Source organism: uncultured Paraglaciecola sp., assembly GCF_937123705.1.
Taxonomy (GTDB): Bacteria; Pseudomonadota; Gammaproteobacteria; order Enterobacterales; family Alteromonadaceae; genus Paraglaciecola.
The window spans coordinates 1-57,671 of sequence record NZ_CAKZKO010000031.1 but is presented as its reverse complement, the minus strand read 5'-3'; the positions used below and the strand labels follow the sequence as shown (position 1 = coordinate 57,671).

General features: G+C 40.9%; 57 protein-coding genes and 2 pseudogenes (1 of these 59 running past the window's edge). 32 read left to right on the top strand and 27 right to left on the bottom strand.

The genetic code is table 11. The annotated features are described in order from the left end of the window. From pqiB to Q0688_RS04480, 6 genes are all read left to right on the top strand, one after another. Positions 1–1,394 carry the 3' portion of an intermembrane transport protein PqiB gene (gene pqiB, locus Q0688_RS04505; RefSeq protein ID WP_299073586.1) on the top strand. It extends 292 nt beyond the left edge of the window, so the window shows 1,394 of its 1,686 coding nt (coding positions 293–1,686); the start codon falls outside the window, past its left edge; the stop codon is at positions 1,392–1,394. A gap of 1 nt (position 1,395) precedes the next feature. Continuing rightward, a complete protein-coding gene (locus Q0688_RS04500; protein ID WP_299073584.1) occupies positions 1,396–1,995 on the top strand; it encodes an ABC-type transport auxiliary lipoprotein family protein in 600 nt (199 codons plus the stop codon). 8 nt (positions 1,996–2,003) lie between these two features. Further along, entirely contained in the window at positions 2,004–3,095 is a 1,092-nt protein-coding gene (locus tag Q0688_RS04495) for a GGDEF domain-containing protein (RefSeq protein WP_299073582.1), read from the top strand. Between the two features lie 39 nt (positions 3,096–3,134). Beyond that, a complete protein-coding gene (locus Q0688_RS04490) occupies positions 3,135–4,937 on the top strand; it encodes an ABC transporter ATP-binding protein/permease (RefSeq protein WP_299073581.1) in 1,803 nt (600 codons plus the stop codon). Beyond that, complete coding sequence (locus tag Q0688_RS04485) at positions 4,930–5,145, top strand: DUF3820 family protein (RefSeq protein ID WP_299073579.1); 216 nt, start codon at positions 4,930–4,932, stop codon at positions 5,143–5,145. The genes Q0688_RS04490 and Q0688_RS04485 overlap by 8 nt, the downstream gene beginning before the upstream one ends. Before the next feature lie 92 nt (positions 5,146–5,237). Continuing rightward, positions 5,238–5,786 (top strand): prepilin-type N-terminal cleavage/methylation domain-containing protein, encoded by a 549-nt coding sequence (locus Q0688_RS04480; RefSeq protein WP_299073577.1) that lies wholly within the window; start codon positions 5,238–5,240, stop codon positions 5,784–5,786. 34 nt (positions 5,787–5,820) lie between these two features. Here Q0688_RS04480 and Q0688_RS04475 read toward each other — a convergent pair whose 3' ends face one another. The 3 genes from Q0688_RS04475 to Q0688_RS04465 all read right to left on the bottom strand — a co-directional run bounded on the left by Q0688_RS04475 (position 5,821) and on the right by Q0688_RS04465 (position 6,951). Next, on the bottom strand, positions 5,821–6,168 hold the full coding sequence (locus Q0688_RS04475) for a Fis family transcriptional regulator (protein WP_299073575.1): 348 nt from the start codon (positions 6,166–6,168) through the stop codon (positions 5,821–5,823). After that, positions 6,152–6,412: a hypothetical protein gene (locus Q0688_RS04470; RefSeq protein WP_299073573.1), complete on the bottom strand. Its 261-nt coding sequence runs from the start codon at positions 6,410–6,412 to the stop codon at positions 6,152–6,154. The genes Q0688_RS04475 and Q0688_RS04470 overlap by 17 nt, the downstream gene beginning before the upstream one ends. 83 nt (positions 6,413–6,495) lie before the next feature. Further along, the gene (locus Q0688_RS04465; protein WP_299073572.1) at positions 6,496–6,951 is read right to left on the bottom strand and encodes a hypothetical protein; all 456 of its coding nucleotides are present in this window, start codon (positions 6,949–6,951) and stop codon (positions 6,496–6,498) included. A 290-nt stretch (positions 6,952–7,241) separates the two neighbouring features. On the opposite strand from Q0688_RS04465, the gene Q0688_RS04460 reads away from it, so the two are divergent. Next, a complete protein-coding gene (locus Q0688_RS04460) occupies positions 7,242–8,054 on the top strand; it encodes a hypothetical protein (RefSeq protein WP_299073571.1) in 813 nt (270 codons plus the stop codon). Positions 8,055–8,479: 425 nt separating this feature from the next. On the opposite strand, the gene Q0688_RS04455 is transcribed toward Q0688_RS04460, so the two are convergent. Together Q0688_RS04455 and Q0688_RS04450 are read right to left on the bottom strand one after the other, a co-directional pair. Beyond that, positions 8,480–9,685 (bottom strand): PepSY domain-containing protein, encoded by a 1,206-nt coding sequence (locus Q0688_RS04455; protein ID WP_299073569.1) that lies wholly within the window; start codon positions 9,683–9,685, stop codon positions 8,480–8,482. Positions 9,686–9,747: 62 nt separating this feature from the next. Continuing rightward, positions 9,748–11,925, bottom strand: a complete 2,178-nt coding sequence (locus tag Q0688_RS04450; protein ID WP_299073567.1) for a TonB-dependent receptor — start codon at positions 11,923–11,925, stop codon at positions 9,748–9,750. 403 nt (positions 11,926–12,328) lie between these two features. On the opposite strand from Q0688_RS04450, the gene Q0688_RS04445 reads away from it, so the two are divergent. The 4 genes from Q0688_RS04445 (at position 12,329) to Q0688_RS04430 (ending at position 14,337) form a co-directional block, all read left to right on the top strand. Further along, on the top strand, positions 12,329–12,862 hold the full coding sequence (locus tag Q0688_RS04445; protein WP_299073565.1) for a hypothetical protein: 534 nt from the start codon (positions 12,329–12,331) through the stop codon (positions 12,860–12,862). A 148-nt stretch (positions 12,863–13,010) separates the two neighbouring features. Beyond that, a complete protein-coding gene (locus tag Q0688_RS04440) occupies positions 13,011–13,634 on the top strand; it encodes a tyrosine-type recombinase/integrase (RefSeq protein WP_299073603.1) in 624 nt (207 codons plus the stop codon). Positions 13,635–13,712: 78 nt separating this feature from the next. Then, positions 13,713–14,060 (top strand): type II toxin-antitoxin system RelE/ParE family toxin, encoded by a 348-nt coding sequence (locus tag Q0688_RS04435; protein ID WP_299073563.1) that lies wholly within the window; start codon positions 13,713–13,715, stop codon positions 14,058–14,060. Beyond that, entirely contained in the window at positions 14,053–14,337 is a 285-nt protein-coding gene (locus tag Q0688_RS04430) for a helix-turn-helix domain-containing protein (protein WP_299073561.1), read from the top strand. Before Q0688_RS04435 ends, Q0688_RS04430 begins: the two co-directional genes overlap by 8 nt. 290 nt (positions 14,338–14,627) lie before the next feature. Here the strand turns inward: Q0688_RS04430 and Q0688_RS04425 are convergent. After that, a pseudogene (locus Q0688_RS04425) lies at positions 14,628–15,575 on the bottom strand (integron integrase). Positions 15,576–15,890: 315 nt separating this feature from the next. On the opposite strand from Q0688_RS04425, the gene Q0688_RS04420 reads away from it, so the two are divergent. The 4 genes from Q0688_RS04420 to Q0688_RS04405 all read left to right on the top strand — a co-directional run bounded on the left by Q0688_RS04420 (position 15,891) and on the right by Q0688_RS04405 (position 17,409). Continuing rightward, positions 15,891–16,361, top strand: a complete 471-nt coding sequence (locus tag Q0688_RS04420; protein ID WP_299073559.1) for a hypothetical protein — start codon at positions 15,891–15,893, stop codon at positions 16,359–16,361. Positions 16,362–16,469: 108 nt separating this feature from the next. Beyond that, the gene (locus tag Q0688_RS04415) at positions 16,470–16,778 is read left to right on the top strand and encodes a hypothetical protein (RefSeq protein WP_299073557.1); all 309 of its coding nucleotides are present in this window, start codon (positions 16,470–16,472) and stop codon (positions 16,776–16,778) included. A gap of 132 nt (positions 16,779–16,910) precedes the next feature. After that, a complete protein-coding gene (locus Q0688_RS04410; RefSeq protein WP_299073555.1) occupies positions 16,911–17,174 on the top strand; it encodes a BrnT family toxin in 264 nt (87 codons plus the stop codon). Next, positions 17,164–17,409, top strand: a complete 246-nt coding sequence (locus Q0688_RS04405) for a CopG family transcriptional regulator (RefSeq protein WP_299073553.1) — start codon at positions 17,164–17,166, stop codon at positions 17,407–17,409. Before Q0688_RS04410 ends, Q0688_RS04405 begins: the two co-directional genes overlap by 11 nt. 350 nt (positions 17,410–17,759) lie before the next feature. On the opposite strand, the gene Q0688_RS04400 is transcribed toward Q0688_RS04405, so the two are convergent. The 3 genes from Q0688_RS04400 to Q0688_RS04390 all read right to left on the bottom strand — a co-directional run bounded on the left by Q0688_RS04400 (position 17,760) and on the right by Q0688_RS04390 (position 22,802). Next, the gene (locus Q0688_RS04400) at positions 17,760–19,217 is read right to left on the bottom strand and encodes a PEGA domain-containing protein (protein WP_299073551.1); all 1,458 of its coding nucleotides are present in this window, start codon (positions 19,215–19,217) and stop codon (positions 17,760–17,762) included. 422 nt (positions 19,218–19,639) lie between these two features. Beyond that, entirely contained in the window at positions 19,640–21,463 is a 1,824-nt protein-coding gene (locus Q0688_RS04395) for a DUF885 family protein (protein WP_299073546.1), read from the bottom strand. A gap of 10 nt (positions 21,464–21,473) precedes the next feature. After that, positions 21,474–22,802 carry a M24 family metallopeptidase gene (locus tag Q0688_RS04390; RefSeq protein ID WP_299073543.1) on the bottom strand — a complete coding sequence of 443 codons (1,329 nt, stop codon included), beginning with the start codon at positions 22,800–22,802 and terminating at the stop codon, positions 21,474–21,476. 138 nt (positions 22,803–22,940) lie between these two features. Here Q0688_RS04390 and ansA point away from each other — a divergent pair, with 138 nt between their 5' ends. Continuing rightward, positions 22,941–23,948 carry an asparaginase gene (ansA, locus tag Q0688_RS04385; protein ID WP_299073601.1) on the top strand — a complete coding sequence of 336 codons (1,008 nt, stop codon included), beginning with the start codon at positions 22,941–22,943 and terminating at the stop codon, positions 23,946–23,948. Positions 23,949–24,760: 812 nt separating this feature from the next. On the opposite strand, the gene Q0688_RS04380 is transcribed toward ansA, so the two are convergent. The 4 genes from Q0688_RS04380 to prmB all read right to left on the bottom strand — a co-directional run bounded on the left by Q0688_RS04380 (position 24,761) and on the right by prmB (position 28,599). After that, the gene (locus Q0688_RS04380) at positions 24,761–24,967 is read right to left on the bottom strand and encodes a cold-shock protein (RefSeq protein ID WP_299073541.1); all 207 of its coding nucleotides are present in this window, start codon (positions 24,965–24,967) and stop codon (positions 24,761–24,763) included. 305 nt (positions 24,968–25,272) lie between these two features. After that, the gene (locus Q0688_RS04375) at positions 25,273–26,436 is read right to left on the bottom strand and encodes an MFS transporter (RefSeq protein WP_299073539.1); all 1,164 of its coding nucleotides are present in this window, start codon (positions 26,434–26,436) and stop codon (positions 25,273–25,275) included. Between the two features lie 55 nt (positions 26,437–26,491). After that, positions 26,492–27,598, bottom strand: a complete 1,107-nt coding sequence (aroC, locus tag Q0688_RS04370) for a chorismate synthase (protein ID WP_299073538.1) — start codon at positions 27,596–27,598, stop codon at positions 26,492–26,494. Positions 27,599–27,645: 47 nt separating this feature from the next. Further along, entirely contained in the window at positions 27,646–28,599 is a 954-nt protein-coding gene (gene prmB, locus Q0688_RS04365; protein WP_299073537.1) for a 50S ribosomal protein L3 N(5)-glutamine methyltransferase, read from the bottom strand. Positions 28,600–28,699: 100 nt separating this feature from the next. Here prmB and smrB point away from each other — a divergent pair, with 100 nt between their 5' ends. Further along, positions 28,700–29,272: an endonuclease SmrB gene (gene smrB / locus Q0688_RS04360; protein ID WP_299073536.1), complete on the top strand. Its 573-nt coding sequence runs from the start codon at positions 28,700–28,702 to the stop codon at positions 29,270–29,272. A gap of 86 nt (positions 29,273–29,358) precedes the next feature. Here the strand turns inward: smrB and Q0688_RS04355 are convergent, their stop codons facing one another. Next, positions 29,359–30,126, bottom strand: a complete 768-nt coding sequence (locus Q0688_RS04355; protein WP_299073534.1) for an alpha/beta hydrolase — start codon at positions 30,124–30,126, stop codon at positions 29,359–29,361. A 150-nt stretch (positions 30,127–30,276) separates the two neighbouring features. Here Q0688_RS04355 and Q0688_RS04350 point away from each other — a divergent pair, with 150 nt between their 5' ends. Beyond that, positions 30,277–30,438, top strand: coding sequence for a DUF2986 domain-containing protein (locus Q0688_RS04350; RefSeq protein WP_299073532.1), 162 nt, complete (start codon positions 30,277–30,279; stop codon positions 30,436–30,438). Positions 30,439–30,508: 70 nt separating this feature from the next. Here the strand turns inward: Q0688_RS04350 and Q0688_RS04345 are convergent, their stop codons facing one another. Then, positions 30,509–31,153: a hypothetical protein gene (locus Q0688_RS04345; RefSeq protein ID WP_299073530.1), complete on the bottom strand. Its 645-nt coding sequence runs from the start codon at positions 31,151–31,153 to the stop codon at positions 30,509–30,511. Positions 31,154–31,247: 94 nt separating this feature from the next. Continuing rightward, positions 31,248–32,840: a glutamate--cysteine ligase gene (gene gshA, locus Q0688_RS04340; protein ID WP_299073528.1), complete on the bottom strand. Its 1,593-nt coding sequence runs from the start codon at positions 32,838–32,840 to the stop codon at positions 31,248–31,250. 188 nt (positions 32,841–33,028) lie between these two features. Here gshA and Q0688_RS04335 point away from each other — a divergent pair, with 188 nt between their 5' ends. The 3 genes from Q0688_RS04335 to Q0688_RS04325 are packed head-to-tail and all read left to right on the top strand — an operon-like array spanning position 33,029 to position 35,012. Then, complete coding sequence (locus Q0688_RS04335) at positions 33,029–33,379, top strand: Hpt domain-containing protein (RefSeq protein ID WP_299073524.1); 351 nt, start codon at positions 33,029–33,031, stop codon at positions 33,377–33,379. Between the two features lie 9 nt (positions 33,380–33,388). Further along, positions 33,389–34,099 carry a TIGR01621 family pseudouridine synthase gene (locus Q0688_RS04330; protein WP_299073522.1) on the top strand — a complete coding sequence of 237 codons (711 nt, stop codon included), beginning with the start codon at positions 33,389–33,391 and terminating at the stop codon, positions 34,097–34,099. Beyond that, positions 34,080–35,012, top strand: coding sequence for a 2-dehydropantoate 2-reductase (locus tag Q0688_RS04325; RefSeq protein ID WP_299073520.1), 933 nt, complete (start codon positions 34,080–34,082; stop codon positions 35,010–35,012). Before Q0688_RS04330 ends, Q0688_RS04325 begins: the two co-directional genes overlap by 20 nt. 66 nt (positions 35,013–35,078) lie before the next feature. Here the strand turns inward: Q0688_RS04325 and Q0688_RS04320 are convergent, their stop codons facing one another. Next, positions 35,079–36,347, bottom strand: a complete 1,269-nt coding sequence (locus Q0688_RS04320) for an inorganic phosphate transporter (protein WP_299073518.1) — start codon at positions 36,345–36,347, stop codon at positions 35,079–35,081. An 11-nt stretch (positions 36,348–36,358) separates the two neighbouring features. Next, a complete protein-coding gene (locus tag Q0688_RS04315) occupies positions 36,359–37,036 on the bottom strand; it encodes a TIGR00153 family protein (RefSeq protein ID WP_299073516.1) in 678 nt (225 codons plus the stop codon). 278 nt (positions 37,037–37,314) lie between these two features. Between Q0688_RS04315 and Q0688_RS04310 the strand changes: the two genes are divergently transcribed. Together Q0688_RS04310 and Q0688_RS04305 are read left to right on the top strand one after the other, a co-directional pair. Continuing rightward, positions 37,315–37,818, top strand: a complete 504-nt coding sequence (locus Q0688_RS04310) for an ACT domain-containing protein (RefSeq protein ID WP_299073514.1) — start codon at positions 37,315–37,317, stop codon at positions 37,816–37,818. A 78-nt stretch (positions 37,819–37,896) separates the two neighbouring features. Continuing rightward, positions 37,897–38,235 (top strand): annotated as a pseudogene (locus Q0688_RS04305) (polyphosphate kinase 1); the annotation flags it as partial. A 131-nt stretch (positions 38,236–38,366) separates the two neighbouring features. Here Q0688_RS04305 and Q0688_RS04300 read toward each other — a convergent pair. From Q0688_RS04300 to tkt, 5 genes are all read right to left on the bottom strand, one after another. Continuing rightward, on the bottom strand, positions 38,367–38,705 hold the full coding sequence (locus Q0688_RS04300) for a hypothetical protein (RefSeq protein WP_299073512.1): 339 nt from the start codon (positions 38,703–38,705) through the stop codon (positions 38,367–38,369). A gap of 107 nt (positions 38,706–38,812) precedes the next feature. Continuing rightward, a complete protein-coding gene (locus Q0688_RS04295; protein ID WP_299073510.1) occupies positions 38,813–39,712 on the bottom strand; it encodes a fructose bisphosphate aldolase in 900 nt (299 codons plus the stop codon). An 83-nt stretch (positions 39,713–39,795) separates the two neighbouring features. Continuing rightward, positions 39,796–40,959, bottom strand: a complete 1,164-nt coding sequence (locus tag Q0688_RS04290; RefSeq protein ID WP_299073508.1) for a phosphoglycerate kinase — start codon at positions 40,957–40,959, stop codon at positions 39,796–39,798. Between the two features lie 25 nt (positions 40,960–40,984). After that, positions 40,985–42,001: an erythrose-4-phosphate dehydrogenase gene (gene epd, locus Q0688_RS04285; protein WP_299073506.1), complete on the bottom strand. Its 1,017-nt coding sequence runs from the start codon at positions 41,999–42,001 to the stop codon at positions 40,985–40,987. Positions 42,002–42,102: 101 nt separating this feature from the next. Next, positions 42,103–44,100, bottom strand: coding sequence for a transketolase (tkt, locus tag Q0688_RS04280; protein ID WP_299073503.1), 1,998 nt, complete (start codon positions 44,098–44,100; stop codon positions 42,103–42,105). Between the two features lie 266 nt (positions 44,101–44,366). Between tkt and metK the strand changes: the two genes are divergently transcribed. Next, positions 44,367–45,512, top strand: coding sequence for a methionine adenosyltransferase (metK, locus tag Q0688_RS04275; protein ID WP_299073501.1), 1,146 nt, complete (start codon positions 44,367–44,369; stop codon positions 45,510–45,512). Between the two features lie 283 nt (positions 45,513–45,795). Beyond that, on the top strand, positions 45,796–46,596 hold the full coding sequence (locus Q0688_RS04270; protein WP_299073499.1) for a M48 family metallopeptidase: 801 nt from the start codon (positions 45,796–45,798) through the stop codon (positions 46,594–46,596). Positions 46,597–46,730: 134 nt separating this feature from the next. Here the strand turns inward: Q0688_RS04270 and Q0688_RS04265 are convergent, their stop codons facing one another. Then, a complete protein-coding gene (locus Q0688_RS04265) occupies positions 46,731–47,555 on the bottom strand; it encodes a mechanosensitive ion channel domain-containing protein (RefSeq protein WP_299073497.1) in 825 nt (274 codons plus the stop codon). Between the two features lie 271 nt (positions 47,556–47,826). On the opposite strand from Q0688_RS04265, the gene Q0688_RS04260 reads away from it, so the two are divergent. Beyond that, a complete protein-coding gene (locus Q0688_RS04260; RefSeq protein WP_299073495.1) occupies positions 47,827–47,997 on the top strand; it encodes a hypothetical protein in 171 nt (56 codons plus the stop codon). Positions 47,998–48,128: 131 nt separating this feature from the next. Continuing rightward, the gene (locus tag Q0688_RS04255) at positions 48,129–48,857 is read left to right on the top strand and encodes a 16S rRNA (uracil(1498)-N(3))-methyltransferase (RefSeq protein ID WP_299073493.1); all 729 of its coding nucleotides are present in this window, start codon (positions 48,129–48,131) and stop codon (positions 48,855–48,857) included. A 10-nt stretch (positions 48,858–48,867) separates the two neighbouring features. Here Q0688_RS04255 and serA read toward each other — a convergent pair whose 3' ends face one another. Further along, the gene (gene serA, locus Q0688_RS04250; RefSeq protein ID WP_299073491.1) at positions 48,868–50,097 is read right to left on the bottom strand and encodes a phosphoglycerate dehydrogenase; all 1,230 of its coding nucleotides are present in this window, start codon (positions 50,095–50,097) and stop codon (positions 48,868–48,870) included. Between the two features lie 248 nt (positions 50,098–50,345). Between serA and Q0688_RS04245 the strand changes: the two genes are divergently transcribed. Genes Q0688_RS04245 through Q0688_RS04235 form a run of 3 tightly spaced genes read left to right on the top strand, consistent with a single transcriptional unit; the run spans position 50,346 to position 52,148 of the window. Continuing rightward, positions 50,346–50,897, top strand: coding sequence for an AAA family ATPase (locus tag Q0688_RS04245; protein ID WP_299073489.1), 552 nt, complete (start codon positions 50,346–50,348; stop codon positions 50,895–50,897). A gap of 45 nt (positions 50,898–50,942) precedes the next feature. Then, positions 50,943–51,428, top strand: coding sequence for a MarR family transcriptional regulator (locus Q0688_RS04240; protein ID WP_299073487.1), 486 nt, complete (start codon positions 50,943–50,945; stop codon positions 51,426–51,428). 30 nt (positions 51,429–51,458) lie between these two features. Further along, positions 51,459–52,148 (top strand): YceH family protein, encoded by a 690-nt coding sequence (locus Q0688_RS04235; RefSeq protein ID WP_299073485.1) that lies wholly within the window; start codon positions 51,459–51,461, stop codon positions 52,146–52,148. Between the two features lie 86 nt (positions 52,149–52,234). On the opposite strand, the gene Q0688_RS04230 is transcribed toward Q0688_RS04235, so the two are convergent. After that, positions 52,235–53,389 (bottom strand): aromatic ring-hydroxylating dioxygenase subunit alpha, encoded by a 1,155-nt coding sequence (locus tag Q0688_RS04230; protein WP_299073483.1) that lies wholly within the window; start codon positions 53,387–53,389, stop codon positions 52,235–52,237. Between the two features lie 38 nt (positions 53,390–53,427). Then, positions 53,428–54,195 carry an SDR family oxidoreductase gene (locus tag Q0688_RS04225; RefSeq protein ID WP_299073481.1) on the bottom strand — a complete coding sequence of 256 codons (768 nt, stop codon included), beginning with the start codon at positions 54,193–54,195 and terminating at the stop codon, positions 53,428–53,430. 223 nt (positions 54,196–54,418) lie between these two features. On the opposite strand from Q0688_RS04225, the gene Q0688_RS04220 reads away from it, so the two are divergent. Together Q0688_RS04220 and Q0688_RS04215 are read left to right on the top strand one after the other, a co-directional pair. Next, positions 54,419–54,937, top strand: a complete 519-nt coding sequence (locus tag Q0688_RS04220) for a (2Fe-2S)-binding protein (RefSeq protein WP_299073479.1) — start codon at positions 54,419–54,421, stop codon at positions 54,935–54,937. A 1-nt stretch (position 54,938) separates the two neighbouring features. Then, positions 54,939–57,218 (top strand): molybdopterin cofactor-binding domain-containing protein, encoded by a 2,280-nt coding sequence (locus tag Q0688_RS04215; RefSeq protein ID WP_299073477.1) that lies wholly within the window; start codon positions 54,939–54,941, stop codon positions 57,216–57,218. The last annotated feature ends 453 nt before the right edge of the window (positions 57,219–57,671 follow it).

Genomic DNA, 57,671 nt, shown 5'->3' with positions numbered 1-57,671 from the left:
ATAAAAACGCCAGTTCTTTATTGCATTCCGACAACCAATTTTGGATTGAGTCACCTAGAGTATCCCTTAGCGGTGTTTCCGGACTCGGCACCATTTTGTCGGGCACTTATATCAATATGGTGCCAGGTATCAATGCACAATTGAGCGAACATTTTGTAGCTTTAGAAGCGCCTCCTGTAACAGCTGCAGGTACTCCAGGGCTGCATGTCACCTTAAATAGTGAAACCGAATTCGCCTATAAAAAAGGCGATCCTGTCATCTATAAAGGTATCAAAGTAGGTGAGTTTGAAGATATATACTTCAATTTCGAAGAGCGTATTGTTTATTACAATACCTTTATTGAGGCTCCTTATCACCAGCTTATTACAACGAATACCAAATTTTGGGATATCAGCGGAGTACAGATGGAATTGGGTGCCAGTGGTATGAAAATCAGTACAGGCAGTTTAGAAGCCATGCTAACAAACGGGGTGACATTTGGCATTCCTGACGGTATGCCTATGGGTCAAGTCATTACCGAGCGTAGCTTTTTTGATATTCACCCCAATTATGACTCGGCATCAGAACAACGTTTTAAGTTAAAGGCTGAATACGTCATATTAGTAAAAGACACCATACGAGGTTTAACTGTAGGTGCGCCTGTTGAATACCGAGGGTTAATGATAGGCAAAGTACTAGCCATTAACTCACTAGAGTACCAACAAAACAATTTATTGCAGCAAGGCTACGACATACCAGTGACCATCAGTATTCAACCTGGACGCGTACAACAACCCGACAACGCCCAAGGCCTGGCATTTATTCGCAAACAAATTCGCCTTTGGATACAACAAGGTCTAAGAGCCACGTTAAAAACCGGCAATCTATTAACAGGTGCCATGTTTGTCGACTTGCAACATTATCCTGATGAGCCTGTAGTTGCAGCTAAAACCATACAGGGATATGAGGTTATTCCAACAATCACAGGTGAATTTTCAGAAATCACCACTAAGGTCACCGGCATTTTAGACAACATTAATGAGTTAAAACTTAACGAAATTTCCAATAGCGTCAATAGTATGCTGTCGCAAATGTCTAAAACAGCCCAAGCTCTGCAGGTAACGGTAAGCAATGTAGATACTTTGTTGTCATCGGTACAAAAAGATAACTTAAGCAGTACATTAGCAGAAACACTTGAAAACCTATCCAATTTAAGCAAAGGTTTTTCATCTGACTCTGAAACTTACACAGAGCTTAGTAAGACGATGCGCACCTTACAGAGCACACTACAGGATTTGCAACCTATACTATTACAATTAAATAGCAAACCTAATAGTTTGATTTTTACAAACGGCGAGGCGCCTAATTTAATTCCTAAGGCAAAAGTAAATCCTTCAAAAGGAGCGAAAAATTAACATGCAATTGCGATCTGTTTTTTTATGTTTGCTGTTGTTGTGCAGTTGTACATCTGCTCCAGTAAATATCCATTACTACCTATTACATACACCTGAATCCCACCCCATATCTATAAATGATGCGAGCAAGCCCACCGCTGCATTACAGCCCCTTAGCATTGCCGACTACCTGCAACAATCAAGCCTAGTAATGCAAGTTAATCAGAACCAACTTCATTACGCACGGCAAGACTTATGGGCGGAGACATTGCAATCGTCTTTTTATAAAGCACTGTTGCAAGATCTAAATACCTATGGCCAAAGAAATTATATGCCATATACGCCTCCTTATTCTGCACAGACTGAAGTGACAATAAGCGTGCAGCTAGATCACTTTCATGTTACAGATACATCAAGTGTTATCAGTTCTGGTAGATATACCTTATCTAATCCTAGTTCTAAAGATGGTAACAACAGAAATACCGCTCGGTCGAGTCATGCATTCTATTTCGAGTCCGAGTTAACACAAGATGGATACGCTCATGCCGTTGAACAACTCAGGTCACTGGTTGTGCTTTTGTCAAAACAAATTGAAGAGGATATTGCGGCTTTGCCGGATTAATACCATTAATGCAATTTAGACGGTTTTTTCAAAATTACCTGATTATTGTTGAAGATCACTCCAACGATCTAGAGGCAAGCCAACGGGTCCTAGTTGCCAATATATTTGGCTTAATTGGCTATAGTATCGGCTTCATCATGAGTCTTGTTGCTTTTCTCAGAGAAGATTGGTTGCTAGGCATTATATTGTTGGCTTCTAGCTCAGTGCTTTTTATTATTCATTTGTTTCTTCGTTCAAAAAAAATAGCCAACAGTTATACCTACACCGCCATTTTATTTACTAGCGCTCAGATGCTAGTCATGCTTTATCTTGTTCACACTGGGGGTGTCAACGGCACAGGACCACTATGGATTTACCTTGTACCACCAGTCACCTTATTTTTCGGCGGTATACGTAATGGCATCCGCAACTTAGGGATGTTCGTTTTAGTGTTAAGCCTGCTACTATTTTATCCAAATGATGCGTTACTTCAAACGTCCTACACCTTTGAGTTTAAGTCACGGCTACTTTATTCCTTTTTAACTGTTTCATGTTTATTTTGGCTGTACGAATATATTAGACAAAACTCATTTCAACAGCTCCAAGAACTGAACCAGCAGTTAGAGAAACAAGCCAAGCACGATGCTCTTTCAGGATTATTAAACCGCCGCGGCATTGGAGAAGAGTTACAAAAAGAGTTTGAACGAAGTCAACGCTATAAAAATGCGTTAACTTTAATGATGTGTGATATCGATTATTTTAAGAAAGTAAACGATCAATATGGCCATGATATGGGCGATACTGTCATCAAAAAAGTCGCCGAAATTTTTGAATCTGTGCTGCGAAAACAAGACTCACTCGCAAGATGGGGAGGTGAAGAATACTTATTTTTGTTACCCGAAACCAAGGGTAACCAAGGCATGCAATTAGCAGAAAAACTCCGTAGTAAAATTGAAAACACCCAGTTTACCTATAAAGACAAATCTTTCAGCATCACAATAAGTATTGGATTACATCAACTCACTTCGACTGATACAATAAACCAAGCGATAACACTGGCAGATAGCCAGCTATTTAAAGCCAAAGAACAAGGACGAAATCGCTGTATTTTATCCTCATAACCTAATCAGCCGTCACTCCTAAGGTAAAGCTCTTAACTTATGCGCTCTAATCGTCACCCAATCCTTGATGACACGCCTATAAACTGGCGTATATTTTATAAACTTTGGCCCTATTTAACGGAATTCAAAGTCAGAGTAGCCCTCGCTTTACTGTGCTTAATTGCCGCCAAAACCGCCAGCATCTACTTACCTTTTGTGCTTAAACATACTGTGGATACGCTTAATCAAGACACAAACAACACCTTGCTAATCGTGCCATTTGGCCTAGTCGCTGCTTATGGCCTGTTGCGTTTAGCCAATGTGTTGTTTGGCGAGATACGGGACACCCTGTTTGGACGCGTTACCGAACGGGCTATGCGCCGCTTAGGATTACAAGTATTTCAGCATTTACATAATTTGGACTTGGACTTTCATCTCAACCGGCAAACCGGTGGTTTATCCCGAGACATAGAGCGCGGCACTAGCGGTATCAGTTTCTTAATGCGCTTTTTAGTGTTTAATATTGGCCCTACCCTATTTGAAATAACCGTAGTTGTTGGGGTATTGTTTTACAATTATGGGGTAAGTTTTGCGCTTATCATTTTAGTCTCTGTGGTGACTTATGTGAGCTTTTCAGTCAGAGCCACCGACTGGCGCACTAAGTACGTACGGGAAGTGAATCAAGCCGATTCAAGCAGCAGCTCTCGGGCCATCGACAGCCTATTAAATTACGAAACCGTTAAATACTTTAACAACGAAAGCTACGAAGCCAACAGGTACGACAGCGACTTAGCCAGTTGGGAATCGGCAAGACGCAAAAATCGTTTATCGCTATTTGCCTTAAATGGCGGACAAGCATCCATTATTGCCATTGCAATGACCAGCATGATGGCTTTGGCTGCTTATAACGTAGCCCACGGCACCATGACCATAGGCGACTTTGTATTGATTAACGCCTTTACTATGCAAATATTTATGCCCTTAAATTTCTTAGGTTTTGTGTACCGAGAAATACGCGGCTCCTTAGCCAATATCGAAAACCTCTTTGATCTTTTAGATAAACGCCCCAGCGTACCTGTAGATGAAAGCGCCAAAGATTTGATTATTAACCAAGGAAAAATCACCTTTAATCAGGTGCAATTTGGTTATCGCCCCGATCGCACTATTTTGCATGACGTTAGCTTTGACATATTACCCGGGCAAAAAGTAGCAGTGGTAGGCGAAAGTGGCTCGGGCAAGTCCACCTTAGTGAAATTATTATTTAGATTTTACGACTCAACACAAGGTCAAATTCACATAGACGGCCAAGATATTAGTCAAGTGAATCAACACTCACTACGCAAAGCTATTGGCATAGTGCCCCAAGATACAGTGCTGTTTAACGATACTATTTTAGAGAATATTCGCTATGGCCGCCCCGATGCAACCGATGCCGAAGTGCAACAAGCTATCGATTTAGCTCACCTGCGCACTTTTATCTCTTCACTTCCCAAGGCTGAAAAAACCACTGTGGGCGAGCGTGGCCTTAAACTCTCGGGAGGCGAAAAACAAAGAGTCGCCATTGCCAGAACCATACTAAAACGTCCGCCTATTTTAGTCTTCGACGAGGCCACATCATCCCTCGATAGCCAATCAGAACAAGCCATTTTAAGCGCGCTAAAAGAAATATCTCAAGGTCACACTAGCCTAGTGATTGCCCATCGCTTATCGACTATTGTGGATGCTGATAAAATTGTAGTGATGGGCAATGGGCGCATAGTTGAACAAGGTAGCCATAAGCTACTGCTCGACCTAAACGGCGCCTATAAAAAACTGTGGGATACTCAACAAAATCATCAATCCCAAGAGGTGCACAATGGATAATCAATTGCTGCTAGAGGCCATTAACCAAACCATGCCCTTTGGTAAATATGCTGGCCGCAAGCTATTGCACTTGCCCGAGCCCTATTTGGTTTGGTTTAATAACCAAGGTTTTCCTGAAGGAAAATTAGGCCAGCAACTGGCTCTGATCCACGAAATAAAAGTTAATGGGTTAGAAACCATGTTAGCACCGCTTTTACAAAGCGATTAATAGTCCCGTATACTGTGACCTTTCAAACCATATAACGTATTAATTTTGTTGATTTTTTTAATATAAAAAGGGAAATTTAAAAAAGAATGAAAATGAATAAAACACATACTTTCAAGTTAGATAGACAAAACGACGCGGCACAAAACGGTTTCACACTCATAGAGTTAATCATTGTCATTGTTATCATCGGGATCTTAGCGGCAGTCGCCGCCCCACGGTTTATTGATTTAAGCGGTGAAGCAAACCTTTCTGTTTTGAAATCTATGGGCAGTTCCATCAAATCTGCAAGCCAGTTAGTTTATGCCAAATCAGCAATTCAAGGACAATTAAATGAGGAAGAAGGAGAGGTAGACCTAAACGGGGATGGTACGCCTGACATTGATACAAGATATGGCTATCCATCAGGCTCTCGTGGCAATGGTATTTCAAAAGCCATGAGCGACAGCTTTGCATCAGAATGGATATGGTCAACCAATAATAATGAAACCATCTTTTATGTCACTATGGCGTCTTTTACTTGGACATCTGGCGAATACATAAATCAAGTACCTATAGTCGCCACAAATTGTTACTTGATATACAACCCGGCCAGCAATGCTGGTGACCTCCCTACTATCGACTATATTACAACTGGCTGTTGAATCATTAATTTATCAGATTGTATTTCATAGCGGCTTAGTTAGCCGCTAACCTGCGCTTCCAGTCACCATTATGTGCCAGCTGACAAGCTTGTTCGCTGTCAAAAAACACATGGCGTCTATTACCTTTAAGCAAAATACCCGCTTTTAAAAGTTGCCTTTGGATGTGATTGCGTAGCACAACGTCTTGTTTCGAGATTAACAGCTGCTTTAGTGACGCATCGGTATCAAATACACAAGTCACCATTAAACTGGCAGGAAAATTAGCATAATCGGCTGAGTGGGTTAACCACTGGAAACCCACTATCTCTTGCTTAGCCATCTCGCAAACAACCGTTAGTGCCTTGACCACATTATTGTCTAATTTTTTAACCGTTTTGTTCATTTTCATCTTTAGGTTGTTTATCTCCACTTTGTTGTTTTTTAACTTTTTGTTTGCGTTCTACCACTGCTTCCATGGTAGTTTGCGCGCAAGGGTCAGGCAGGATCATTTGGAAAAACAAACCAAAGGCAATGGCTCCCGCCTTTCTATTTTTAGCCCAGCCTGTCATTTTTACACAAAAGTAAATAAAGGCAACAAAGCTCAACCAAGGCTTCAATACATGCAAGAAAATAATTAAAGTATCCATTATATCTCTCAACAAATTAGTCAGCGGACATTCCGCAAATCAGAAAATTTATCAGGCAATAAACAATTGCCCACTAGTTATGATTAACTAAGGAGGTTTGAGTCAGATTCATCGATGTGAACCTGTCTAATGGTTGGGATTAAAATAGGATTGACGTTAAAAGACAGTGCAAGTAACTGTCGATAATTGAATGTAGTAAATAACCTGTCTTGGTAATCTTGACGAATAGCAGATTGAGATCCGAACATAACTTGTCGAAACGCATGTTCTACATGCCGCTCAATGCCTGTAAGAAACTGACGTTGTTGCTGACGTTTTGTTTTCTGTTGGGATAAATAATGTTGCTTTGATGAAGATTGTTGCGCAGCGATTACACTAATATCAATACCCTTATTTATTGCACTTGTATCGACTTCTTCGACATGAAAAATTTGTTTACTATTATGTTCAGTATTAACGTCAGCGACAGCATTAAATTGTATCGCCAAAAAGCAGGCGGCAAAAAACACGGCTAAACATTTGCCTAACCTTGTATTCATATATTACTGACATGTTTAACTTTCATAAAAATAAAATGTGGGCAGATTTACAAAACACAAGCAATAGAATTTAACGTCTGCCGGTCTTTACAATGTCTGGCCTGTGTTTGTCTGGCTCATTGAGGAAAAGCATGATTATTCAACGTTTCCTCTACAATATTCAAACGACAACTGGCTTAGTGCGAAACGAAGACAATAGATATGGCGCAGCGCTTGCCATGCAAATTGCTACAATAGCAATTGACTATTTCAAGATACTTTATGTCTGTAACACATAGATGACACAATCAATGCAAAATAACTACATCAAACTCACGATCAGTATCTTGTTAGTGACGCTCTCGATTCACGCGAAGGCTGTGACAGAAGATCAATTTAGAGTCCATGGGTTATCTAGCTTCAAAAACAATCAAGCCAAGATGTTAGAAAGCTGGCTAACACAAGGAGTAAATGCGACACGCGCTACCTTAGGCATTTACCCAACCCCCCTTGAATTACACATCTACCCAAAAAAATCCAATCAACCTGTACCTTGGGCGTACACTCAACGAAACGGCAAAGGCAGCATACATTTTCACGTGGATACGCGATTTGGCCTGACAAAATTTGTGAATGACTGGACTATATATCATGAACTAGCCCATATGGCTCTGCCCTATTTAGGGCCAAAGTATCGTTGGTTATCTGAAGGTTTTGCCAGCTACATGCAATATCAAATCATGGCAAAATCCGGTGTATTAAAAGGAACACTAGAAGAAAATTACCAACACAAAATAGCACCACACCTTCGTTGGTTTAATAGTAATTTAACTGCCGCGTCTATTGCTAAAAGGCTAATGGACAACAAGCAATACCCTGCGGCTTATTGGGGTGGGGCTTATTTTTTTGTTGAAGCAGATAAATTATTAACGCTTAAACACCATACAACTTTGACCCACTTGATTACATACTATCAAGACTGCTGTCGTAAAAATGACCACAAGCTAACAGACATCATTCGATCTCTAGACAATATATTAAATGACACAATATTCAGCGATTTATTAAATCAATATGAAAGCCAACCGGCACGTGAACTGTATCCAAAGGTTTTTAATCAATAGAGTTGAATGGCTGAGTTCGTTTTACCAACCCCCATCATTCTGGCACTCCTTTAGCCAGAAACACGCTACTTTTAGTAAGTGTCAATAAAAGTTATAAGAAATTGAACCACAGAGAACTCCGAGTCAACCAAGGAAAAGCGGTTCAAAAAGAGAGCCATTATTGAGTTGGTAAACTCCCGTTGACTGGCTCTAATGTGCCAAGAGCAGTCGTTCAGATTACAGTTGTTAGGCGACAGCTTTGTAACAGTTAGCTGACATTGGAATTTTTCGATTGTTTAAGTCTGCAAAGAGCGAGCAACGGACATTAAATGGTTAGTAAGCTGACGGTCTTACCCAAGCTCAAAGCGGTCATTAGGATTCAGATATTGAACGTTAATATTAATCACATATGTCTTTCATGCCTTAAAAGCGCCTCTGATTAAATCTCATATTAAGACAGAATTGGTAAAAATAAGTGACGTTAGAATAAACATTACAACTATTAATACTAAAGACACCCACTTCCAGTACCCGGTTCCTTGCCATGATGCTTTCCATGCTTTTAGAGCAATATAGAACTCATCACGATGTGAATTATAATGCCGCAACCCATAAAGATAAGTCCCTGAAATTGCCAATGCACATAAAATGCTACCAAATATAAAATAGAATATCTTAGTGTATATACCGCCCCAAACACCAAAATGAAGAGGGTCTGCCGCTTCAGATATTCTTACATGTAAGGATTGTTCATTTGCGATACGGCGTGTTAGGTAATAACCATTTGTACCATCAAAGATAACATTATTAGCTCTATCTCTAACTAAGAGTGTATCGTTTTGTCCTTGAACAATTATTAATTGCTCTTTCTTTGTAGGCAGAATAATACGTTTAATATTTAAGTCATGGTATGTAGAAACACTTTTTATCACTTTTTCAAAAACAGCTGGTGATGTTTTAATTAATCCTTGCTCAACTTTATTAGCCGCCGGTATTGTTTGTTCGGGGAAACTCGCATTACCACCCCAAACTTCAATTAGATACCATATGCCTGTTATACAAACAGTCAATAATAACCAACTAGACCATAAGCCGAAAAGTCTATGGCAATCATTCCAAAATGTTTTCTTATTATTGGTTCTTGGTTTCCTAAAAAAGCCTTTCCACCATTGAGGAATTAGAAAAAAACCAGATATAAGAGAGAAAAACATGACAAGGCCAACAATACAAACAATAGTAACGCCATAAATTGTAGGCATCATTAAATGCCGATGAGACATTCTAAAAAAACGTTGCCAATTATACCATCGCCCCTGTCCTTGGTACTGTCCAGTTGCAGGATGATAAAATTCACGATAACGCTGTTTTTGAGCATCCACCCGAATAACTTCTACAGCAAACCAATCATCAATAGGAGCACTAATACTTGCTACCTGTGCTTTACTGTCTTGTTTTTTTGCTGATTTGTATACCTGAGACCAGTTAATATTTGAAGAAGAAACAGAGGGTAAAACTCTTTGACTACTATTGATTAACCAATCTATTTCATGTGAAATAACAGCCAATGTGCCTGTTAATAAAATAAAGCATATTAATATAGAGAGTTTAATGCCTGCTAAACTATGCCACTTGTACCATGATTTTCTATTCATAATATTTAAATGTTAACAAAGTAAAGCGGGTAGAAATAAAAATTTAATACCCGCTATTTAAGCTATATAGCGTAACTCACTTGTAGCTGTATGCTACGAGGTTCACCAGGAAAATGACCATTTCGCTTGTTAAACCCACTCGTAGCATATTCTTTATCAAGTATATTTTTCAGGTTAAGCTGAATTTCAAATTTATTGATAGTGCTGCGCCAACTGGCATCCCACACGGTGTAAGGTTTTACTTTTTGACCGCTTAAACTAATACGTTCACTTACATAATCTGTACCAAGAGCAAAAGCTGAATTTATTGAAGGTAAATCCCATCGTGTCCATATACCTAAAGTATGATCAGGTGCATTCACAAACTCGTCTCCGACTGAATTACTAATAGAGTCTGGAGCACCACCTGTGATCTTAGCTTTGTTGTAGGCATAATTGACAGTACCAGTCCAAGTTTCAGTGAAATCCCCAACAATATCTATTTCAATACCTTCACTTGTGACTTCACCGATTTGTACAATAGCCGGAATACCATCGTTGATGCCTGTATCTTCGGGGTTCCAACTCGTAACGTTTTCTTTCACGATATGATAAGCAGTAAAAGTGGTGTGTAAACTACTGTCTAACCACTCATTTTTAATACCAAGTTCATGTTGAGTACTGGTTTCTGCTTTTAAATCTCCAATAACATCATTGTCGTAGCTAGATTCTGCTTGGTTATATAAACTCTGTGGTTGAAAGCCTTGTGTTATATTAGCAAACACAGACATTTCATCATTCGGTTGGTAAATAGCACCGATACGTGGGCTGTAATTATCATCTGATGATGTAAAATTATCGGTTACACTTTTATCTTCAAATTTATCAAACCTTACTCCAACGATAGCTAACCAATGTTCATTTAAACGTATTTGATCTTGCATATAAATTCCAAGACGATTACTTTTGCTGTCTGAATCGGGGCGTGTTAATAGTAGATAATCATTTGGATTGGCACCGTATACCGGGTTAATAATATCAATATCAGGGATTAATGAAGGAGCACCACGTCCAAGTTTAGATTCATAATGTGATTCACTATTAAAGTAATCAGCACCAAATAACAATATATGTTCAACATCACCAGTAGTGGTTTGATAAACAAAATCTGTGGTTATGCTCCATTCAGTATTCTCTCTTAACTGATCACGAAACTCACGGGTCATTGTTCGTCCATCTTCAGCTAACCCTCTATTTTCATGATAGTTTTGAGTCCTTTCATTATCTAAAGTACGTAACACTGTACTATTTGTTAGTTTGTCAGATATTTGTGTATTCGCAATAACTTGCCATACATCAGCAGTTAAACGTTGAAAATCTGTTTTTTCATTCGGGCTGTAACTAATATCAGTTAAAAAATTTCCATTATCATCAACAGGCACACCTCTTAAACGGTGTCCATCTAGGTCTTGATCGATAAAATCATACTGAAAAGTTAGGTCAACATTATCTGTAGCCAACCAAGTGAGGCCAGACGACAATAATGTGTTTGTTTCATCGGTATTATTTCGAAATCCTTTCTTGCTCTGGTAAAATCCACCAAGCCTATAGGCCAGTGTTGCCTCTTCATTTATTGCATTTGTCGTATCAGCATAAGCACCAAAAAGCTCTTCGTTACCTGTGAATAATGCAATTTCAGCGTGCTGAGAAAATTTAGGCTTTTTGGTAACATAATTTAACAAGCCTCCAGGCTGTCCAGCACCATAAAGCATGCCTGTTGGCCCTTTTAATACCTCAACTCGCTCAACATTGAATAATTGTGGAATAGAAAAACCTGAATACGGGTCTCCTTGAACACCATCATAACGAACTTGATCTTGCCTAAATCCTCTAGCGGTGATGCCAGAGTAACTAAATTGGGTAACACCCGATATTGAACGGTAAAGGTCAGAAGTTTGGCGTGCTGCTTGATCTCTTATTAGCTCTTTGCTTAATACCTGAACTGATTGTGGTAAGTCCATGTAATCAGTTGGTGTTTTCGTTGCCATTGTTGACTCTTCTACAAAATAGAATTGAGCAGCTCTTCCTTTTACTGTTATTACTTCAATATCTTCAGTAACAAGCTTTTCTTCAGCTTGAACTATTGTGGTTGACGCAAGCAGTATTGCGAATGTGACGATTGACATTTTAAATGGTAAATAAGTAATTCTAGTTTTCATAATAATAACAGCAACCTTAATGCGAACGATTATCTTTTTCATTAGGAACTGTAACTTAAAGTATTAGCACTATTTATGCAAGCTGTTAATGGATATTATTTCAAGTGTAATATGGGGGAATAAATTAACTAACTTGAATGACTGCTTGGTGGCTCAACAGACCATCAATAATACCTTTTCAAGCTACTTCTAACTTCCGCTTTTGGCACAAGACAGCAGTCAAAATTCAGCTTGATTTTACAGCGCCAATGTCCGCTTTGGCGCTGTAGCTTGCATCCGATTTTACTAACTTGAATTAGTTAGAGTAATTAGTAACACGAAAAAAACGTAGTAGATGTTGAACGGCGTTAAGGTACTTACATTTATACAGGGCATGGAAATTTTATAGCATAGAGCTTCTACAATTAGTTCAAAATTTCACAATAAGCACTCAAAGAAAACAATAATGGATAAGAAGTTACTAAGTAAGTATTTAGAATATGCAGGAACAGAAGAAGCTACTGCCGTTCTATTTGTGAAGAAGTATATAAAAAAGTCAAAAGGACATTGGGTCGATATTGTTGACTGTCAAAGATACGAAATGTCTGATGACGATTTACATTTCCGTTACGTAAACGGTGGATTATTTAAAAGAAGAATAACTCCGAAATACCCACCAAAATCTGACTTTGCAGTTAATGGAAACTTTAATGAGCGAGATTATTTTTTAGCTATTCGTGCTATTACATGGGAAACCGCGCATAAAGATATAGAGCAACAAAAAGCGAAAAGAGTTAAGGGTATACAATTTAAAATTACTGGCGTTAGCTATGATAAAAATAGAGGCAACGAAAGTTTTTTTAGAGCGGATGCCCCACCCGAAATCAAGGCACTTGCTGAAAACCTTAGAGACCGCACAAACCCGTTATGGGATAGGGCTATGACGTACGTAAATAAGCCAGAGTTTGTATATAAAATAAAGAAAATTCAGATTAATTGAAGCGCTTAAAAGTTTGACAAACTCTACATAAGTGAAATCTTAATTTATTCCTCTAACGGCCGCTTTGGCGCTGCTTCCGAAATTAAAAATTTTCTAACTGGCACCTGTATTGCTTAAAAATTGTACACCATAACTTTCGAGTACGATTATATACCCATTAGCAATCTACAAGAAGCGAGAACCTTGGAATAAAAATAAATTAGTTGGTCAAAAGCTGGCGCTTAAACTTCAACAAATATGGGCGATTAGAGTCAGGCTGGAGTTATCAGGGCATGTCCGAAACCTTGCACTTTTTAACTTGGCTTTGGACAGTAAATTACGTGGCTGCGATCTAGTCTCACTAAAAGTCCGTGACATTGCGCAGGGGACGAGCATTCAATCACGAGCGATGATCACTCAAAAAAAGACTGGCAAAACCGTCCAATTTGAAATTACAAAAAATACGCGCGATTCAGTTAAAGCGCTAATCCTTCGAGATAAACTAGCCACTTCAGATTTTCTTTTTAAATCTCGTAAAACAAAATCTGATCATATATCCACGCGCCAATACGGGCGTATAGTCGATGATTGGATAGAGTCGATAAATTTGGACTCAACCCAATATGGTACCCATACGATGCGCAGAACTAAACCATCGCTGATTTATAAAAAGACAAAGAACCTTAGAGCCTGTCAATTATTACTCGGACATACAAAACTAGAAAGTACGGTTAGATATTTGGGTATTGAAGTTGATGATGCTTTAGAGATTTCTGAGAGCATCGATATTTAAAAGCGTTCCCTCAGATATAGATTTTGCGCTCACTATTTAAAGATTGCCTATAGTAATCCATTGGATTACTATAGGCCCATGAGATCGACAATAGCCGAATTACCTGAATACATAAAACGAGCGGAAGCACTTTTAAGTGAATCTGAGCGCAGAGGTATTATCGATTACTTGTCTGAACATCCAAAAGCAGGTGATGTGATGGAGGGTACTGGCGGTATTCGGAAGTTACGTTGGAGTAAGGGGAACAAAGGTAAAAGTGGTGGCGTACGTGTTATTTACTACTACCACGACGAACGAATACCTCTGTTTTTGTTAACCATATTTGGAAAAAATGAAAAAGCTAATTTAGCAAAATCAGACAGAAATGTGCTTTCTAAGCTAGTTGGTATTTTAACTAAAAAAGCTTTGGAGAAATATAATGACTAATGCATTCGATAGTATTGCTCAAGGTTTGCAAGAAGCAATCGAGCTCACAGAAGGTAAAAAGGTAGCGGCTAAAATTCACCGCGCGCCAGAGGTTAACGTTGCCGAAATTCGCCGCAATTTGGGTTTAACGCAAATGGAGTTCGCTTCAAAATTTTGTATTAGTGTTTCAACTTTACGTCACTGGGAACGAGGTGACCGCAACCCACATGGACCAGCACTTGCCTTATTAAATGTAGTCGCAAAAGAGCCAAAAGCGGTGATGCGAGCTCTAGGATAAAGAGCGGATAAGCGGCTATCACCCATGCTTTCAAAATGTTTTTTTCGATATTGATACGTTCTGACTTAAGTCGCTAAGTGTCCGCTATTACACTGGTCAAGCCTAGAAATTGGCCTTTAGGGCACTTTCGTACAGTTTCCGGAAATTCGATTAATCAGTGATAATGATAACTGTTCTGGCAAATCGATCGTAAGCCGAATAGCTAAAAGTTGAAATTTATTTCGTTCAATTAATTTAACTGTTTACTTTATCAACAATAAAAACCGGACATTAAATCCGGCTAACTTTACTTATAATATTCTATCTATAGGACTTATCGTTCCAGACGAATGTTGACCTACTACATGGGTATAAATTTGTGTTGTTTTTAAGTCTGTATGACCAAGTAGCTCTTGAACCGTGCGAATATCGGTGCCGCTTTTAAGTAGCTGTGTGGCAAACGAGTGCCTGAATGTATGAGCAGTCACATGCTTGTGAATGTTAGACATCTTTACTGCTTTTCTCAGCGCTTTAGTAAGTGAAGTCCAATGCAAATGATGACGACAAAAATAACCATCTACAGGATGCTTACACCTCACTTTAGATGGAAAAAGGTACTGCCACTTGAAGTCTGTAATAGCATAAGAGTACTTTCAAGCTAAACCAGTTGGAAGGCTAGTTTTGCCTTCCCCTTCAGCAATATCTTTATCATGGATAGCACGTACCTTTTCAATTTGAGACTTTATCTGCTCGACTAGGCCGTCAGGCAGCATCGTTACTCGGTCCTTTCTACCTTTTCCACGAAATACAAAGATATTTTTAGAGCCAAAATCAATATCTTTAATACGAAGGCTTAATAGCTCTGCTTTTCTCAGGCCACAGCCATATAGCAAAGAAAACATCAGCTTGTAATTATTGGACATTGAATTGATGATTTTCATTGCTTCGTCATGGGACAGAACGGTCGGCACTCTTTTAGGTGCTCTAGCTCTAATGGTATCTGGAAGTAACGTCAGCTCTCTATTTAAAACATGTTTGTACATAAACACGATGGAGCATAAGACTAAATTTTGTGTTGAAGAAGTAACATGCCTGTTTACGGCTAGATGCGTTAAAAAGTTTGTGACTTCCTGCTCCCCCATATCCTTAGGATGTTGCTTTTTATTGTATAAGATGAATCTTCTAATCCATGTCAAATAGGTTTTTTCAGTTTGAAATGAGTAGTGTTTAGTTCGAAGTGCCTGCCTAATACTTTCCATAAAAGGTGAGCGTGCCATATAAATCTCCTTGTTATTTAATTGAGGGTGTTACTGAGAAGTCTCAGTAAAATCCATAATAAAAGGAGTAGATTCAGCCTATGCTATTGATATTGTTGGTTTAATTGTAAAAAGTGCTCGGATATTACTGAAACTTCTCAGTAATATCCCATTGAGCAGGTAAATATTATGGGCTTATTGCTTTGCAACTCATTGATTATTAGTTAGATTAGAGAAATTAATTGACGTAGAAACTGGGATGTTACTGTGGATTCTACATAATAAGCTGTTAGGGCTTTCTCGAAAATGGAGTTTCAAATGGAAAATTTAGATAAAACTATACAGAGAATAATATCGAGAGCCGAACATTCTCAACGAATTTATAATATGAATGTAGTTCTGATAATTTTACTTATCGTAATGTTGGCTACATTATTTGTTTTCGGTTCTTATCAAGGTACAGAAGTTAGCGGCTCTGTGGATGGTAATACACTTATTTTCTTTCTTGTAGGGAGTGGCATTGTAAGGGTTGGTGCAGTTGCTGTCGGAGTTTACGGCATTCAAATTATGTTCAATTTAGCTAGGTATCATATGCGATTGTCCCAGCACTTATTAAGTACAGCTGATGCATTAGAACTCACTGGTGGGGATATTGAGAAAATGGATATTTTACTAAAGGCTATAACACCAATTGAGCTAGATTTTGGTAAATCACCAGCATCACCAACAGAAAAAATGAGTGGTTTAGTAAAAGACCTGATAACCAAAATACCGAGTCCAAAGCCCTAACAAGTTACTCAAACGGACGCTAAACAGTTGGCTAGCACTCGTTCCTCGTACATTTTAGCCAACTTTTTCGCGCCGCTTAGTAAGGCGTTATATGCCTATGATATTCCCATGAATATTCAAATAGTTTCGGCTCTTCTAACATTTATGTTTCTAGCAGTTAGCTTTTTAAGCTTTATGTTTTACTACGTGAGACTTAAAGTACATTTGCTAGGTGAAAATACCGTTTTATCATTGCGTTCCGGCTTTGAATATCATGACCAATTTATCGGTATTTTGTTTGGTAAGCCTGAAAATTTTCCCATTTATAAATCAAGTGCAGCGCAGCTTACTAAGAAGTATAAAAACACTTTTAAAGTTTTTATGTTCTTGTTTTTGTTGTGTTTTATTCAGTTTGTTTTTATGCTGAACGGCATATAACAAAAACATCATGGTGGGAATTTTACTCGCTGAAAAAGCGGTCCTAAAACCCCCAGATATTAAGCGTTAGCAGCTTTTCATATTTCAGTATTTAAATTGACATTTGAGTGATAAAGGTATATTTTTTATCCTATGTATAAATTTGAATTTGACAAAAATAAAAGTAGCACCAACTTCGATAAGCATGGAATAAATTTCATTGATGCTCAAGAACTTTGGGCTGATCCTGATTTACTTCAAGTAAAAGCTAAATCTGAAGGTGAGCAACGCTACTTAGTTATAGGAACTATTGCGGGTAAATTCTGGTCTGCTGTTATTACATATCGTGAAGACACTATTAGAATTATCTCGGTTAGACGCTCACGTAAAGCGGAGGTATCAATATATGAAAGCTGAACAATTTGATCAAAAGTTCGATGCTAACGAAGACGATATACTTGAAGATTTAGACTTATCAACTATATCCCGCCCTAACCAAACACAGAAAAGAGTGAATGTTGATTTTCCATCTTGGGTAATTGACTCTCTTGATAAAGAGGCGAGCCGTGTTGGTGTAACACGACAATCCATTATCAAGGTTTGGCTAGTCGAAAGGTTGGAGCAACAAGCTGCTAACAAGCAAATCAACTAGGACTTAAAACAGTTTGCTGTTTCGTTCCTCAACATTTTAGCAAACTATTTTAAGCCTGTTATTTGAGCGTTAACGATTCAAAATTAGCTTTTGATTTCTCTTCCGAACGACCGCTTTGGCGCTGGAGTTGCCGTTTAGTTCAAATAGTAAGTGAGCTTTGTAACAGTAAGCAGACATTCGAGTTTTTTCGTTTTATTTATCTGAAATGAGTGAATAGCCGATACTGACTTGCTTACCTGTGCCGATCTGCTTCAGACCATTTTCAAACATTCGATTCGGTGCAAAATCGAGGTCACAAATGATCAAAGTGTACTTATTGCCGACAGTCTGTCTTTAAGTCGGGCGTAACTTCAATAAATATCATAGTCATCTAAACTTATTACGGTAGACTTATCTTTAAGGACCTCTGCCAAAACTATCGATTCCTTACCATTAACTTTAATGACTAGTTTATGCTTACCACTAGCCACAGCCGGAAGTGTAAAGGGTGGTTTCTTTTCAGCACCATCTATAAAAATTGAGACGTCATTTCGAGAAGTCAGAACTGTTAGTACGCCCGTTGACTGAATAATTCGTCCAGTTCCCATCATTTCATCCATGTTTCCAGAAGGAATTAGATCGAAGTGATATGCGAATGCTTCATTCTCTGTGACATTTATCTGAATTGTTTTTGTCCCGAAGTATGGTTTCCGTACCATTAATGTATGTTTTCCTTCCTTGACTTTTCCTACGAAAGGATTGCTTGAAATTTGGCCAACTTCTTGTCCGTTAAGAATAACATTCACATTTTCTTCGTTAGCCGTTAATCTCAAATATGCAAAACCAAGAGATTCAATTTCTTGAATCTTTGCTAGCAATCTCTGGCTGTCATAAACACTAATTTTGGCCCGCTGCTCTTCATTCTGATGTTTAACCAAAACAGAATAATTTCTGACATCAATATAATCTTCAATAAGGCTTTCATATTCTTTAGGAATACCCAATGAATCGTAAGACTTAGTAAAACTGTATCTGAGGTCCAGGACCTCAAATATGATTTGTGCGCCATCTGGGGTAATTAAAACTTTTGAATCCAGTACTTCTGGTAAGTTGAGTATTGATATATCTTCACTTGAAAAGTTGGATGTAACCCTAACTGGACTGTTTATAAATCGAAGAGGACTATCATCATACAGTCTTCGTCCCCTAATTATTTTTTCTCGTAAAACAGACATTGCAAGGGAGTCTAAATCTTGCTCACTAGCCACGCTTTTTTTATCTATTTCCCCTTCTGCTCGTGGTAGTTTATAAACGCCAGTATAGTGCTTCGAACCGCCGCTATTAAATAAACATTGTTCTTCAAAGAGGCTTAGACTAGTGGTCTCACAATTAAAAGCTACAAAGTTTGTACTATGTGATGAAAAAAAACTGTAGTGGAAGTGGTTATTTCGTTGAAGGTAAAACTCAATATTCAGAGGTTCCAGAGTATATATATAGATGATTTCATCAGTGCTAAGCCAAGGTTTTGGCTTAAAAACTGTCGTATTATTCTTAATAGCCGATAAATAAATTGGGAAGTCGGCTTTCGATATAACTTCATTCAGCTCGATATCAAATTTAGATTGTTTCGGATTTAAAATCTTGTAGTTTTTTACACTCAAGTTTCTGCCAGAACTAAATTCAACAGTTTCCCTTTCTAAACGTTTGTTTTGCTCTAAAATTGATGCTGGATGCACTTGGTATTCAATGCTTGAACAACCATTGATTGTGAGAAGAAAAAGGAATAGTAAGTGTTTAGGATTTGAAGTTATTTTGCTAAAATATATCATTAACGTTTCCTTGTTTACGTTGCATCGATTACAGATTATCACACTTTTGTTCAAACCCATGGACGTTTCTAAATTTTTGAAGGAACGGTCTAGAGCTTTCATTATCCAACGTTAGGAACACCAAAGGTGACTGTCAGCAAAACGTTCGTTTTTATCGTTCGTTTTATCAAATTCTACTTAAAACCAATTGTCCGCTTTACGTATGATGGGATCGTTCAGCAACAGGATTTCGACGATCTGGCTACGGCACAAAACAACAGTCAAAATTCAGCTTGAATTTACATCGCCAATGTCGGCTTTGGCGCTGGAGTTGTCATACAGGTAACTGAGTCTCAATTTCTGCAAATCGCTTAATTGCAGTCTATGAAAAATCTATTCAAGCTAGGAAGCCTAACATCCGAGTTCAGCTTCCTACCCTCAAGTTAACGCTTCTGTTGTTCAATCCACTTATCTATTTTTGCTTCTAAAATGGGCATGGGCAAGGCACCATCGACTAACACTTGGGTATGGAATTTTTTCACATCAAACTTATCGCCAAGACTCTGCTGCGCTTTGTTTCTCAGCATCCTAATATGCCGTTGCCCTACTTTGTAACTCACCGCTTGGCCGCCAATAGCAATATAACGTTCTACTTCGGCCTCGATATCGGTTAGGGCAAGAGACGAGTTGTCTACCATAAAATCAATCGCTTGTTGCCGTGTCCAGCCAAACGCATGTAAGCCAGTATCCACCACTAAACGCATCGCCCGTAGTTGTTCATCAGATAAACGGCCGTACCACATGTAAGGGTCGGTAAATAAGCCCATTTCTTTGCCTAAACTTTCGGCGTACAAGGCCCAGCCTTCGGCAAATACTGTGTAGCCACCAAATTTACGAAAATCTGGCAGGCTTTCTACTTCTTGTTGAATGGCAATTTGGAAGTGATGACCCGGTGCGGCTTCGTGAATACTTAAGGTTTCCATTAAGTATTTTGGTTGAGCTTTTAAGTTAAATGCATTGATATAAAATATACCCGGCCTTGAACCATCGGGTGCAGGACTCTGATAACTGGCACCAGCCGATGATGCTGCGCGAAACGCTTCTACTGCGCGCACTTCGTAGTCGGCCTTAGGAAACACCTCAAACAACATAGGCACACGGCTATCAATTTTTTGTTTGACTTGGGTATAACCGTCAATTAAGGCTTGCTCAGATTCGAAGAAAAATTGTGGGTCGGTACGTAAAAATTCGAAAAACGCTGGTAAATCACCTGCAAACTCAACTGTCTGTTTCACCTTGGTCATTTCCGCTAAAATACGCGCGACTTCTTGTTGACCAAAAGTATGAATATCTTGTGCCGTTAACGGCAAAGTCGTATTGGTTTCGATACGATATTCATACCAAGCGTTACCATTTGGCAAGTCGTTTAAACCAAAGGTATCTCTGCCTTTTGCTAAGTAAGTATCTTGCATAAACTGGTGAACACGAGCATAAGCCGGAATAATCACGTTTTTTATTGTGGCAGCGTAATCTTGGGTGATCTGCGTTTTGTCAGCATCTGTTATGTTGGCATTTTCCTTTAGCATCACTAAAGGTCCATAAAAGACACTTTGAGTGACATCTTCGAGCAAATGCACTTGCAACTGTGGCAACACTTTTGCGATCAAAGGCTTTGGAAGCACAATAGACTTTTGTATGCCCTCTTGCATGGCAACTATGGCGCTATCCATATAAGTGGCAAAGCCTTGTGCTCGACTGATAAAGTTACGGTAATCTTTAGCGGTGTTAAATGGCTGAGCACTTTTACCCGAACCTAAAGTGGCAAAATAGGTATGGGCGCCACCCATTTGATGAATTGGCATCAAGTGACCTGGAAATTGCGCACCTTTAATCGCCATTTTTCGATCTTGTAGGAATATCTGGTAACTTAACAAATCTTGCCCAGTTAACGCTCTTGCATCAATGGCTTGTATTTTGGCCAAATACTGTTTTTCAAACGCCAAAGACTCAGCAAGGTTTTGTTGATTAATAGGTGGGCTAAAGCGGTCATTGTAATCACTTATACCTACGTAGGTTGCAGCAATAGGGTTCATCTGCATGCTTTCATCAAAATAGGTTTGAAACAGCGCATTGGCTTTGTCAGACTCAGATTCGCTTACTATCACACTGCCGTTGTCTACTTTTTGACTTTGTACTGTATTTGGCTGACCACAGGCGACTAATCCCAGTGAAAAAGCCACAGCAAGGCCAAGATGTTTTTTATTCATGTAAATCTCTTTATTCTGGTTTGATTAAGTGAAATTGGGTTTGACGACCATCTAAGTATGTAACACCTGATGTATCAAAGAAGGCTTCTTCTTCCAGCATAATACGAATTTCTTTGTTCCATTGTGGAATAAAAGTCGCAGCGTTGAGTTCAATAGAATAGGCAGTATCGAGATGTAACGGGTAATCACCTTGCACCGGCACACCACCTTGAGAATCCCACATGCCTAATGTAGTACCTGCAGCATGACCATGATAACCAATTGGATGGGTATAAATCGAAGGTTTAATCTCTTCTTCTATAGCTTGCTGTCGTGACATTTTTAACACTTCATTACCTGTACGCCCTTGTTTAAAGTTGGCGGTAAAAATATCTTGCAAGCGATTGGCATTGGCTAAGGCTTTTTTTAGATAGTCAGGGGCATCGGTTTCACCTTTTTTAAGCACATAAGCATGTTGTTGCTGATCGGAGTTAAGGCGCAAATAAGTCAAACCGAAATCCATATGTAACAAATCACCTGGCATAATAATTTGCGCCTTAGGACGTTTGCTAAAAGCTTTCACATGATCGAATTTTTCGAGACTTGAGCGTTGCAACGACACAGTGGGATGAAACCAAGTTTGTAATCTCAAATCCAATACTTTTTCACGCAACCACCACACCACATCATCGGTGGTGGTTAGGCCCGGCTGAATCACTTGATTTGAAAAAGCTTCTGCAATGACCTGATGACCTAAGGCAATTAAATCGGGGTACACTTGCATTTCCATTTTGCTGCGGGTTTCGAGCCATGCAATAGCCAGTTTTTCTGATGACACCAATTGCGTATTGGATTGCTTCGATAATGCCTGACTAAATTCTGCGTATTCAGTGGCGGTTATGCCGTCTGCCAGCGCAAAATGTTCGGATTTATTAACCGCGACTTTCTTGGGTTGTTTCTGTTTTATTAATTTAACCAAACTATCCCATTGATTAGGTTGCTTTTCTTTATCCCAAGACTTTCTAAATAAGCTATCGACTGCATAACGCGCTACGGCTAAACGCTGAATTGTCTGGCCCTCACCTGGATCAAACAATACTAATATCGTACGCCGGCGAGCAGATAACCAGTTTGCTGGCAACATAGTTTTAAGAATAGGATCTTCATTGTACTCACGTGAGATCAGCACCCACATATCGATACCTTCGCGGCGCATCAAATCAGGTAATAAGTTTTGTAACCTGTCATCCAATATTTGATTAATAAGCTGCGCTTGTTCGCGCATCGGCAGCACTTTAGGCTGTGCAACACTATTCGCACAGCCTGTGATTAACATAAATCCCACTATCCATCTTTTCATTACCGTCACTCACCTTTTTAAAGTATCTTTGAAACTCAATCTTTCTACCTCTAACTTAATGGAATTATTGGTTAATTTCGAGCACAAGCGTTAAAGTGAGTGAAAATAATAATCATCAGAAACATGATTGCCGATTATATGAAAAAACACATTTATGTTGCATACACAGGCGGTACAATTGGTATGCGCCCTTCATCTCAAGGTTTTGTTCCTGCAGCGGGCTTTTTAACGGAAACACTCGCCAAAATGCCTGAGTTTCATCGTAGCGAAATGCCCGAATTTACTATTCACGAATACGCAAACCTGATTGATTCTTCCGATATGAGCCCTGCCGATTGGCAACAAATTGCCGACGATATTCAACAAAACTACCAGCAGTATGATGGGTTTATTATTCTACATGGCACCGATACTATGGCTTATACCGCCTCAGCCTTGTCGTTTATGCTAGAAGAGTTGGGCAAGCCCGTGATTGTCACTGGCTCACAAATTCCCCTCGCACAATTGCGTTCTGACGGACAAGTCAATCTACTCAATGCCTTATATATCGCAGCGAATTACCCTATTGCAGAGGTCAGCTTATTTTTTAACAATCAGCTATTTAGAGGCAATCGCAGCCGAAAAATGGATGCTGATGGCTTTAATGCTTTTGATTCACCAAATTTCCCCGCATTACTTAAAGCCGGCATTAATATCGAGGTGAAAAAAGATTTGCTGGGCATCGACACAAATAAGAACATGCACGTAAGTCCCATTAAATCCCAGCCAATCGGTATTGTGACCTTGTACCCTGGCATTAGCACCGATGTAATTAAAAACACCTTACAACAGCCCGTTAAAGCGCTGATTTTACTCAGTTTTGGAGTAGGTAACGCTCCTCAAAATGCCCAGTTATTGCAGCAATTATCTATCGCAGATCAACAAGGCATTATTGTACTCAATTGCACCCAATGTGTACGGGGTAAAGTGAATATGAGCGGTTATGCCAACGGCCATGTTTTACAAGAAGTCGGCGTAGTGTCGGGACAAGACATGACCCCAGAAGCGGCCCTCGCCAAATTACACTATCTACTCAGCAAAGACCTCCCCTCTAAGCAAATCAAACAGCAACTTATTGCAAATTTACGAGGTGAGTTAACGGAATAAGCTATGAGTAACGAGTTACGAGTAAGTTTATTTTCTTATTAATAGTGAAGCCTGCCATCGATGCCTGTAAGTGCTAGGGCATAAAAAGTATGCGCTGACGCTTACAGGCATCTCGATAACTGCTCCTGCGTTATTCTACCTTCCGCCATCCATGGCGGTCGCTTGCCTGATTTTGACTCGATTCCCTTCGAGCCAGGTACTCTTTTTTCAACAGCAAAAAATAGAGTACCCAGAAAAATGCCGCCGCTAATAAAGTTCTTCACCGCTAAAAATGACTTATTCTAGGGTCGTTCCGAATGTGTCCATTCAAACTCCACTCAAATGGCATCCCTGCCATTTGCCCCTAGAATAAGCCATTTTTAGCTGAAACTTTAAAGGCGAAAAGGCAGTGGCGGAGCCACCAAAGAAAACAAAGCTTTATCGGCAAAGCCGATGCTCTTAATTTACCCTCGAATGAAGGCTCGCCGATTATTAGGTGAATTTAGTGGGGCAATTTGCATGGATGCAAATTGAGTTTGCCATTGCAGGGAGCAAGTGCAAACGACCCGCTAAATTTGCCGAATAATTGGAAGAAGAGCATTGGGTCGAGCGGCCTTTTTTGCCTACTTTTTTTGGCTGTTGAAAAAAAGTAGGTCGCATAGAAGGGATTCTATGTGAAACCGGCCATGGAGGGCAGTGTCATCCTTAATAGATCCCACCATCTTTGAGATGGTACAAACTTACTTATCGCACCTTACTGCCCTTTATTTTTTCCAAAAAAAAAGCAAACCCTAGGGTTTGCTTTTTCTTATAGAATTTTAATTATGTGATAATTAAAGTACTACGATGTTCTCAGCTTGAGGACCTTTTTGGCCTTGAGTTACAGTGAACTCAACTTTTTGACCTTCGGCCAAAGTTTTAAAGCCAGTACCTGTGATAGCACGGAAGTGAGCGAAAACATCAGGGCCGTTTTCTTGTTGAATGAAACCGAAACCTTTTGCTTCGTTAAACCATTTTACTGTACCAGTAGTTGCAGACATAGTCTTTCCTATATTTTTCAAGAGTAATTGTGTCTCCTGGGAGACGTTAGTTGTGCTGAAGTGTGTTGCAATTACTTATGAGCTACGAGACCGGTGCTACAAATGGAACGTCGAAACAATGTACATAAATATCAAACTTACTTTCAAGCGCAAGTAGTATATATCTTAAACGCATCAGGTCAACAATTATTATTAATAATAACCGATGAACAAGGCTTGTTGTTTCAATAAGTTAGTCGTAAATATTGGATGGTTTTAAATGGCTAAAAGAAGAGACCATCTTCTTATAATCCAATCAAATGATGTTACATGCGTTTTGAGGAAATAAATAATAAGCTCATTGCCGAACAAACTGCCGTTAGCGCAGCCAAAGTAAAGGTGAGTTCGGCGCCCTGCCCTTGTTGCCAAAAATATCCTGCTCCGTAACCTCCAATGGAGCCTCCGATACCAAAGCCAGCACTGATATAGATCGCCTGCCCTTGGCTTTGAAATTTGTCACCAAAATAATGATGAATGAAATGCATTGAAGCCGCGTGAGTCATAGCAAAACTAAATGCATGTAACCCTTGGCTGAAAATTAAGATTATGGGAATACTGGCTGCGACGCCCAACAAATACCAGCGTAATGCAGTCAGTAAAATACTGATAACTAATACCCATTTTACCCCAAACACTTTTATCAACTTACCCGCATACAGGAAGATTACAACTTCTGCCAAAACCCCTAGAGCCATTAGCCATCCGGTGGCTTGACCGCTATAGCCTAAATCCACCACATACAATGCGAAAAAGCCGTAATAGGCACCAAAACTCAATTGCAACAATAACGCTGATAGTAAGAAGCCATAAAACACAGGAGAATTAATTTTATGCCAAATGGACCCTTGCTGCAGTTGGCTATTGGCATTACTGGTGGGTTGTTTAAGAAGTAAAGTCACCACAAATAGGCAAAATAACACAACAACACAAATATAAATGGGCGCTTCGCTAGAAAAAACGTCAAGCATCTTACCGCTAAATACGGCAAACAAAATATACCCAACGCTACCCCATAATCTTATTCGACCATAACGACTGGCATGTCCATACACGCACTTTAAAGTCAGGCCTTCCATTTGCGGCAAAATTGCGGTCCAAAACATCATCATTAGTGCAAAGCTCAAGGTGATCGCCCAAAAGCCTTCTACAAAAAAAACCAGACAAAAAGTAACGAAAGTGAGAAAAGCCCCAAGTTGTAATATTTGTAGGCCATTACCTGTTTTATCAGCCAACATTGCCCACAAATTGGGGCCTGCGATCCTTGCAATAGCAATGAGTGCGAATAGCTCTCCTATTTCCTTGGATGTAAACCCTCTACCATCGAGAAACACCCCTAGATACGGCAAAAACGCCCCAAACTGCCCAAAATAGAATAAATAGGTGACGGCCAGAAGAATGAGGTTTGAATTTGAAAATGCTGATTTAGGCAATGAGTTTAACTAATCTTTTGAAGGTTATAAAAATATAAAAAATAGGTCAAATGACCTATTTTTTATTGGCGTTGGCAGTGATATCTGGCGTTGTACTTTTAACGTCAGCGTTTTGACCGCGATGCCTAAGTAAATGATCCATCACCACTAATGCCATCATGGCTTCAGCTATGGGCACCGCTCTAATGCCCACACAAGGGTCGTGTCTGCCCTTGGTGATAACCTCTGTTGTATTGCCATGTATATCAATGGTTTCGCCCGGAACACTAATACTTGAAGTGGGTTTAAGCGCCATATGCACTTCCAAATTTTGGCCCGTTGATATACCTCCTAAAACACCACCCGAGCGGTTTGAAGTAAAACCTTCAGGGGTTAATGAGTCGCGATGTTCGCTACCTTTTTGCTCGACTGTGGCAAAGCCATCCCCCACTTCAACACCTTTAACGGCGTTAATACCCATCATAGCGTGGGCTAAGTCGGCGTCGAGTCGGTCAAAAATAGGCTCACCTAATCCTACCGGCATATTGGTTGCTACTACAGACACCTTGGCACCTATAGAATCACCTTGTTTTTTCAATTCTCGCATATAGGCATCAAGGCCATCTATTTTGCTCTCATCAGGGCAAAAGAAGGCATTAGTATTAATAACATCAAAATCAATATGTTCAACTTTAATGGGCCCAAGTTGCGACAAATATCCATGGATTTCTATGCCATGCTGTTGTTTGAGGTATTTTTTGGCCACGCCACCGGCTGCTACTCGAATAGCGGTTTCGCGGGCCGAAGAACGGCCACCACCTCGATAATCTCGCAACCCGTATTTTTGCTGATAAGTATAGTCGGCATGACCTGGGCGAAAAGTATCTTTGATTTTAGAATAATCGTTACTGCGCTGATCGGTATTGTTGATAAGCAGACCAATACTGGTGCCTGTGGTTTTACCTTCAAACACACCGGATAAAATTTTCACTTCGTCTTCTTCACGTCTGGCTGTGGTGTAACGGGATGTACCCGGCTTACGTCTGTCGAGATCAACTTGTAAGTCAGCTTCTGAAATAGCTAACCCTGGAGGGCAACCGTCGACTATACCACCAATAGCAATACCATGACTTTCGCCAAAGGTGGTGACTGTGAATAATTTACCGAAGGTATTTCCTGCCATAATCTTAAAATCCTGTTTTCGTGATACTTAACTAGTGTGGTATTAGTCTAATGGTCAACTGAGCGCCAGTACTCAACTAAATCGTTCTTGCTTATAGCAAATACCCCATGTCCACCGTTTTCAAACTCAACCCATTGGATCGGCAATTCTGGATAACGGGAATACATATGCACTTCACTGTTACCCACTTCAACAAACAACCAGCCGTTGTCGCTTAAATGGCTAGGAGCTTGACGTAAAATATTGTCCACCAAATCCAGTCCATCTGTACCCGCTGCCAAGGCTAATTCGGGCTCATGATGAAACTCATCGGGTAAGTCGTCCATATCTTCAGCATCCACATAAGGGGGATTGCTAACAATTAAATCATACTGTTGGCCTTGCAATGCCCCCATCAAATCAGATTTGATAGGGTACACTCGATGATTTAAACCATGCTCGGTGATGTTGATTTCTGCAACGTCCAAGGCATCTTGACTAATATCCACAGCATCCACTTGAGCTTCTTCAAAGGCATAGGCTAATGCAATGGCAATACAGCCACCGCCAGTACATAAATCCAAAATATGTTGCGGTTCGCTATCCCCTATCCATTCCTCGAAATGATTGCGAATAAGTTCGGCAAAAGGTGAACGTGGAATGAGTACACGCTCATCGACAAAAAATGGCAAATTACAAAACCATGCTTGATTGGTTAAATAAGGTACGGGAATACGCTCTTGAGCACGGCGCTTAACGATTTCGATAATATGTATTTTTTCAGCCTTAGTTAATCGGCTATGAAACAGTTGGTCGCCCGCTTGCAAGCTCAAATCTTGGTGCAAATGTAATAGTTGCAAAACCAAGCTCACCGCTTCATCCCAAGGATTATCGGTGCCATGACCGTAAAACAATCCAGCTTGATTAAAACAACTTACCGACCATCGCACCATATCCAAAATAGAGTGTAAGTCTTCTGCTATATCGTCGGCGTTTAGGCTTGAAAAAGTATCTGTGCTCATGTTATCGCTTAATAAAAATAGGTTGGTAAACCTTGAATACATATTCTCCGCGAGCAATTTTTGTTATGCTCATTACAAAGTAAATATGTACCAGTAATGAATGAAAATCACGCCACATCCCCCTAAAACTCATATAGATAATGATGAAACCTGTCTATTCAAAAATGAGTTCAAAGATATAGCGCCAATAAAGCAGGACAAAATACCGCCTCAGCGCTTTTCCAGCAAGCAGAAATCGGGACTTAAGCAAAAAAATAATGATTTAGCTGAAATAAAACAAGCTGCAGCCGCTTTTGAGTTTTCAGATGGTTTTGAAGGCCACTTTGATATCGAGCAACCGCTAAAGTATGTCAAACCCGATACAGATAGTCACGAGGTCAAACGCCTACGCCGCGGTGATTATCCCCCGGATTTAATTCTCGATCTTCACGGCTTAAATAAAGAACAAGCCAAACATGAACTCGCCGCACTGATTCATGCAGCGCAAAAACAACATGTGTATTGTGTATCTATTATGCACGGCAAAGGCACTTACGCTCTTAAAAAAGCAATCCCCAACTGGTTAACTCAACACCCAGCAGTAATGGGGTTTCATCAAGCACCAAAGGAATGGGGAGGCAAAGCAGCCTTGTTGGTGTTGATTGAATTACCGCTACATCAAGGTAAGTTTTAAGCCAATTTAAATATTAAAGCTCAACGTGCCTATCTCATAGACACGAGGCGCTAAAGAAAGTGTTCAATGGGCATCCAAGAAAAAAATCAACGTTTTAATTCATTCTTAAATTCATTCACTATCTTGGCAAACAACTCAGGTCGAAAAAATGGCGAGCCGTGACCTGTCATCTCCATCAGTTCAAATTTGGCATTAGGAATAGCCCCTGCTATACGTTGCGCTTCATTTAAATTCATATCCTGTCGACCACAGGCAACCAGTACCGGCACCTGTAAATCACCCAACATTTCAGATGTGTCGGGTTCATGGTGGTGGGCAGTGTGAGCTTTAAACGCAGCCTCTCTATTTTCATAAAATCGCCATGACTTTTTAGGCACCAACTCAGGCTCTCCGGCTTCTATTAGTAATTGTCTGGCTTGTGCGGCTAAGGATTTTTGTGCTACTTGCTCCACGGGTGGCGTTAAAGCCACATCAAACAAAGCTAAACCCGTTAACTTATCTTCATGACGCAATGCAAACTGAGCAGCGGTTCTGGCGCCATAAGCCACACCTAATACAAATGCTTTGGGTAACTGCAAAACATCCATAATCGCAGCTAAATCATCTGCATATTGTGAGAAGGTGAACTCGTGGTCTGCCCCCCAAGTGCTTTTCCCCGTGCCGCGAATATCAAAACGTAAGACACGATATGTCTGCAACAGGCTTGCCAATACGGGCTCCCAAGCGGTCAAATTCACACTGGCCATGTTGACTAGCGCCAACACGGGCTTGGAGCTTTCGCCGTCGAGGGCATAGTGAAAGTCCACTGCGCCAACAGAAACGGTTTTATGACTTTGTTGATAGGATAAACACATACAATTTCCAGATAATTAGAACAACAGTTGCATAACAGCATTGATTATAAAGAAGAAACCTAGCGCTGAATCAATGTGCTAATAAAATTCAAAACCTTCCAGCTTCTAAAGTGATATTATACAAAGGTTGTATAGATTGAGAATAGTCACATGAACCGTCGTAAAAAAGGTAATCAAATTTTAAAAGCGCGAGCCAAGAAAGCTAATGCTAAGTTATCTGGCAAAAATAAGCCTAAATACATTAGCAAAGCCGATCGGGAGTTAGCTGCCGCTGAATCTTCTGAAGAGGCGAATATCGTTTCTGATGAGTGATAACTGTCGTTTACCTATATTAAGACGGTGCGCAGGCCAATGAATGACCTGCATTATTATCTAAATAATATCAGCTAAAAATTCGCCAGAACCAGCCTTTAGACAGCTCTTCTTCACAGCCTTTTAATTGGGTCGCATATCTTAATGATCGAGCTTTGACTTTTTTGGCCACGCCTTTTAGCCATGTTTTTGATTGATAACTTTTGCGACTATAGCCGCCCCAGCCTTCGTGATAGTTCAGATACTGTAATTGCGCATCCCATTTTGACACTGCATTTATTGTATGAGTTTTACTAATAAACCAACCCATAAAATCCATAGCATCGTCGAAATCTGAACGATTTGCCCATGAGTTGTCGGTTTCGCGCTTATAATCATCCCAAGTGGGGGTTTTGGCTTGCGAATAACCATAAGCACTGCTGACGTGTCCCCAAGGTATTAGTCCAAAAAATAAATAATTTTTTGGGGGCCGAGCCTTAGCTTTAAAGGAGCTTTCTTGATACATCATCGCCATAGGCACGTGAATCGGTACGCCCCATCTCTCTTGCATGTCGGTGGCGCTGTCAAACCAGTCTCTTTTTTCAGTGAAAATGTCACAGATATTGCTAATATTTCGAGGGGGTGTTGCCGTGCAAGCCTCTAAAAATACCGTACTCGCTAAAGTGACTACTATAATGCTTAAAAAACGGCTATTATTTTTGAACTTTTTTCGCATCGTCTACTCTTAATTAGCGTGTTCTAGTTATTGTGTGTTTCCCTAGTAGTAACTTTGAAGCCTAATTTTTATTAGGCTTTTTTTTTGCCACAAATTAGTCTGTTGTAGACGCTGAAAAATAGTCTTTAAGAAAATCATCGAACGACACTTTGTCTTGTTGTTCAATTATACCTAGCTTTTCAATCGACAACCTTGCATGTTCAGCCAAGTATTCTGCACTTGAATAGGCATAATCTGAATCAAGTAATTGTTGTTTATAATCTTCTGCTAAGGCCAAACCTAAGGTGCCATTGTCACAATCTTGGGTTATTAACTTTTGTAGTATCCTAGCTGAGGGGGTTAAATTTGGATCCAGTACTTTTTGTTTCTCATGCTGTAACGCAGCTGTGTAGCGTTTGGTGTTATTGGCATGATCCAGTACTAAAGCCACTTCCTGCATGTCACTAAAAAGCTGTAATGCCCAAGTACTCAAGCCTATAGATTGTTGTTCATTTGAGAGCATAAGCGCTGGATCTCGCCCTCTGTCAACTACTGCACTTAAGTTAACTTCAGTTTCATCGTATTGTTGCGCATTCATCAAGTCACTTGGTGTAGTCAGGCAATACAGTAAAAACACATCAAGAAAATAAAACTGCTGTTCTTCGATGCCAATAGCATTAAATGGATTAACATCAAGGGCCCGCACTTCTATGTAACTTACACCTCTTTTCTGCAAGGCATCAGACGGTTTTTCTAATGATTGAGTAGGCTGTTTGGGGCGGATTGGCGAATACAGTTCATTTTCAATCTGCAATACATTGGCATTTAACTGCTGATATTCCCCGTCTTTTTTTTCTGCATATTGTTGATAATTCGCAGAAGGCTGATTAATGGCAGCTCTTAAAGATGCAATGTAACTGTCAACTTGGTTGTAACAAATATTCAAATCAGATTGAGCGCTATTGGTGTACCCCAAATCACTCATGCGTAAAGAGGTAGCATAAGGTAAATAATATGTACCCCGCCCCAGCTTCTTGAAAGGTAAATTAGTTTCCTTGCCCTTGATAAATGAACCACAAATAGCCGGTGATGCACCATATAGATAAGGTATAAGCCAGCAAAAACGGCGATAATTTCTGATCAAAGCAAAATAGGCCGCTGAAATACCATCTTTATTTGCCACTTCGCCTGTTGTTTTTTCTAACCACTGTTGCCAAAATTCATCGGGGAGAGAAAAGTTAAAATGCACCCCAGATATTGCCTGCATCATGCTACCGTAGCGATTCTTTAGCCCTACCCGATACAGTTTTTTCATTTTACCTATATTTGATGTACCGTAATCTGCAATGGGTATCGCGTCTTGATCTTCAATAAAACACGGCATACTCATAGGCCAAAATCGTTCATCACCAATATTCGAAACAGCAAATTTATGTACATCATTTAGCTGGGATATGGTTTTTTGCACTGACACTTCAGGTGGCGTGATAAATTCCAATAAAGACTCAGAAAAATCGGTGGTGATAAACTCATGGGTCAACGCAGCCCCTAAAGCCTCTTGATGAGGGCTCTGAGCCAAGCCACCATCAGGGTTAATGCGCAAGGTTTCACGCTCTACCCCATGACGTATCCCAGTTAAGGTAGATATCACTGTGGGGTCTTGTAATATTTGTAAACGCTCTGCAAAAGAGGGCTGATTTTCTTGCAAAATTCTATCCAAATTTAAATAAAAGTCTTACTAATTGGCTCTAGTCTACCTGCTGTTTAGCAAAAAGACAGCTAAGGTTTTGGGTTTTTACATGGTGTAACAAATATACCGGATTCTTTGTTAGAATAACTCACTCAAATTATAAGTTAGCGGTTTTACCCCCGCAGAACAAACTAGGAAACGCAATCTTGCTTGGTTCTGAGTTACGTATTTTTGATAGCCAATTTGCGATTAATCAATTTAGTGGCAATCGCTCAATATTAGTGAATATTTTAGAAAAATTTATTCTGCAATATCAAGATTTTGAATCCTTGATGGCACAGCATGTACAACAAAGTGATATTGAGACAGTTAAAAGACAAGTGCACGATTTAAAAGGCGTGAGTAGCAATCTGGGCCTAATTGCATTAAATCAAGCTTGTAAGGATCTTGAAGTCGATTTAACCTGCCAAATAACCAATGACACCCTAGATAATTTTTCGCTCATTTTAAGGCAAACACTTGGCTTATTGCGCGATTATTCATCAGAGAATAGCTAAGAGTACGTTTTGATTACATCGATAGAAATTTTATTTGAACATCCTGATTTTGTCGTCATTAACAAACCCTGTAATCTAGCAGTACAAAATGAAGCCCATCAATCGGGGATTTTGCCGATACTATGCAAGCAACTAAAGGTAGAACAGTTGTGGTTAGTACATAGACTCGACAAAGTAACATCAGGCATTTTGGTGTTGGCTAAACACCCACAAGCGGCCGCTAATTTTGGCCATATGTTTGAACAAAAGCAGATTGAAAAATTCTATTTAGCTATTTCCACGAAAAAACCCAAGAAAAAGCAAGGCGCTGTTAAAGGAGGGATGAAAAAAGTCCGCGATGGTAAATGGATGCTTAATAGCAGTAATACAAATGTTGCCATTAGCCAGTTTTTTAGTTTTTCACTTTCTGCAGGTATAAGAATGTTTTTAGTAAAACCTCTGACAGGAAAGACCCATCAAATTAGAGTGGCTCTAAAGAGTATAGGCAGCCCAATTTTAGGCGATGAATTATACAAAGGTGACAGCTCAGATCGTACCTATTTACACGCTTATTATTTACGGTTTACCTATCAAAATCAGCCCATCTGCATTCACTGTGCCCCCACTATCGGCCAAGCATTTATATCTGACCAAGCGATTACTCAAATAGCAGAGCTTGCCACTCCTTGGGCATTAAAGTGGCCACATATTAGATTGCCCCATGCAAAACATGCAGAATAATACTCCCTGGCCAGCGCCTAAGGTTGCCATTGTAGGTCAAGGTGCAATTGGTAGCTTAATTGGATTTAAATGCCAGAAACTTGGCTATGAGGTTCAACATCTCGTTAGAAGACAGCGCCAGCAATCATATTGTACTGTGACTGACTTAGCAGGTAAAACCCACCATCTAACGCCAAATACCGGTTTAATAACACAACCACAGCAATTTGACCTATTACTAGTGCCAGTGAAAGCCTACCAAGTATTACCCGTACTGCGTCAATTACAGTCTTTTATTACGCCCCAGCAAGTCATAGTACTCCTGCATAATGGCATGGGAACCACAGAGCAAGTTAAAGAGAGCTTCCCTAATAATCCACTGATCGCGGCGACCACAAGTTATGGCGCATTGAAACCCGATGCCAACACCCTGATTGAAACAGGCAAAGGCCACACACACTTTGGTTGGTTAGGCCAAGTTGATACCGCAACTAAACAGGCCATTGAGCCTGTGCTTTCGGCGTTACTTCCCCCTAGCTATTGGCATCAAGATATTAACTTGGCGTTATGGAAAAAATTGGCCATCAATGCGGTTATCAACCCTCTTAGCGCCATTCATAATGTAAGGAATGGCGAACTTGCAGATCACCAATACCAACGGGATATATCGACTCTTTGCGATGAGATTGCAAAAGTGATGACAGCACAAGGTTATTCAATAAGTAGCGCAGAGTTAAATAAAAATGCACAACAAGTCATAGCAGCCACAGCCAATAACTACTCATCCATGCATCAAGATCTGAAGTTCAACCGGAAAAGCGAAATCGAATTTATTACAGGCTATGTTTGCGCTAAAGCGAATGAGCTAAATTGCCCGGTACCATTTAATCAACGTTTGCTTGAACAAGTCACACGATTGGAATCTGTCAATTAGTGAAATAGGTACAAAAAAGCCAGCTACGAGAGCTGGCTTCAAAATGCTTTATTCTGGGATAGTCAGTTAAGGAGCAAAAATGCCCTTAATCATAAAGAAGAAGACAATCGACAAACCGGCACCTGCTGGTAATGTAATCACCCAAGACACCACAATATTTCTCACCACTCCTAAGTTAATCGCAGCGATCCCTCTGGCCATACCTACACCTAATACCGCGCCTACTAAGGTTTGCGTGGTAGAAATAGGCAATCCAGAACCCGATGCAATGACCACAGTACAGGCGGCGGCCAGTTCAGCGGCAAAGCCACGACTTGGGGTAAGGTGAGTAATGCCATTGCCTATGGTTTTAATCACTTTATGACCGAACAATGCCAAACCTGCCACTATGCCAATACCACCAAGCGGTAAAATCCACCAGACCAATGCCGCTTTCTTACCAATTTCACCGCCGCTTTCGACAATGCTAACCACAGCAGCTAAAGGACCTATAGCATTCGCCACATCATTTGAACCGTGTGCAAAAGCCATACAACAGGCTGTGACTATCATCAGCACAGCAAACACTTTCTCAACATTAACGAATTGTGCTTCTCTTTTGGTTGTTGGATCAATTTTTATGCGACTTATAAATAACCTTCCAGCGATACCCACTACCACAGCTATACCAATAGCAATAAAATAGTCTTGGCCATTAGGGATGTGTAATCCGACATGCTTCAGGCCTTTCTTGATTGTTACCAAAGCCATAACAAAACCGGCAAGAGCCATATAATAAGGCACATAACGCTTGGCGCTTTCAAATGGGTTGTCTGTATCAAAGATGAGTTTTTGTGCAGATTGGAATATTAAAAAAGCAATAAAGCCGGAGATAGCAGGAGTAATAACCCAACTTCCAACAATCCCACCCACTTTGCCCCACTCTACTGCATCGGCGCTCACGCCGACTGCCGCAAAACCCACAATAGCGCCAATAATGGAGTGAGTCGTTGATACCGGCCATCCAAGATACGAAGCAAACGCTAGCCAAACACCCGCCGCAAATAGCGCAGATATCATGCCAAAAACTAATAATTCTGGCGTGTTGATGAAATATGCCGAATCAATAATGCCTTTACGAATTGTCGAGGTCACTTCACCACCTGCCAAATAGGCACCGGCAAACTCAAATACCATGGCAATAAAAATGGCTTGCTTGATGGTTAGCGCTTTTGAACCTACCGAGGTACCCATAGCGTTGGCTACATCATTAGCCCCTATGCCCCATGCCATTAAAAAACCTACCAAAGCGGCGACTACGACTAATATAAAACCGTAACTGTTAATAATATCCATTGTCAGTATCTCTAGTTGGCTAACATCAATTCGAGGCGAGAACCGACTCGTTCGGAAATATCGGCCAACTCACCGACCCAATCAATAATGCTATATAAAAACATCACGTCTACTGGATTGAGATCTTTTTCAAGGGCTAACAATCCTCTACGTAGACTAATTTGCAATCTGTCCGTGTCGTCTTCAATTTTATCTAAGCGTTCAATCATATCTTCAACTAAACGTAACTCGCGGCCTCTAAAGCCTGTTTCAAGCAAATCATCCAGCTCATTAATAACTTTTTTTGCTTGACTGGTGGCATCTAAACAACGGTTTAAATACTCCAAAAACGACTTGTGAAGTTCTTTAGGAATAGCTAACTGGCGTCCTAATATGCGCCCTGATATATCCTTAGCTTTATTCGCAATTTTGTCTTGCTGAGTCAATAAATCCAATACGTCTTGACGCTGAATCGGCATAAAAATACCCTGAGGTAAATTAATCCGTAATTCACGTTTTATCTCATCTGCTTGCTTTTCTAGCTTTGAAATGGCTTTCTGCTGTTCTTGCGCAGTTTTCCAATCTTGCTCATACACAGCTTTAAAGAAGGGTAATAATCCATGACTGCATTTATGAACAATATTGATGTGGTCTTCTAGGGGTTTAAGCGGTGATTTTGCAAACACTCCCAAAAACGTATTTATTGGCATAACTTTTCTCTTCGATTTAGAACATTGTTAACGACAGATTATGTTTGAGGGTCGAACACTCAAATATAACCTTCAACTTTAAAATCACAACCACATTAACAAACGAATGTGGCATTATAATTACATAGAACACTTACTTTACACATTCTATGCATTGGGTAATTTGTTACCTTAATCAGTAAAATAAAACCTTACATCCAATATAGAATGGTTTAGGCTATTTGACAGAGCACGGGGCTCTTTGTTTTTTCACTCTATTACAGAAATGTGACACTTTTATGAAACCAATAATATTTACTTTAGTAGGACAAGATAAACCAGGGCTAATTAGCGATTTGGCCAAAACTGTGTACGCCATGGGTGGTAACTGGTTAGGCAGTAATTTTTCTCATATGGCGGGACATTTTGCCGGTTTTGTGCAAGTTGACATTCCCCTAGAAAAGCACCAAGTCCTTATGGAGCGATTATCTGAACACCCAGACTTAAAAATTCACTTATTACCTGGTGAGATCAGCCAAGATGACAAACTGCAAAGTGTCACAATCGATATCACCGGAAACGATAAATCTGGTATTGTTCAGGAATTAACTCAGATATTAAGTCAGTTTAATCTGAACATAATCAAGTTTGATTCACGTCTAGAAAGCGCGCCAAACTGGGGTGGAGAGCTGTTTAAAGCTAAAGCAACTATAGCTATTGCTGCAGACTTTGACTTAGATAGTCTCCAAGAAGCCTTAGAAAGTGTCGCGAATGATTTAATGGTCGATATTGAAATTCAGTAAATTCAAGAGTCACTGTCATTAGATTGTCACAAACGCCACACACCATTGACGCTGTTATTTAAGAAAAAAGAGTGAAGTATGTCAGACGTCATCAATCGTTACTTTCCCAGAGAACTTAGCCGGTTATTTTTTAACCAGTGAGTATTGCAAGAAGCCGCCGACCTAAACAATTCAATTGTTGAACGTATTCGTTTTCTGGGTATATATTCAAACAATATGGACGAGTTTTATCGGGTGCGGGTAGCTGGGGTTAAACGGAAAATAATCATCCACTTAAACGAAGACGAACGTGAGCAGGCAGAACAAACTAAAGTATTAATGGAATAAATTCAGGAAAAGGTCCTAGGCATGACTGAAGACTTTGAGCGAATTTACGCATGTATTGTGAAAGGTTTAGCCAGATACAATATATTTTTATATTGCCGAGAGTTTACAAGATGAAGCAATAGCTATTCTATTGTAAGTTCGGGCAACGCAGAGTAGGTGCTTTTAAACCTCGCCCAAAGGGAGAACACCAGCGACTTTGTTAGGTTGAATTGGTATTACAGCTAACGTCCCAGATACTCATCTATCAAAATCGATAATTTATCTTGTAGATGTTCTTCAAAATCATCAAGTTCTTTGCCAAATACCCGTAGGTACTTTTCAGCTTTATCATGATCTAGGCGTTTGTTATTGGTTTTATATTCTGTTTCGAGTAGAGATTTATCAAATCTTGGAATGATCACCCAGCGCACAAAGTCTGAGTCTAAGCTCGCCACTTCTTTTTTCGCGAACTTACAAAAACCTTCAATATGCTCAATGCCATCAGGGCCTAAGCATCCAGGTTCAACTCTAAATGTGACTGTTAGTTTTTTATATAAAGGTAAGGGTAACTCAAGTGTCATATGACTATCTCTAATCCATTAAAGCTCGGGCAAAAAATCTTAACTGGCTCAAATATCCGACAAAAAAGGTCAGGCACTAGGCCTAACCTTCATCGCTTCAAACTCATTTAGCAGATGGATGCCTGATAAATACTCTCAATTGACGAGTTCATTATCGCATCAAACTCAGCATCACTTTGCTTGGCACTGAGTCCCTCGGATAATGCTCTAGAGAAGCTCGCAATCATGCCGTTGTTTTCGGCCAACTTTTTATTCGCTTCTTCTCTTGAATAACCACCAGACAACGCCACCACTTTTAACACTTTTGGATGATTCACTAAATCTTGATAGAAGTTGGCATTCTCTGGCAAAGTTAATTTCAACATCACTTGTTGATCGGCACCCAAATTATCTAATTGGCCTAAGATAGCCCCTTTTAGCATAGCTTCAGCCGCGGCCTTTTCTGGACTATGAATATCCACTTCTGGCTCAATAATAGGCATTAAACCTGCGGCGAGAATTTGCTTAGCAACCTCAAACTGTTGCTCAACCAATGTATCAATCCCTGCATTATTGGCTAACTTAACCACAGAGCGCATTTTTGTTCCAAATACATCCTGCGCATTAGCTTTGGCCAATAAATTATCTAGCTCGGGTATCGCTTTTAAGAGCTGTACACCATTAGCTTCACTTTCTAAGCCTTTATCCACCTTTAAAAAAGGCACAACTTGCTTAACATTCCAAAGGTAATTAGCGGTGCTTTGACCTAAAATATCTCTATCTAGAGTGTTTTCAAATAATATCGCGCCTAACACACGTTCACCGTTGAACACCTTTGAGGTAATTATGCGAGTTCGCATTTCGTGTACCTTAGTGAACATTTCTGCATCACCTTGATATTCACTTTCTTCTACACCGTATAACCCTAATGCTTTAGGTGTACTACCACCGCTTTGATCTAATGCGGCAATAAAGCCATTTTGGGAATTAACTTTAGCAAGCATATCTAGTTGGGCTTGTGATGCCATGTGTAACACTCCTTTTTTGTTAGCCGATTCGCTGCGGCTGGTAGTGGTTAAAGATAGTTATTTTAGGCACTACGGCCTAGTGTTTAATGGCTCGATCTCGCTTCTAACATAGCCACGGCTGGTAATTCTTTACCTTCTACAAACTCTAGAAAAGCACCACCACCAGTAGATATATAGGAAATTTTGTCGCTTAAATTCCACTTATCAATTGCGGCAAGCGTATCACCACCACCGGCAATTGAAAATGCTTGGCTATCAGCAATAGCCCGTGCCACAACTTCTGTGCCTTTTGAGAAATTTTCAAACTCAAATACGCCACAGGGACCATTCCATAAAATAGTTTTTGCGTTTTTAAGGATATCCGCGACATTTTGAGCCGTTTGCGGGCCATAATCCATCACTTGTTCGTCATCTTGGACCTGGCTTACGTCTTTTACAATGGCCGCCTCAGTTTCAGAAAAATGTTTACCTACCCGCACATCGACTGTGTCTGGAATATCTAAGGAGTCCATCAAACGTTTTGCTTCTGGGATCAAATCTGCTTCATGCAAGGATTGTCCTACATTGTAACCTCGCGCCGCAATAAAGGTATTTGAAATACCGCCCCCAACCACTAGTTGATCGGCAATTTTTGATAGAGCATCTAATACCGTTAACTTGGTAGACACTTTTGAACCGCCTACAATGGCCACTAATGGGCGCTCTGGATTATGTAATGCTTTACCTAAGGCATTAAGCTCACCAGCGAGTAATGGGCCAGCGCAAGCAACAGGAGCATAGAGTCCAACACCGTGGGTAGATGCTTGAGCACGGTGCGCGGTGCCAAAGGCATCCATTACATAGATGTCGCATAATGCTGCATATTGCTTGGCTAAGGTAATATCGTCTTGTTTTTCGCCAAGATTAAAACGTACGTTTTCTAGCACTAATACTTCACCGGCTTGGGCTTCAACCCCTCCCAGGTATTCGGTAACTAAGCGTACATTCAATGTTGTATTTTGTTGTAAATAGTTAACCACAGGTTGCAATGAATATTTTTCAGCGTATTCACCTTCGGTTGGGCGACCTAGATGTGACATCACCATCACTTTGGCACCTGCTGCGACTGCGGCTTCGATAGTAGGCAACGACGCACGAATACGCGCATCTGAGGTGACGACTCCGTCTTTTACTGGCACATTAAGATCTTGGCGGATCAAGACACTTTTACCGGCTAAATCCAGTTCGGACATTTTTACTATAGACATAACTTACCTTGTAAATAATAACGGTTTAATTTGATTTTCTGTTAAACATAGCTAAAGCGGTGTCGATCATTCTATTTGCAAAGCCCCACTCGTTGTCACACCACACTAAGATTTTTACCAGTTGCTTGTGACTCACTCGTGTTTGGCTACCATCGACTATACAAGAATGAGGGTCGTGATTAAAATCAACTGATACTAAAGGTTCTTCTGTATAATCTAAAATACCTGCTAAGCGCCCTACTCTGGCTTGTTTTAATGCGTGGTTAACTTCATCTATACAGACATGTTTTTCTAAGGTGACACTCAAATCCATGGCCGACACATTAATAGTAGGTACACGCACTGCTATGGCTTCAAACTTGCCGGCAAATTTTGGCAGAATTCTTTCTATGCCGACTGCCAGTTTAGTGTCCACAGGAATAATCGACTGACTAGCAGCCCGGGTGCGGCGCAAATCGGGATGATAGGCATCAATCACTTGTTGGTCATGCATCGAAGAATGAATAGTCGTTACTGTGCCGCTGAGCACATTAAAAGCATCATCTAGCACTTGTATCACAGGTACAATACAATTAGTGGTACAGGAACCGCTTGAAACAATACGATCATCCGCTTTTAATTGATGATCGTTAATCCCGTAAATAACGGTGGCATCTAAGTCGGACCCACAAGGCTGAGAAAACAACACCTTTTTGGCACCTTGATCTAGATGCGCTTGTCCTGCCGCTCTATCGTTATACACACCACAGCATTCAAGTACTAAATCAATATCGAGTTGATGCCATGGCAAACCGCTAATGGTTGGGTGATTGAGTAATTGGATCTCATCCCCCGCCACCCGCAGTTTATCTTGCTCAAGCCCCACAGAGCAGGCAAAACGACCATGAGAAGTATCGTACTTCAATAAATGAGCAATGCCCTCAGAACTGGCTAATTCATTGATGGCTACCACTTGTACCTGACTATTCAACCCGGTCTCATACAATGCCCTGACAAGATTGCGTCCAATTCGCCCAAACCCGTTAATTGCAACTCGTAACATAGCACTCTTTAATTAGCAGCGAGGTATACACACCCCACAATTGCCTTTTTGAATATTTTAAAATAAAGGCGCTTAATAGCGCCTTTGAGATTGACTGACTTTTAATCTAAGTCTCTTACTGCGGCCACTACTGCCTCAGTGGTGATACCAAAGTGTTGCAGCAATGCCGCCCCCGGCGCAGATTCACCAAAGGAAGACATGCCTACAACGGCGCCATCAAAGCCAACGTATTTATGCCAAAAGTCCACATGGGCCGCTTCTACAGCGACACGTTTAGTGACAGCTCTAGGCAACACTGACTCGCGATAAGCGGCATCTTGCTGATCAAACACTGTTGTACTTGGCATAGATACTACCCGTACTGCCATACCTGCAGCGGTTAATTGCTCGGCCGCTGCAACAGTAATACCCACTTCTGAGCCGGTGGCAATCAAAATGGCATCAGGGGTTCCTGCACAATCTTTTAATACATAACCACCTTTAGCCACATTGGCCAATTGCGCAGCATCACGAGATTGCGCTGGCAATCCTTGACGACTAAACACTAAGGCTGAGGGGCCGTCTTTACGCTCAAGTGCCGCTTTCCACGCCACTGCAGTTTCTGCACCGTCACAAGGACGCCAAGTGGCAAGGTTTGGAGTAAGACGTAGGTTAGCCACCTGTTCGATAGGTTGGTGAGTAGGACCGTCTTCACCTTGACCAATTGAGTCATGAGTGTACACAAAGATATTTGGGATACCCATTAAGGATGCCATACGTACTGCATTGCGGGCATATTCCATAAACATCAAAAAGGTGGCCCCAAATGGACGGAATCCACCGTGCAGGCCAATACCGTTCATGATGCCGCACATACCAAATTCGCGCACACCGTAATATAAATAGTTGCCACTTGGATCTTCTGCTGAAATTCCTTTAGTGCCAGACCAAATAGTAAGGTTTGAACCCGCTAAATCAGCCGATCCACCTAATACTTCAGGTAACAAAGTCGCAAATTCTTCAATGGAATTTTGCGAGGCTTTACGGCTCGCCACATTTTCTGCTTTGTCTTGTGATGCTTGAATAAAGGCGTCCGCTTTTTCTGCAAAATCGACTGGTAAATCACCAGCTAAGCGACGAGTCAATTCACTCGCTAATTCTGGATGGGCTTGCTGGTATGCGGCAAATTGTTGGTTCCACGCTTGTTCTTTGGCGGCACCTGAGGCTTTGGCATCCCAACCAGCGTATACATCAGCAGGAATTTCAAAAGGTGCATGTGGCCAGCTAAGGAATTCACGGGCAGCTGTTATTTCATCAGCCCCTAATGGCGCACCGTGGCAATTATGAGTACCAGATTTATTCGGTGAACCAAAACCGATAATGGTTTTGCAGCAAATTAAGGTAGGTTTAGTGGTCTCGGCTTTCGCGGCGGCTATCGCGTTAGCAATAGCCTCTGGATCGTGTCCGTCGACATCGGCAATAACGTGCCAACCATAAGCTTCAAAACGCGCTGGCGTGTTATCGGTAAACCAACCTTCAACATGGCCATCGATGGAAATACCGTTATCGTCCCAAAATGCCACTAACTTACCTAAGCCTAAGGTGCCCGCTAACGAACAGGCTTCATGTGAGATCCCTTCCATCAAACAGCCGTCGCCTAAAAAGCAATAAGTGAAATGATCAACCACATCAAAATCGGGTTGATTAAATTGCGCCGCTAAGGTTTTTTCGGCAATGGCCATACCTACTGCGTTACTGATCCCCTGCCCCAACGGGCCTGTCGTGGTTTCCACGCCTGGTGCATACCCATATTCAGGATGCCCTGGGGTTTTAGAATGCAACTGACGAAAGTTCTTCAACTCTTCAATAGGTAAAGCGTATCCGGTCAAATGTAAAAGTGAATAAATCAACATCGAACCGTGGCCGTTAGATAACACAAACCTGTCTCTGTTGGCCCAATCAGGATTGTTTGGATTGTGTTGTAAATGGTCTGCCCACAACACTTGCGCTATGTCTGCCATGCCCATAGGCGCGCCTGGATGGCCTGAATTAGCTTGTTGTACCGCATCCATACTAAGGGCGCGAATGGCGTTGGCGAGTTCTTGACGTGATGACGACATGTAGTCTCCTGACTGATCCTATAAATGTGGCTATTGTAACCCATGGCTACAGACACCTAAGTAGCTGTATATTTTGTATTAGCCAGCCAGTAACTGCAATGCTAAATGGCTTCTGAATCGCTATTTTAATATGACTTTTATTTACACCATAGTAGAATAAATTACCTAGCCGTTTGGACGTCTAGAAGTAAAGACTGGTATTTTGAATTAAATTCGTTAGAATAGCCAAATATTTTTTTACTATGACTTTAAACTAAGGTGCTCAAATGACCTCACACTTATTTACCTCTGAATCTGTTTCTGAAGGACACCCAGACAAAATTGCAGATCAAATATCAGACGCCGTGTTAGATGCCATTTTAGCGCAAGATCCCAAGGCTAGAGTAGCCTGCGAGACCTTTGTTAAAACTGGTATGGTGTTAGTAGGTGGCGAAGTGACCACTTCTGCTTGGGTTGATATAGAAGAAATCACCCGAAAAACCGTAAAAGAAATTGGCTACGTGCATTCAGATATGGGCTTTGACGCTGACTCTTGTGCCATCTTAAATGCCATAGGTAAACAATCTCCCGATATCAACCAAGGCGTCGATCGCAGCTTACCAGAAGAGCAAGGTGCTGGTGATCAAGGATTAATGTTTGGTTACGCCAGTAACGAAACCGATGTGCTTATGCCTGCGCCTATCACCTACTCCCATCGCTTAGTAAAACGTCAATCAGAAGTTCGTAAGAGTGGCCAACTAGAGTGGTTACGCCCCGATGCCAAAAGCCAAGTTACATTTGTGTACGAGAACAATCAGCCAGTGGCTATTGATGCCGTGGTGTTATCTACTCAACATGACGAAAGTATAAGTACCGCAGACTTACGTGAAGCTGTGATGGAAGAAATAATTAAGCCTGTGCTACCTGAAAAGTGGTTAAGTAAACACACCAAGTATTTTATTAATCCTACGGGACGTTTTGTCATTGGTGGACCTATGGGAGATTGTGGCCTAACAGGTCGTAAAATTATTGTTGATACCTACGGCGGCATGGCCAGACATGGTGGCGGTGCATTTTCTGGTAAAGATCCATCAAAAGTGGATAGATCAGCCGCTTATGCAGGACGCTACGTGGCTAAAAACATCGTGGCCGCTGGCCTTGCCGACAAATGTGAAATTCAATTGTCATACGCAATTGGTGTAGCCGAGCCTACCTCTATCAATATTGAGACCTTTGGCACAGGTAAAGTTTCGAGTGATTTATTAGTTAAATTGGTCAGGGAACACTTTGAGCTTAGGCCTTATGGTTTACTTAAAATGCTCGACTTAGAGCGCCCTATCTATCAAGCCACAGCCGCCTATGGCCACTTTGGAAGAGCAGAATTTCCTTGGGAAAAAACCGATATTGCGGAAAAATTAAAAGCCAGTATTTAGATAGCCACAGTACAAACATAGTCTTAGATGAGACTATGTTTGTAGACCCTTCAAAATTCTGAGGAAAATTGATTTCTTGCCTGATGGGATACATGGTTTGAACTGATGCAAGAAGACACAAACACAACCCCCAATATCCCACGGGCAACGGCCAAAAGTTTATACATAGTAATAGCGGCTTAATATTTAATAAAAATAAAGGTTTCAAAGTGAAGTGAAACTTAATCATAAAGCAAATTCAAGGTATGATTAAGTTATTCACTAGATTTTAGGAATAAACTCTATGCCTCGTATTCACTTTATTTGTTTAATTTTTGTCATGCTCTTTTTGGTTTCATCCTGTGCTAAATCGCCATTAGGACGTAGTCAACTCAAACTGTACTCAAGCTCCCAGCTAGCAGGAATGGGCCAGCAAGCCTTTGCTGGTATGAAAACAGAACAAAAAGTCTCCAGCCGACCTGTGTCAAATCAATACGTACAATGTATTGCCGATGCTATTACTCAACACGTCCCAAAATCAGTCTTTAACGGTGTGTGGGAGCTCGTAGTTTTTGAATCTCCACAAATAAACGCCTTTGCATTACCCGGTGGTAAAATTGGGGTATATACAGGATTAATTGAATTAACTGACAATCAACATCAACTTGCCGCTGTTATTGGTCATGAAGTAGGTCATGTGATTGCAGAGCACGGCAATGAAAGAATGTCGAGTAGCGCACTAATTGGCGTAGGAATGGAAGTCACCAATCAACTTTTAAAAACCAATAAAATTGCTAGTAGCAATATGATCATGGCAGGCTTAGGCCTAGGTGTACAAGTTGGGGTGCAATTACCATTTGGCAGAACCCATGAATCAGAAGCCGACCTTATTGGATTAGATCTTATGGCCAAGGCGGGATTTGACCCACAACAATCTATTAACCTATGGCAGAAAATGGCCAAAGCTAGCGGGGGCAATCGCCAACCAGAACTATTGTCGACTCACCCACTACCCGCCACACGTATCGATAATCTGGCGAAAAACATGCCAAAAGCCCTACAAGCGTACGGCCACGCCACCAATAAACCTCGTTGCAAAATGTAAATACCAAAGAATTTGAACCACAGAGAACAACGAGAGCACAGAGAAAAGCAATTTTAACTTAACCATGCTTTCCTCTGTGAAGCGCAGCGCTCTGTGATGAATCGCTTTTTAGGAGATTTTTATCACCTCAATCACTAGTTTTCTTTGTGAACATGCACATCCATTTGTGGAAAGGGTATAGAGATCCCTTCAGCATCAAATCGCAATTTAACCGCTTCATTAAAATCAAACTTCACAGCCCAATAGTCTGCAGACGCAACCCAAGGACGCACCACAAAATTAACACTGCTATCTGCTAACTCTGCAACTGCCACGGTAGGAGCAGGATCTTTTAAAATACGCTCATCTGCGGCAATCATTTCATTCAGAATATTTTTAGCCTTCTTCAAATCACTGTCGTAACCAATACCAACTACCATATCCACTCGACGTGTTTCTTTAGCAGAATAGTTAATAATATTGCCATCATAAATACCACCATTAGGCACAATGACTTCTTTATTATCGCCCGTGGTCATAACGGTAGTAAAAATACTGATACTCTTAACCACACCCGTTGCGCCACCGGCTTCAATAAAATCACCTGCTTTAAAGGGTTTAAAAACAAGCAACATCACACCGGCTGCAAAGTTCTGCAGTGAACCACGTAAAGACAACCCAATTGCTAAACCTGCAGCGGCAAAAATAGCGGCCAAAGAAGTCGTATCGACCCCTAATTGATCTAATGCCGCAATAATAACAAAGAGCATTAACACGGCGCTGGCAATTGCTTTAACAAAATCAATTAGCATGTCTTCGTACTTAGAACGCGACATGATATTACCCAGCACATTGACTAAGATCCCAACAACAATTTTACCAATTATGTATATGGCAATTGCCAAGACAATATTTATTCCCCATGGAATAATATATGTATCAACAATTTTAGATAACTGTTCTTCATCAAATACCAACATTTTTCTCTCCTAACGTTTTTATTGTTAATGCCAATCCATTGTGAATGAATGAATAGAATAATCAATATGATAAACAAGCTTTATATACTTTCATGCAGATGTTTTAAAACTTGCCATTGCGGCTCACCTGCCAATTTTATTTATAGCTTAAAAAATCACTACACCTACATAAAAAATAATTTATTGGTTTTTAAAAAGTAAAAATAAAAATTAGTGTTATAATACAGCTCACCTATTTTTTGGTGGTCTAATATTTTTAAAGGAATTGAAAATGTTATTTGTGTGTCTATTAGCTATTTCATTGATATTACTTTTCGCTTTTTCTATGTCTAAAGAAAAAGGCAAAAATACTAAATTTGCTCGAAAAGGGGCTAATGCCATAGCCCAAGAAAATGTGTCGTCTCAATCTATTGATACGACGAACGTCATTGAAATAAACTAAACAACAATAAAAAGCGCGGCGGAATTGAACCATCCGCCTATGCTTAAACTTCAACTGTAATATTCCTCTTCTCTATGTTTCACTCTGTTGGTACCATTTAAAACCACTTCATATTATTGTCGACAGATAACATGCGCATCAGCAGAATTTATTATCCCTTTGAACTATCCACAGACACTTATGTCACTTTGACAGATGACGCCACTAATCACGTGGCCAACGTATTACGAGCTAAAACAGGTCAAGCTGTAGTGTTATTCAACGGTGACGGAAATGAATACAGTGCCGAGCTATCTGAAGTGGCAAAGCGTAAAGTGGTTGTAAGAGTTGACTCTAAGCTTTCAATTAACATTGAATCTCCACTTAGCATTCATCTTGGTCAAGGCGTTTCACGAGGCGATAGGATGGAATGGGTTATCCAAAAATCGGTAGAGTTAGGCGTTACTGAAATAACCCCTCTTATTACTGAGCGCTGTGGTGTAAAGCTCAACGAAGAACGCTGGGCCAAAAAGCATGAGCAATGGCAAAAATTAGCCATAGCCGCTTGCGAACAATGTGGCAGAAACGTGTTGCCGATATTACATTCCCCTCGTTTATTTGCAGATTGGATAAACGCATCCACCAACCAAGTACGTCTCACACTTCATCCTCGAGCAGAGAAAGCCTTCAGACATGTCACCATGCCTACCGCTGGTGCAAGATTATTGATTGGCCCTGAAGGGGGATTTTCAGATCAAGAAATTTATCAAACCGAGCAAAATGGCTTTCAAACTATTCAACTAGGGCCAAGGGTACTAAGAACCGAAACCGCAGCTATTACTGCGATATCGGCGTTACAGGCAATTCATGGCGATTTATAGCGCTCACTATTTAGTGCAAGATCCTCGTTTTAATAGTCCCATCTATTTTTTGCAATTGCTCAAATGCTTCTTCTGCATGATCCGTTTCAACATCAATCACCACATAACCAATATTTTCATTGGTTTGTAAGTATTGCGCTGCAATATTTAACCCTTTTTGCGCAAAAGCTTGGTTAATTTGGGTTAACACACCAGGTGCATTTTTATGGATATGTAACAAACGTGTGCGGTCAGTATGTTCAGGTAGAGACACTTCAGGAAAATTAACTGCCGATAATGTCGAACCATTGTCACTATATTTAGCTAATTTTCCTGCTACTTCGTAACCAATATTTTGTTGTGCTTCTTGAGTACTGCCACCGACATGAGGAGTAAGGATCACATTGTCGAATTTAGTCAAAGGTGACTCAAATAAATCTGCATTCGACTTAGGCTCTACAGGAAATACATCAATCGCCGCTCCTGATAACTTGCCACTTTGTAACGCTTTAGCTAGGGCATCAATATCGATCACTGTACCTCTAGCGTTATTTATCAAAATAGCCCCATCTTTCATCATGGCTAATTGTTTAGCGCCTATCATATTTTGAGTTTGTTCAGTTTCAGGCACATGTAGACTTACCACATCTGAGCTATTTAATAATTGTTTTAGGGTCTTAGTTTGAGTTGAATTTCCCAAAACCAATTTATCTTCGATATCAAAGAATTGCACCCGCATACCCAGATGTTCAGCCAAAATACTTAATTGGGTTCCTATATGTCCGTAGCCAATTATCCCTAAGGTTTTACCTCTGGCTTCATAGGAGCCAACAGCACTTTTATCCCAAATGCCTTTATGTGCCTTAGCATTTCTCTCTGGAACGCCACGTAGCAACAAAATAACTTGTGCAAGAGCGAGTTCAGCCACAGAGCGGGTATTTGAAAAGGGTGCATTGAAAACAGGGATACCACGTTTTTGAGTGGCAACTAAGTCAACTTGATTGGTACCAATACAAAAGCAACCCACAGCGACTAATTTGCTAGCCGCTGCAATAACATTTTCATTCAGCTGAGTTCTAGAGCGGATCCCCACAAAATGGACATCTTTAATTTTGGCTATCAATTCGTCTTCTGGAAGGGACGTTTTTAGGTACTCTATATTTTCATACCCATTAGCGATGAGGGTATCTAAGGTACTTTGATGCAAACCTTCAAGTAGTAATATTTTGATTTTTTCTTTTGGCAACGACACTTTGCTCATTAAAATTTCCACCTGGCTGTTTAATTTGAGACATCTGGACGTCTATATTTGTGTTTGAAAATAGCAGAAATTAGCTTGCTTAGATAGGCAAATATACCTAAATCCATAATAAAAAAGTAAGTATTTGAAATATAATTGTAATACTAAACCTTTCGACATTCCTTCCCCCGAGTTCGGGGTAAATAGTAAATTAGATCTAATTTAGGGCTAATTGGTTTTGCTACAATCATATATTTAGGAGAAATAAAATGGCCATCAAAGAGTTTAAAATAGTATTCAGTCAGTATCACCAAGGCTCGAGTTCGTTTATACACTTATTATCCAGTCCGACAGTTATCACGCGAGACGCGGCCATTCACCCTGATGATCCAGAAAAATTAAAAGCAGCAACAGATAAATCAGCTAAAAACATTAGCACCAAATTGGTTTTTCATGGCAGTCATAACGCCGATAAGGCCTTGCAACTAAACCAGCTGGCTAAACATACTAAACAGCATGTATGTTTCATAGACTGCAAAGGGTTAGTTGAAAACTACATTGGAGAAACCGAAAAAAACCTATCGCGGTTAGTTGCTCAAGCTGAAACAGAAAATTGGATATTGTACTTCGATGAAGCTGATGCCTTGTTTGGTAGCCGCACTGATGTTAAAAGTGCACATGACAAATACGTCAATCAAGACGTCAGTGATTTTTTCAAACGCCTTTCCCAATACTCTGGCCTATCAATTCTGTCGATGACAGAAAAACCCAAGTTGGATATCATCCAGTATGCCGTTGATAATGTGGTATCTTTTCGATAAAGCCACATACCCCCCGCATTTTAAAAAGCTATCAAGGTTAGAATTATGCACAAATATGAAGAACTATTTGTTTCATTACGTAAAGTCACCCGAGCCATCGGGCTCTATTCAAAAAAACTGTCAAAGGAAAGTGGCCTAACTACCCCACAACTTATTGTTTTAAAAGAAATATCTCAACATGGCGGATGGATGGTTAAAGATATAGCTCAAAGTATTAATCTTAGTTCAGCTACTGTCACTAGTATTTTAGATCGCTTAGAGGCGCGTAATTTGGTGATAAGGGAACGTTCAGTAACAGATAAGCGGAGGCTAGGCTTATACCTTACAGAGCAAGGCGAGACATTAGTCAATAATGCCCCTCGACCACTACAAACACATTTTATTGATCGTTTTGAAAGACTTCAAGATTGGGAACAAACCCAATTAGTTTCAACCATGCAACGCATAGCCTACATGATGGATGCTGAAAATTTAGATGCCGCACCCATGCTTGAGGTGGGGTTACTGCAAGAAACCACAACACCAGAATAGCTATACTGGTCGCATTTGAGGACAGATTAAATGTTAACAAAGCTCACTCCCATTCAAGCTCGGCTGATTGGGGTATTACTTGAAAAAGAAATCACCACGCCCGAACAATATCCATTATCACTCAACAGTTTAACACTAGGGTGCAATCAAAAAAGCAGCCGAGAACCAGTAATGGAATTGAGTGAAATAGAGGTGCAAAACACCATAGATGAATTAAAAGACAAGAAGCTGCTCCTCGAATACACGGGCGCAGGTAGCCGCGTAGTAAAATACAAACACAGATTCTGCAATACCGAGTTCAGTGATTTAAAATTTAGCCGCCAACAGTTGGCAATTATCTGCGTATTGTTATTGCGCGGCCCGCAAACCCCAGGAGAACTCAGAACTCGCAGCAACCGTTTGGCTGATTTTGCTAATGTCGAAGAAGTTGAAGCGACGCTCAATAAGTTACTGGACTTAAACGATGAACAATTAGTGATAAAACTTGGCAGAGAGCCGGGCAAACGCGACGCTCGCTATGCACACTTGTTTAGTGATGATAATGGGGTACACCTAGCTTCCATAACATCTGATACTCCAACCACAACCACCCATAGTCAAGACGAAGCAACAAGCTCGCCACAGGCCTTAGCGCGCATCACCCAACTAGAGCAACAAGTAGCGCAATTAACCAGTCAGCTATCAGAACTACAGGAAATGGTTGATATATTGAGTGAGTAAATCCCCTTCACCGCCACATTCTGTGATTAATTTAATTCTGTGGCGGTAATTAACCCGAGTTCGGGTTAATTAGGCACTGCAAGTACTTATTCTTCCAGCATTTTCTTCAATGTTGAGTGAAAATGCACTATGGCACTTTCGAACAAACCAAATTCCAAATACTGATTCGCCTTTGCTGCTAAACCTGCTTGGGCGCCAAAAATCATGGCTCTGTCTTCATCAATAGAAGAATTTGCCAGCGCTAAAGCTGCGTCTAATTGCTGTTTTTTCTGTTCGCAGCGGGTATCAACATTAGTCACCACATAGTTGGACTGAATAGTTTTATTTGCCGCCACAGGCTCAATACTAGTGATAACTCTAAAACCTGGATGGGTAGACACAATGACATTTGGAAATAACTGGTACACATAGGTTAATCGATTTTCTGCCAGCCACTGAGGTTGTGGCCGCTCTCTTAGTTTCTCAACAGAGCGATAGGGATAACAAACGCGGTTGTGGGGCCCAAAATGTTCAATAACATTCATATTGTCGTACTGCACCGGAAAAAATGATTTTGGGTGTGTGGCCTTGATGTGATATCCCTCAAGAAAACTCTCTAGAATAGTTTTCCAGTTGGCAGATAGTTCAGCTTGGGATTGGTCGTACAGGCGATACCCTTGTGGTACTAACTCTGGCAGGTTGTCCAGAGTGCTAATTGAATTGTCTTGATCTAAACAAACAAATATCAAACCTTGGGTTTCTATGGCTTTAACCGCCACTAGGCTTTTGTCACACTTGTTTATCTGAGGAAACCCATGTTCATGAGGAATGACTTTTAGCGTACCATCAACGTCATAAGTCCAAGCATGATAGGGACAAACAAACGCCTTTTTTCTGCCACTGCCAGACGCTACTTTAACCCCTCGGTGACGACAAGCATTACGAAAAACATTAGCTTGACCATTTTTATCTCTCACCACCACAAGTGGCACTCCTTGCACATCCCGCGTGGTGTATGAGCCATATTCAGGAATCGCTGCCGAAGGGCATAGCATTAGCGGTGTTTTTTCAAGCAACTTGTATTCTTCTTTAAATCTTTGCTCAGACCCATAATGTTCGGTGGGTTCGCGCCAAGTGGCACGCCCCATATCAGTGGTTTTATTATCTAAATGCGCAAAGATACGTTCAATCACCTGTGTATCGGTCATGAGTTCTTTGAGCGAACTGGCATTTTCTAGATTGATATCGCTAATTGACTTCATTTTGCGTCTCCGAATAATACACACCTAGCCTAATACTTTTAGATGGCCGTTGAACCACCGTCAACAGGTAAAGTAGCGCCTGTTGTAAAGCCCGCCGCGCCAGAACTTAAATACATCACAGCACTAACCACTTCATCAACTGTCCCTATTCTACCTACAGGATGCATGGCGCTAATTGCACGCGCTTGGTTTTCATCACCTTCTAGGGCTCGCTTTCTATACATATCGGTATCGATAACCGCAGGACAAACAGCATTGACTCTGATCCCTTTTTTGGCATATTCAACGGCTGCTGATTTAGTTAATCCCACTACCGCATGTTTGCTTGCGGCGTAAATACTCATTTTAGGAGCCGCACCTAAACCGGCAACAGAAGCGGTGTTAACAATGGCACCGCCTGCTGTTTTTAGCATCATTTTTAATTCTTGCTGCATACATAGCCACACACCTTTAACATTGATATCCATAATTTTATCAAACACTTGTTCCGAGCCTTCGGCTAACTTTTCTGTTTCGATATCAATTCCGGCATTGTTAAAGGCAATATCGAGGCGACCAAAGGATCCTTGAATAAAAGCAAACAGTGCTTGCACCGAATCACTATTGCTTACATCACAAGCATGAAAAACCGCAGCAAAACCTTGGATACGTAGCGCCTCTGCCACCTGTTCGCCGCCAGTATCTATGTCGGCTAGCACTACTTTGGCCCCTTGCGCCGCATAAGCCTGTGCTGCCGCTTCACCTATACCCGCGGCGGCACCTGTTACTAATACAATCTTGTCTTTAAAAGTATGTTGATTGGTCATCTGTTCACTCGTGTCTTTTTGTAGGTAACTAGACTATCAATACCCACCACAAACAAAAAATAGGTTTTCAACATGTTTACTTATTAATGAAATCAATAGCAATAACTGACCGACAGTAAATTTTAAGATATTCATACGCTTAGCTACTAAATTGAGTTTTTATTGCTACACTCTTAATTCATCAAGGCTAAGCATATTGCTGGGTCAATCACTGAGCATAACTATGATTACATTTACACTAAACGGTAAAAAAATGAGTACGGATGCCCCTGTTGATACTCCTTTATTGTGGGTTATTCGAGATGAATTTGGCTTAAAAGGCACCAAATTTGGATGCGGCATTGCCATGTGTGGTGCTTGTACCGTGCATCTAAATGGTAGTCCTGTGAGATCTTGCTCTATACCGATTAGTGCCCTTGATGGCGGTGCAATCACCACCATAGAAGGCCTTGAGAACAAACACCCTTTACAAAAAGCTTGGGTTGACCATCAAGTGCCGCAATGTGGTTACTGTCAATCGGGACAAATTATGCAAGCCTCGGCATTATTGGCCAACAACGCCAATCCTACAGATGCAGAAATAGTCAATCACATGAACGGAAACCTATGCCGATGCATGTCTTATAAACGTATTAAAGATGCCATCAAAGACGTCTCGTCAGCTAGTAGCAGCGTGGTAGAGATATTCGATCCTCAACGAGAAAACATCCTAGAAACCTCGCCACAACAGGAGTTAGTGTAAAATGACTCGCCTTAATAAAACTGAAAAGATTCAACAAGGCCGCCGTCAATTTTTAATAGGCACTGTGGGTACAGGTTTAGTGATGGCCTTTGCACCTGTGTTAACTTCACACTCATCGCAAGCTGCAGCTACTGCTTTGGCTGAAAAGCGCTTTAACCCCACAGTTTGGTTTGAAATAGATCAAACAGGCGCCATTTTGGTGAATATTTCACGGGCCGAAATGGGGCAACATGTAGGTACCGCCCTAGCCCGTATTGTCGCCGATGAATTAGGTGCTGATTGGAACAAAGTCTCGATAAAACATGTAGATACAGATCCTAAATGGGGATATATGGTTACAGGTGGCTCTTGGTCTGTGTGGCAATCTTACTTGCCTATGTCTCAAGCAGGTGCCGCTGGTAGAAGCGCTTTAATCGACGCGGCAGCACCGTTGCTTGGCGTAGCAGCCAGTGACTGCAGTACTCAAAACAGTCATGTGATATGTGGTAATAAGTCAATTAGCTTTGCCGACATCATTAATCAAGGCCAAATAGATAGAACCTTTAGCCCAGAAGAGCTGGCGAAGTTCACACCTAAAGATCCAAAAACCCGACAACTTATGTCAAAGCCCAGCAAGGCTCTAGATATACCGGCCAAATCCACGGGCACCGCAAAATATGGCATAGATGTAGAAATAGCAGGCATGGTATACGCCCGCCCGCTTATTCCTCCTACCCGTTATGGTTCAAAAGTGCTGAAGGTAAATGATAACAAAGCCACTAAAGTAAAAGGGTATTTAGGCTATGAAATACTCCAAGATCCCAGCGATATACTACAAGGTTGGGTATCGGTACTAGCAGATACGTACTACGGAGCAGTACGTGCAGCGCAGGCAATAGAAGTGGAGTATCAAGCCGGTGCCACAGCCCATGTCAGCGAGCAAGATCTTATCAAAGAAGGTGAAAAGCTGGTTGCCGATAAAACTTCCGGTGGGCGTTTTGTGGACTTTGGCGACATTGACAAGGCGGCCGCAACAGCTAAGAAATCGATTGATTCCACCTATCGCACCGCTTCTGCCCTGCACTTCGCATTAGAACCCGTTAATGCCGCAGTGGAATTCAAAGACGGCATTTGCCATGTACATACCGGAAATCAGTGGCAATCGTTATTTTTACCCGTTGTGGCAAAATCAGTGGGGCTCACCGACGACAAAGTGATTATTCACCAATATTATCTAGGTGGCGGTTTTGGTCGGCGCTTAGCCGGTGATTACATGCTACCCGCGGCGCTTACCGCTAAAGCCGTAGGTAAACCAGTGAAACTAGTATTTACCCGCGAAGATGACTCTCGGTTCGACTGTATTCGTTCGCCTTCTGTACAACATTTTGCCGCCTACTGGGATAGCAAAAACGCCTTACAAGGCATAGAACATGCTGCGGCCGCGGGCTGGCCAACCTTGACTATGGCACCGGGTTTTATGCCCGATAGCACAGACAAGAAAACCAAGGTTGATTCGTTTTCAATCAGCGGCGCCGATCATTGGTATAGCCTAAGGCATCACAGAGTACGCGCTATCAACAATCCATTGGCTCAAAAAACCTTTGTACCTGGTTGGTTAAGAGCTGTTGGACCAGGGTGGATTGCATGGGGCGTGGAGTCTTTTATGGATGAAGTTGCTCATGCACAAAATACCGATACCATAGATTTTCGACTGCAATTATTAGATGCCAAAGGTAAAAACGCCGGAGATAATTCTGTCTCTGTAGGGGGTGCAAAACGTCTCGCACATGTATTACAACAAACAAAAATAAAATCGGGATGGGGTAAAACCTTACCTAAAAATGAAGGACTAGGGGTAGCCATAGCAGCAGGACAAGAGCGCACTATGCCTACATGGAGTGCTTGTGTGGCACACGTTAGGGTCGACCCTGCGACCGGCGCAGTAAAAGTGTTAAAACTGACCAGCGTAATGGACTGCGGTACTGTAGTACATCCCGATGGGGCATTAGCCCAAACCGAAGGCGCGATGCTTTGGGGATTAAGCCTTGCGTTACACGAAGGTACGGCCATCAAAGACGGCCAAGTAGCCGATACTAACCTAAATAGTTACACCCCGCTGCGCATGGCAGATGTACCTGAACTAGACATTAGTTTTGTAGAAAACACCGAAATCCCCACCGGATTAGGTGAGCCAGGTTTAATCGCGGTGGCCCCCGCTATAGGCAACGCGATATTTAACGCCGTAGGTGTTAGAGCCCGTGAAATCCCTATTACTCCTCAAGGGATAAAAGCCTTACTGTAGCGCCAGCGCATGCTTTTTTTTATGCCCTGGCGGGCAGTGCCCGTTAGGGCAGGTTTCACATAGAATCCCTTCTATGGGACTTACATGGATTTAAGAAGGTAGAATAAGTCAGGAGCAGTTATTGAGGTGCCTGTAGGCGTTAGCGCATGCCCTTTTTATGCCCTAACGGGCACTGCCCTCCGTGGCAGGTTTCACACAGAATCCCTTCTTTGCGACCTACTTTTTTTCAACAGCCAAAAAAAGTAGGCAAAAAAGGCTGCTCGACACAATGCTCTTCATCCAACCATCACGGTAATTTAGCAGGTCGCGCTGAGCCGTTCCAGACGGCGCACCGCTCAATTGCCTATCCATGGCAATTGCCCTACTAAATTACCGTGATAGTCGGCGAGCATTCATTCGAGGGTAAATCAAGAGCATCGGCTACGCCGATAAAGCTTTGTTTTCTTTGGTGGC

Bases quoted from the DNA above. Each gene is read 5' to 3' on its own strand.
- Q0688_RS04500 (WP_299073584.1), top strand. From the start codon at position 1,396: ATGCAATTGCGATCTGTTTTTTTATGTTTGCTGTTGTTGTGCAGTTGT.
- Q0688_RS04495 (WP_299073582.1), top strand. From the start codon at position 2,004: ATGCAATTTAGACGGTTTTTTCAAAATTACCTGATTATTGTTGAAGAT.
- Q0688_RS04490 (WP_299073581.1), top strand. From the start codon at position 3,135: ATGCGCTCTAATCGTCACCCAATCCTTGATGACACGCCTATAAACTGG.
- Q0688_RS04485 (WP_299073579.1), top strand. From the start codon at position 4,930: ATGGATAATCAATTGCTGCTAGAGGCCATTAACCAAACCATGCCCTTT.
- Q0688_RS04480 (WP_299073577.1), top strand. From the start codon at position 5,238: ATGAATAAAACACATACTTTCAAGTTAGATAGACAAAACGACGCGGCA.
- Q0688_RS04475 (WP_299073575.1), bottom strand. From the start codon at position 6,168: ATGAACAAAACGGTTAAAAAATTAGACAATAATGTGGTCAAGGCACTA.
- Q0688_RS04470 (WP_299073573.1), bottom strand. From the start codon at position 6,412: ATGGATACTTTAATTATTTTCTTGCATGTATTGAAGCCTTGGTTGAGC.
- Q0688_RS04465 (WP_299073572.1), bottom strand. From the start codon at position 6,951: ATGAATACAAGGTTAGGCAAATGTTTAGCCGTGTTTTTTGCCGCCTGC.
- Q0688_RS04460 (WP_299073571.1), top strand. From the start codon at position 7,242: ATGCAAAATAACTACATCAAACTCACGATCAGTATCTTGTTAGTGACG.
- Q0688_RS04455 (WP_299073569.1), bottom strand. From the start codon at position 9,685: ATGAATAGAAAATCATGGTACAAGTGGCATAGTTTAGCAGGCATTAAA.
- Q0688_RS04450 (WP_299073567.1), bottom strand. From the start codon at position 11,925: ATGAAAAAGATAATCGTTCGCATTAAGGTTGCTGTTATTATTATGAAA.
- Q0688_RS04445 (WP_299073565.1), top strand. From the start codon at position 12,329: ATGGATAAGAAGTTACTAAGTAAGTATTTAGAATATGCAGGAACAGAA.
- Q0688_RS04435 (WP_299073563.1), top strand. From the start codon at position 13,713: ATGAGATCGACAATAGCCGAATTACCTGAATACATAAAACGAGCGGAA.
- Q0688_RS04430 (WP_299073561.1), top strand. From the start codon at position 14,053: ATGACTAATGCATTCGATAGTATTGCTCAAGGTTTGCAAGAAGCAATC.
- Q0688_RS04420 (WP_299073559.1), top strand. From the start codon at position 15,891: ATGGAAAATTTAGATAAAACTATACAGAGAATAATATCGAGAGCCGAA.
- Q0688_RS04415 (WP_299073557.1), top strand. From the start codon at position 16,470: ATGAATATTCAAATAGTTTCGGCTCTTCTAACATTTATGTTTCTAGCA.
- Q0688_RS04410 (WP_299073555.1), top strand. From the start codon at position 16,911: ATGTATAAATTTGAATTTGACAAAAATAAAAGTAGCACCAACTTCGAT.
- Q0688_RS04405 (WP_299073553.1), top strand. From the start codon at position 17,164: ATGAAAGCTGAACAATTTGATCAAAAGTTCGATGCTAACGAAGACGAT.
- Q0688_RS04400 (WP_299073551.1), bottom strand. From the start codon at position 19,217: ATGATATATTTTAGCAAAATAACTTCAAATCCTAAACACTTACTATTC.
- Q0688_RS04395 (WP_299073546.1), bottom strand. From the start codon at position 21,463: ATGAATAAAAAACATCTTGGCCTTGCTGTGGCTTTTTCACTGGGATTA.
- Q0688_RS04390 (WP_299073543.1), bottom strand. From the start codon at position 22,802: ATGAAAAGATGGATAGTGGGATTTATGTTAATCACAGGCTGTGCGAAT.
- ansA (WP_299073601.1), top strand. From the start codon at position 22,941: ATGAAAAAACACATTTATGTTGCATACACAGGCGGTACAATTGGTATG.
- Q0688_RS04380 (WP_299073541.1), bottom strand. From the start codon at position 24,967: ATGTCTGCAACTACTGGTACAGTAAAATGGTTTAACGAAGCAAAAGGT.
- aroC (WP_299073538.1), bottom strand. From the start codon at position 27,598: ATGGCAGGAAATACCTTCGGTAAATTATTCACAGTCACCACCTTTGGC.
- prmB (WP_299073537.1), bottom strand. From the start codon at position 28,599: ATGAGCACAGATACTTTTTCAAGCCTAAACGCCGACGATATAGCAGAA.
- smrB (WP_299073536.1), top strand. From the start codon at position 28,700: ATGAAAATCACGCCACATCCCCCTAAAACTCATATAGATAATGATGAA.
- Q0688_RS04355 (WP_299073534.1), bottom strand. From the start codon at position 30,126: ATGTGTTTATCCTATCAACAAAGTCATAAAACCGTTTCTGTTGGCGCA.
- Q0688_RS04350 (WP_299073532.1), top strand. From the start codon at position 30,277: ATGAACCGTCGTAAAAAAGGTAATCAAATTTTAAAAGCGCGAGCCAAG.
- Q0688_RS04345 (WP_299073530.1), bottom strand. From the start codon at position 31,153: ATGCGAAAAAAGTTCAAAAATAATAGCCGTTTTTTAAGCATTATAGTA.
- Q0688_RS04325 (WP_299073520.1), top strand. From the start codon at position 34,080: ATGCAAAACATGCAGAATAATACTCCCTGGCCAGCGCCTAAGGTTGCC.
- Q0688_RS04320 (WP_299073518.1), bottom strand. From the start codon at position 36,347: ATGGATATTATTAACAGTTACGGTTTTATATTAGTCGTAGTCGCCGCT.
- Q0688_RS04315 (WP_299073516.1), bottom strand. From the start codon at position 37,036: ATGCCAATAAATACGTTTTTGGGAGTGTTTGCAAAATCACCGCTTAAA.
- Q0688_RS04310 (WP_299073514.1), top strand. From the start codon at position 37,315: ATGAAACCAATAATATTTACTTTAGTAGGACAAGATAAACCAGGGCTA.
- Q0688_RS04300 (WP_299073512.1), bottom strand. From the start codon at position 38,705: ATGACACTTGAGTTACCCTTACCTTTATATAAAAAACTAACAGTCACA.
- Q0688_RS04295 (WP_299073510.1), bottom strand. From the start codon at position 39,712: ATGGCATCACAAGCCCAACTAGATATGCTTGCTAAAGTTAATTCCCAA.
- Q0688_RS04290 (WP_299073508.1), bottom strand. From the start codon at position 40,959: ATGTCTATAGTAAAAATGTCCGAACTGGATTTAGCCGGTAAAAGTGTC.
- epd (WP_299073506.1), bottom strand. From the start codon at position 42,001: ATGTTACGAGTTGCAATTAACGGGTTTGGGCGAATTGGACGCAATCTT.
- tkt (WP_299073503.1), bottom strand. From the start codon at position 44,100: ATGTCGTCATCACGTCAAGAACTCGCCAACGCCATTCGCGCCCTTAGT.
- metK (WP_299073501.1), top strand. From the start codon at position 44,367: ATGACCTCACACTTATTTACCTCTGAATCTGTTTCTGAAGGACACCCA.
- Q0688_RS04270 (WP_299073499.1), top strand. From the start codon at position 45,796: ATGCCTCGTATTCACTTTATTTGTTTAATTTTTGTCATGCTCTTTTTG.
- Q0688_RS04265 (WP_299073497.1), bottom strand. From the start codon at position 47,555: ATGTTGGTATTTGATGAAGAACAGTTATCTAAAATTGTTGATACATAT.
- Q0688_RS04260 (WP_299073495.1), top strand. From the start codon at position 47,827: ATGTTATTTGTGTGTCTATTAGCTATTTCATTGATATTACTTTTCGCT.
- Q0688_RS04255 (WP_299073493.1), top strand. From the start codon at position 48,129: ATGCGCATCAGCAGAATTTATTATCCCTTTGAACTATCCACAGACACT.
- serA (WP_299073491.1), bottom strand. From the start codon at position 50,097: ATGAGCAAAGTGTCGTTGCCAAAAGAAAAAATCAAAATATTACTACTT.
- Q0688_RS04245 (WP_299073489.1), top strand. From the start codon at position 50,346: ATGGCCATCAAAGAGTTTAAAATAGTATTCAGTCAGTATCACCAAGGC.
- Q0688_RS04240 (WP_299073487.1), top strand. From the start codon at position 50,943: ATGCACAAATATGAAGAACTATTTGTTTCATTACGTAAAGTCACCCGA.
- Q0688_RS04235 (WP_299073485.1), top strand. From the start codon at position 51,459: ATGTTAACAAAGCTCACTCCCATTCAAGCTCGGCTGATTGGGGTATTA.
- Q0688_RS04230 (WP_299073483.1), bottom strand. From the start codon at position 53,389: ATGAAGTCAATTAGCGATATCAATCTAGAAAATGCCAGTTCGCTCAAA.
- Q0688_RS04225 (WP_299073481.1), bottom strand. From the start codon at position 54,195: ATGACCAATCAACATACTTTTAAAGACAAGATTGTATTAGTAACAGGT.
- Q0688_RS04220 (WP_299073479.1), top strand. From the start codon at position 54,419: ATGATTACATTTACACTAAACGGTAAAAAAATGAGTACGGATGCCCCT.
- Q0688_RS04215 (WP_299073477.1), top strand. From the start codon at position 54,939: ATGACTCGCCTTAATAAAACTGAAAAGATTCAACAAGGCCGCCGTCAA.